49 protein-coding genes are annotated in these 49425 nt (G+C 73.0%); 9 read left to right on the top strand and 40 right to left on the bottom strand.

Annotated features, from left to right (window positions below; translation table 11 throughout):
• From ACIBQZ_RS41495 to pyrR, 13 genes are all read right to left on the bottom strand, one after another.
• Positions 1-96, bottom strand: a 96-nt coding sequence (locus tag ACIBQZ_RS41495) for an S-adenosylmethionine synthetase N-terminal domain-containing protein (RefSeq protein ID WP_396092786.1), incomplete at its 3' end; no start/stop codon positions are given.
• Positions 97-173: 77 nt separating this feature from the next.
• Positions 174-1397: a bifunctional phosphopantothenoylcysteine decarboxylase/phosphopantothenate--cysteine ligase CoaBC gene (coaBC, locus tag ACIBQZ_RS41500; protein WP_396094458.1), complete on the bottom strand. Its 1224-nt coding sequence runs from the start codon at positions 1395-1397 to the stop codon at positions 174-176.
• Positions 1398-1467: 70 nt separating this feature from the next.
• Entirely contained in the window at positions 1468-1731 is a 264-nt protein-coding gene (rpoZ, locus tag ACIBQZ_RS41505) for a DNA-directed RNA polymerase subunit omega (protein ID WP_015623990.1), read from the bottom strand.
• A 21-nt stretch (positions 1732-1752) separates the two neighbouring features.
• The gene (gmk, locus tag ACIBQZ_RS41510) at positions 1753-2355 is read right to left on the bottom strand and encodes a guanylate kinase (protein WP_396094459.1); all 603 of its coding nucleotides are present in this window, start codon (positions 2353-2355) and stop codon (positions 1753-1755) included.
• A gap of 32 nt (positions 2356-2387) precedes the next feature.
• Complete coding sequence (mihF, locus tag ACIBQZ_RS41515) at positions 2388-2705, bottom strand: integration host factor, actinobacterial type (protein WP_125806289.1); 318 nt, start codon at positions 2703-2705, stop codon at positions 2388-2390.
• A 183-nt stretch (positions 2706-2888) separates the two neighbouring features.
• Positions 2889-3719 (bottom strand): orotidine-5'-phosphate decarboxylase, encoded by an 831-nt coding sequence (gene pyrF / locus ACIBQZ_RS41520; protein WP_396094460.1) that lies wholly within the window; start codon positions 3717-3719, stop codon positions 2889-2891.
• Positions 3720-3739: 20 nt separating this feature from the next.
• Positions 3740-5029 (bottom strand): adenosylmethionine--8-amino-7-oxononanoate transaminase, encoded by a 1290-nt coding sequence (locus ACIBQZ_RS41525; protein ID WP_396094461.1) that lies wholly within the window; start codon positions 5027-5029, stop codon positions 3740-3742.
• Between the two features lie 241 nt (positions 5030-5270).
• The gene (locus tag ACIBQZ_RS41530) at positions 5271-6293 is read right to left on the bottom strand and encodes a quinone-dependent dihydroorotate dehydrogenase (RefSeq protein ID WP_396094497.1); all 1023 of its coding nucleotides are present in this window, start codon (positions 6291-6293) and stop codon (positions 5271-5273) included.
• A 2-nt stretch (positions 6294-6295) separates the two neighbouring features.
• Complete coding sequence (gene carB / locus ACIBQZ_RS41535; RefSeq protein WP_396094462.1) at positions 6296-9643, bottom strand: carbamoyl-phosphate synthase large subunit; 3348 nt, start codon at positions 9641-9643, stop codon at positions 6296-6298.
• Positions 9643-10755: a glutamine-hydrolyzing carbamoyl-phosphate synthase small subunit gene (gene carA, locus ACIBQZ_RS41540; protein WP_396094463.1), complete on the bottom strand. Its 1113-nt coding sequence runs from the start codon at positions 10753-10755 to the stop codon at positions 9643-9645. Before carA ends, carB begins: the two co-directional genes overlap by 1 nt.
• Positions 10752-12017 (bottom strand): dihydroorotase, encoded by a 1266-nt coding sequence (locus ACIBQZ_RS41545; RefSeq protein WP_396094464.1) that lies wholly within the window; start codon positions 12015-12017, stop codon positions 10752-10754. Before ACIBQZ_RS41545 ends, carA begins: the two co-directional genes overlap by 4 nt.
• Positions 12014-12937, bottom strand: coding sequence for an aspartate carbamoyltransferase catalytic subunit (locus ACIBQZ_RS41550; RefSeq protein WP_396094465.1), 924 nt, complete (start codon positions 12935-12937; stop codon positions 12014-12016). Before ACIBQZ_RS41550 ends, ACIBQZ_RS41545 begins: the two co-directional genes overlap by 4 nt.
• Positions 12934-13503 carry a bifunctional pyr operon transcriptional regulator/uracil phosphoribosyltransferase PyrR gene (gene pyrR, locus ACIBQZ_RS41555; RefSeq protein ID WP_396094466.1) on the bottom strand — a complete coding sequence of 190 codons (570 nt, stop codon included), beginning with the start codon at positions 13501-13503 and terminating at the stop codon, positions 12934-12936. The genes ACIBQZ_RS41550 and pyrR overlap by 4 nt, the downstream gene beginning before the upstream one ends.
• Before the next feature lie 288 nt (positions 13504-13791).
• On the opposite strand from pyrR, the gene ACIBQZ_RS41560 reads away from it, so the two are divergent.
• Complete coding sequence (locus ACIBQZ_RS41560) at positions 13792-14280, top strand: transcriptional regulator (RefSeq protein ID WP_015624001.1); 489 nt, start codon at positions 13792-13794, stop codon at positions 14278-14280.
• 482 nt (positions 14281-14762) lie between these two features.
• On the opposite strand, the gene ACIBQZ_RS41565 is transcribed toward ACIBQZ_RS41560, so the two are convergent.
• The 5 genes from ACIBQZ_RS41565 to aroB all read right to left on the bottom strand — a co-directional run bounded on the left by ACIBQZ_RS41565 (position 14763) and on the right by aroB (position 17693).
• Entirely contained in the window at positions 14763-15035 is a 273-nt protein-coding gene (locus ACIBQZ_RS41565) for a hypothetical protein (RefSeq protein WP_396094467.1), read from the bottom strand.
• Between the two features lie 74 nt (positions 15036-15109).
• On the bottom strand, positions 15110-15520 hold the full coding sequence (gene nusB, locus ACIBQZ_RS41570; protein WP_396094498.1) for a transcription antitermination factor NusB: 411 nt from the start codon (positions 15518-15520) through the stop codon (positions 15110-15112).
• Between the two features lie 23 nt (positions 15521-15543).
• A complete protein-coding gene (gene efp / locus ACIBQZ_RS41575) occupies positions 15544-16101 on the bottom strand; it encodes an elongation factor P (protein ID WP_212992656.1) in 558 nt (185 codons plus the stop codon).
• Positions 16102-16191: 90 nt separating this feature from the next.
• On the bottom strand, positions 16192-16620 hold the full coding sequence (aroQ, locus tag ACIBQZ_RS41580) for a type II 3-dehydroquinate dehydratase (protein ID WP_396094468.1): 429 nt from the start codon (positions 16618-16620) through the stop codon (positions 16192-16194).
• Positions 16617-17693 carry a 3-dehydroquinate synthase gene (aroB, locus tag ACIBQZ_RS41585; RefSeq protein WP_396094469.1) on the bottom strand — a complete coding sequence of 359 codons (1077 nt, stop codon included), beginning with the start codon at positions 17691-17693 and terminating at the stop codon, positions 16617-16619. The genes aroQ and aroB overlap by 4 nt, the downstream gene beginning before the upstream one ends.
• Before the next feature lie 70 nt (positions 17694-17763).
• Here aroB and ACIBQZ_RS41590 point away from each other — a divergent pair, with 70 nt between their 5' ends.
• On the top strand, positions 17764-18468 hold the full coding sequence (locus tag ACIBQZ_RS41590) for a Clp protease N-terminal domain-containing protein (RefSeq protein ID WP_396094470.1): 705 nt from the start codon (positions 17764-17766) through the stop codon (positions 18466-18468).
• A 72-nt stretch (positions 18469-18540) separates the two neighbouring features.
• On the opposite strand, the gene ACIBQZ_RS41595 is transcribed toward ACIBQZ_RS41590, so the two are convergent.
• Positions 18541-19701 (bottom strand): helix-turn-helix transcriptional regulator, encoded by a 1161-nt coding sequence (locus tag ACIBQZ_RS41595; RefSeq protein WP_396094471.1) that lies wholly within the window; start codon positions 19699-19701, stop codon positions 18541-18543.
• A 63-nt stretch (positions 19702-19764) separates the two neighbouring features.
• On the opposite strand from ACIBQZ_RS41595, the gene ACIBQZ_RS41600 reads away from it, so the two are divergent.
• Positions 19765-20466: an alpha/beta fold hydrolase gene (locus tag ACIBQZ_RS41600; protein ID WP_396094472.1), complete on the top strand. Its 702-nt coding sequence runs from the start codon at positions 19765-19767 to the stop codon at positions 20464-20466.
• Here ACIBQZ_RS41600 and ACIBQZ_RS41605 read toward each other — a convergent pair.
• The 9 genes from ACIBQZ_RS41605 to ACIBQZ_RS41645 all read right to left on the bottom strand — a co-directional run bounded on the left by ACIBQZ_RS41605 (position 20437) and on the right by ACIBQZ_RS41645 (position 29303).
• Positions 20437-20949, bottom strand: coding sequence for a shikimate kinase (locus ACIBQZ_RS41605; RefSeq protein WP_396094473.1), 513 nt, complete (start codon positions 20947-20949; stop codon positions 20437-20439). The genes ACIBQZ_RS41600 and ACIBQZ_RS41605 overlap by 30 nt on opposite strands.
• The gene (gene aroC / locus ACIBQZ_RS41610) at positions 20946-22124 is read right to left on the bottom strand and encodes a chorismate synthase (protein ID WP_396094474.1); all 1179 of its coding nucleotides are present in this window, start codon (positions 22122-22124) and stop codon (positions 20946-20948) included. Before aroC ends, ACIBQZ_RS41605 begins: the two co-directional genes overlap by 4 nt.
• A 230-nt stretch (positions 22125-22354) precedes the next feature.
• Positions 22355-23185, bottom strand: coding sequence for a shikimate dehydrogenase (locus ACIBQZ_RS41615; RefSeq protein WP_396094475.1), 831 nt, complete (start codon positions 23183-23185; stop codon positions 22355-22357).
• A gap of 26 nt (positions 23186-23211) precedes the next feature.
• On the bottom strand, positions 23212-24402 hold the full coding sequence (gene mltG / locus ACIBQZ_RS41620; RefSeq protein WP_396094476.1) for an endolytic transglycosylase MltG: 1191 nt from the start codon (positions 24400-24402) through the stop codon (positions 23212-23214).
• Complete coding sequence (ruvX, locus tag ACIBQZ_RS41625) at positions 24399-24860, bottom strand: Holliday junction resolvase RuvX (RefSeq protein ID WP_396094499.1); 462 nt, start codon at positions 24858-24860, stop codon at positions 24399-24401. The genes mltG and ruvX overlap by 4 nt, the downstream gene beginning before the upstream one ends.
• A 16-nt stretch (positions 24861-24876) precedes the next feature.
• Positions 24877-27558: an alanine--tRNA ligase gene (gene alaS, locus ACIBQZ_RS41630; RefSeq protein ID WP_396094477.1), complete on the bottom strand. Its 2682-nt coding sequence runs from the start codon at positions 27556-27558 to the stop codon at positions 24877-24879.
• Positions 27555-27848, bottom strand: coding sequence for a hypothetical protein (locus ACIBQZ_RS41635; protein ID WP_396094478.1), 294 nt, complete (start codon positions 27846-27848; stop codon positions 27555-27557). Before ACIBQZ_RS41635 ends, alaS begins: the two co-directional genes overlap by 4 nt.
• 36 nt (positions 27849-27884) lie before the next feature.
• A complete protein-coding gene (locus ACIBQZ_RS41640; RefSeq protein WP_396094479.1) occupies positions 27885-28349 on the bottom strand; it encodes a DUF948 domain-containing protein in 465 nt (154 codons plus the stop codon).
• Positions 28350-28424: 75 nt separating this feature from the next.
• Positions 28425-29303 carry a hypothetical protein gene (locus ACIBQZ_RS41645; RefSeq protein ID WP_396094480.1) on the bottom strand — a complete coding sequence of 293 codons (879 nt, stop codon included), beginning with the start codon at positions 29301-29303 and terminating at the stop codon, positions 28425-28427.
• Positions 29304-30569: 1266 nt separating this feature from the next.
• Here ACIBQZ_RS41645 and ACIBQZ_RS41650 point away from each other — a divergent pair.
• Positions 30570-31739: a hypothetical protein gene (locus tag ACIBQZ_RS41650; RefSeq protein WP_396094481.1), complete on the top strand. Its 1170-nt coding sequence runs from the start codon at positions 30570-30572 to the stop codon at positions 31737-31739.
• 1499 nt (positions 31740-33238) lie between these two features.
• On the opposite strand, the gene ACIBQZ_RS41655 is transcribed toward ACIBQZ_RS41650, so the two are convergent.
• From ACIBQZ_RS41655 to ACIBQZ_RS41670, 4 genes are all read right to left on the bottom strand, one after another.
• Positions 33239-34723: a replication-associated recombination protein A gene (locus ACIBQZ_RS41655; RefSeq protein ID WP_396094482.1), complete on the bottom strand. Its 1485-nt coding sequence runs from the start codon at positions 34721-34723 to the stop codon at positions 33239-33241.
• Between the two features lie 75 nt (positions 34724-34798).
• Complete coding sequence (locus tag ACIBQZ_RS41660; protein ID WP_203766852.1) at positions 34799-35020, bottom strand: hypothetical protein; 222 nt, start codon at positions 35018-35020, stop codon at positions 34799-34801.
• Positions 35021-35104: 84 nt separating this feature from the next.
• Entirely contained in the window at positions 35105-36379 is a 1275-nt protein-coding gene (locus tag ACIBQZ_RS41665; protein WP_396094483.1) for an MFS transporter, read from the bottom strand.
• Entirely contained in the window at positions 36376-36948 is a 573-nt protein-coding gene (locus ACIBQZ_RS41670; RefSeq protein WP_396094484.1) for a helix-turn-helix domain-containing protein, read from the bottom strand. Before ACIBQZ_RS41670 ends, ACIBQZ_RS41665 begins: the two co-directional genes overlap by 4 nt.
• Before the next feature lie 56 nt (positions 36949-37004).
• Between ACIBQZ_RS41670 and ACIBQZ_RS41675 the strand changes: the two genes are divergently transcribed.
• Positions 37005-37487 (top strand): GNAT family N-acetyltransferase, encoded by a 483-nt coding sequence (locus tag ACIBQZ_RS41675; RefSeq protein WP_396094485.1) that lies wholly within the window; start codon positions 37005-37007, stop codon positions 37485-37487.
• On the opposite strand, the gene ACIBQZ_RS41680 is transcribed toward ACIBQZ_RS41675, so the two are convergent.
• Positions 37471-38145, bottom strand: coding sequence for a hypothetical protein (locus ACIBQZ_RS41680; protein ID WP_396094486.1), 675 nt, complete (start codon positions 38143-38145; stop codon positions 37471-37473). The two genes, ACIBQZ_RS41675 and ACIBQZ_RS41680, sit on opposite strands and share 17 nt — an antisense overlap.
• A 54-nt stretch (positions 38146-38199) precedes the next feature.
• On the opposite strand from ACIBQZ_RS41680, the gene ACIBQZ_RS41685 reads away from it, so the two are divergent.
• Positions 38200-39225, top strand: coding sequence for a questin oxidase family protein (locus ACIBQZ_RS41685; protein WP_396094487.1), 1026 nt, complete (start codon positions 38200-38202; stop codon positions 39223-39225).
• Between the two features lie 9 nt (positions 39226-39234).
• Here the strand turns inward: ACIBQZ_RS41685 and ACIBQZ_RS41690 are convergent, their stop codons facing one another.
• A complete protein-coding gene (locus ACIBQZ_RS41690) occupies positions 39235-39771 on the bottom strand; it encodes a GyrI-like domain-containing protein (protein ID WP_396094500.1) in 537 nt (178 codons plus the stop codon).
• 140 nt (positions 39772-39911) lie between these two features.
• Here ACIBQZ_RS41690 and ACIBQZ_RS41695 point away from each other — a divergent pair, with 140 nt between their 5' ends.
• On the top strand, positions 39912-40826 hold the full coding sequence (locus tag ACIBQZ_RS41695; protein WP_396094488.1) for a hypothetical protein: 915 nt from the start codon (positions 39912-39914) through the stop codon (positions 40824-40826).
• Here ACIBQZ_RS41695 and ACIBQZ_RS41700 read toward each other — a convergent pair.
• From ACIBQZ_RS41700 to ACIBQZ_RS41710, 3 genes are all read right to left on the bottom strand, one after another.
• Positions 40770-41624, bottom strand: coding sequence for a sugar nucleotide-binding protein (locus ACIBQZ_RS41700; RefSeq protein WP_396094489.1), 855 nt, complete (start codon positions 41622-41624; stop codon positions 40770-40772). The two genes, ACIBQZ_RS41695 and ACIBQZ_RS41700, sit on opposite strands and share 57 nt — an antisense overlap.
• The gene (gene aspS, locus ACIBQZ_RS41705; RefSeq protein ID WP_396094490.1) at positions 41624-43426 is read right to left on the bottom strand and encodes an aspartate--tRNA ligase; all 1803 of its coding nucleotides are present in this window, start codon (positions 43424-43426) and stop codon (positions 41624-41626) included. The genes ACIBQZ_RS41700 and aspS overlap by 1 nt, the downstream gene beginning before the upstream one ends.
• 90 nt (positions 43427-43516) lie before the next feature.
• On the bottom strand, positions 43517-44182 hold the full coding sequence (locus ACIBQZ_RS41710) for a hypothetical protein (RefSeq protein ID WP_396094491.1): 666 nt from the start codon (positions 44180-44182) through the stop codon (positions 43517-43519).
• A 361-nt stretch (positions 44183-44543) separates the two neighbouring features.
• Here ACIBQZ_RS41710 and ACIBQZ_RS41715 point away from each other — a divergent pair, with 361 nt between their 5' ends.
• Together ACIBQZ_RS41715 and ACIBQZ_RS41720 are read left to right on the top strand one after the other, a co-directional pair.
• Positions 44544-45224 (top strand): hypothetical protein, encoded by a 681-nt coding sequence (locus tag ACIBQZ_RS41715; RefSeq protein WP_396094492.1) that lies wholly within the window; start codon positions 44544-44546, stop codon positions 45222-45224.
• Positions 45225-45247: 23 nt separating this feature from the next.
• A complete protein-coding gene (locus ACIBQZ_RS41720; RefSeq protein ID WP_396094493.1) occupies positions 45248-46300 on the top strand; it encodes an Lrp/AsnC family transcriptional regulator in 1053 nt (350 codons plus the stop codon).
• Here the strand turns inward: ACIBQZ_RS41720 and ACIBQZ_RS41725 are convergent.
• The 3 genes from ACIBQZ_RS41725 to ACIBQZ_RS41735 all read right to left on the bottom strand — a co-directional run bounded on the left by ACIBQZ_RS41725 (position 46259) and on the right by ACIBQZ_RS41735 (position 49272).
• Positions 46259-47782, bottom strand: a complete 1524-nt coding sequence (locus tag ACIBQZ_RS41725; protein WP_396094494.1) for a DHA2 family efflux MFS transporter permease subunit — start codon at positions 47780-47782, stop codon at positions 46259-46261. The genes ACIBQZ_RS41720 and ACIBQZ_RS41725 overlap by 42 nt on opposite strands.
• 150 nt (positions 47783-47932) lie before the next feature.
• The gene (locus ACIBQZ_RS41730) at positions 47933-48916 is read right to left on the bottom strand and encodes a hypothetical protein (protein WP_396094495.1); all 984 of its coding nucleotides are present in this window, start codon (positions 48914-48916) and stop codon (positions 47933-47935) included.
• Positions 48913-49272, bottom strand: coding sequence for a hypothetical protein (locus tag ACIBQZ_RS41735; protein WP_396094496.1), 360 nt, complete (start codon positions 49270-49272; stop codon positions 48913-48915). Before ACIBQZ_RS41735 ends, ACIBQZ_RS41730 begins: the two co-directional genes overlap by 4 nt.
• Positions 49273-49425 lie beyond the last annotated feature (153 nt).

The following is a 49425-nucleotide window of genomic DNA, read 5'->3' on the forward strand; positions in this document are numbered from 1 at the left end:
CAGCAGGGCGTCGAGAATACCGTCGCTGATCTGATCAGCGATCTTGTCCGGGTGGCCTTCCGTGACCGACTCGGACGTGAACAGGCGGCGTGCCACGGTGCTCCTCAGATTGGTGTCGAAGTTTCGTTCCGCGGCAGTGTAGTCACCGCCGCTGCGGGGACGCTGGACCGGTCTCAGCCCGTCCCAGCATCGCCGACCTGCGGATCGAGGCGGGTGACCACCTGATCCCATATCGCATCGGCCACATCGTCTTTGGGGAGTTCCCGCAACGCTGTGGTGCTGCCGTCGGCGCCCAGGATGGTGACAGTGTTGCTGTCGGCCCCGAAGACCAGGTCGACGCCCACCTCGTTAACGACGATCAGGTCGGCGCGTTTCCGCACCAGTTTGCCGCGGGCGTTCTCGAGCGCGTCGTGCGTCTCCGCGGCGAAGGCGACGAGCAGCTGACCTGGGCGCTTGGTGGCGCCCAGCTCGGCGGCGATGTCCGGGTTGGTGACGAGAGCGATGCTGGGCGCCGTACCGTCATCGGTTTTTTTGATTTTCTGGCCCGCGACCGTGGCCGGCCGGAAGTCTGCCGGGGCCGCGGCCATCACGATAACGTCCGCGCCCCCGGCTGCTTCTACCGTCATCTTGCGCAGCTCCTCGGTCGTGCCCACGCGGACCACGTCGGCGCCCGCCGGATCGGGCAGAGTGACGTTCGCCGCAATGAGCGTGACGCGGGCCCCACGGGCGACCGCCGCCCGCGCCAGCGCGTAACCCTGCTTGCCCGACGAACGGTTGCCGAGGAACCGGACCGGGTCCAGCGGCTCGCGCGTGCCACCTGCGGTGACGACCACGCGGCGGCCCGCCAAGTCGGTCTCCGCGGCGGCGCCGCGGCGCAGCACCCGCAGCGCGGCGGCGAAGATCTGGTCCGGGTCCGGCAGCCGGCCCTTGCCGGTGTCGGCGCCCGTGAGCCTGCCCACAGCCGGCTCCAGCACGACCGCGCCGCGCTCGCGGAGCGTGGCCACGTTCGCCCGGGTTGCCGGGTTTTCCCACATCTCGGTGTGCATCGCCGGCGCGTAGACGATCGGGCACGTCGCGGTGAGCAGCGTGTTGGTCAGCAGATCGTCGGCGATGCCGTGGGCGGCCCGGGCGAGCAGGTCGGCGGTCGCGGGCGCGACCACCACCAGCTCCGCCTGCCGGCCGATGCGCACGTGCGGCACCTCGTGGACGTCGTCCCAGACCTCGGTGGTCACCGGCCGGCCGGAGAGCGCGGCCCAGGTGGGCGCGCCGACAAACCTCAGCGCGGACGCGGTGGGCACGACGCGCACGCCGTGGCCCGACTCGGTGAACAGCCGCAGCAGCTCACAGGCCTTGTACGCGGCGATCCCGCCGCACACGCCGAGCACGACCTCAGGCATGGCACACCCCCGTCAACGAAAAATCCCGCGCCCGCAGTGAGCGGACGCGGGTGCACAACGGAACGGTCGATCAGGGGTTGTCGGTCGCCTCGGCGGTCAGCAGACCGGCGTTGATCTCGCGCATCGCGATCGAGAGCGGCTTCTCCTGCGGAGTGGTCTCGACCAGCGGGCCGACATACTCCAGCAGACCCTCGCCGAGCTGGCTGTAGTAGGCGTTGACCTGGCGGGCGCGCTTGGCCGCGAAGATCACCAGCGAGTACTTCGACGAGGTCTTGTCGAGCAGCTCGTCGATCGGCGGGTTGGTGATGCCTTCGGGGTTGGCGATGGTTCCCACAGTGATGTACTTCCTTAATTCTCAGCTTGACACCGGCGGCTGAGCGGGAGTCAGAAACGACGAACCGAGCAATCCTACCAGCTCGTCGGCGGCCCGCTCGACGAAGTCGTTGACCACGGTGCGGTCGAACTCCTTCTCGGCGGCCAGTTCCTCGTCGGCGTGCGCCAGGCGCCGCCGGATGGTGTCCTCGTCGTCGGTGCCGCGGCCGACCAGCCGGCGCTTGAGCTCCTCGACGCTGGGCGGGGCCAGGAAGACGAGCTGGGCGTCGGGCATCGTGGCCCGCACCTGCCGGGCGCCCTGCAGGTCGATCTTCAGCAGCACCGGGCGGCCCTGCGCGAGCCAGCCCTCGACCTGCGCCCGCGGGGTGCCGTAGAGGTTGCCCGCGAACTCCGCCCACTCGAGCAGCTGATCGCCGTCGACCAGGCGCTGGAACTCCGATCGGGTGACGAAGTGGTAGTGCTCACCGTCGGTCTCGTAGTCGCGCTTCTTGCGGGTGGTCACCGACACCGACAGCTTGATCCATGGCGAGCGCGCCCGGATCAGCTCGATCACGCTGTCCTTGCCCACCCCCGAGGGGCCGGACAGGACGGTGAGTCGGGCTGCCGGGCGCGCGTCGTCATCCATGCTCACAGGCTCATTCAACACGAGCCGGTGAGTCAGTTCGCAGCGAACTCCCCCAGGAGGGCCTTACGCTGCTGCTCGCCGAGGCCACGAAGGCGGCGGCTGTCGGCGATCTTGAGCTTCTCCATGATCTGGGTGGCCCGGATCTTGCCAATGCCCGGCAGTGCCTGGAGCACGGCCGAGACCTTCAGCTTGCCGACGACGTCGTCGCCTTCCGCCCGGTCGAGCACGGCGGCGAGGGTGGTCTTGCCAGACTTGAGCTGATCCTTCAGCTCGGCCCGGGCCTTGCGAATCTCCGCGGCCTTCTCCAACGCGGCTTTACGCTGCTCGGGGCTTAGTTGCGGGAGCGGCACCAGTTCTCCTCAGGTCCCTATCGCACCGGTAGTCCAATACCGGCACTCTGTGAAACGTGGTGTGCCAGGGAACCAAAGGGGCATGTGGTTCCTGGCGCCGGGAAAACTAGCGGTCAATGGCGGTTTCGGCAACGTGGGGGTACCCCCCACCCGGACCCGGGCAGGCCTGGTAAGCAGGCCGTTTCACTCGATCACGGCCCGGCAGGCGGCCGCCGCACGGTCCGCCGCGGCCTGCAGCGACGCCGCGTCGGGCCCCGCGCCGAGGACCTCGCGTGAGTACGACGGCAGCACGTTCCGCAGGCTCTCGCCGAAGATCGCGCGCAGATCCGCGGGGCTGCCGCCCTGCGCGCCGAGGCCCGGAGCGAGCAGCGGGCCGTTCACCTTGGACAGGTCGTGGCCGGTCTCGCCGATGGTCGCCCCGACCACCAGCCCGAGGCTGCCGAGCGGCTCCGCACCCACGTTGACCTGCGCAATCTCGTCGATCACGGTCTGCGCGACGGTCCGGCCGCCGGCGCCGACGGCGTGCTGGACGCTCGCGCCCTCGGGGTTCGAGGTGAGCGCCAGGACAAAAACGCCGCCGCCGTACTCGGCCGCCGCGTCGAACGCGGGCCGCAAAGAGCCGACTCCCAGATAGGGACTCACAGTGATCGCGTCCGCACAGAGAGCACTGTCCGGATTGAGGTAAGCGCTCGCGTACGCGGCCATCGTGGAGCCGATGTCGCCGCGCTTCACGTCGAGAATCACCAGCGCACCGGCCTCGCGTGACTGTCGGATAGTTGACTCAAGGACGGCGATGCCGCGTGACCCAAATCTCTCGAAGAAGGCCGACTGCGGCTTGAGCACGGCGACCCGATCGGCCAGTGCCTCGACCACCGTACGGGCGAAGCGTTCCAGGCCGGCGACGTCGTCCTCCAGGCCCCAGCGGTCGAGCAGGGCGGCATGCGGATCGATGCCGACACACAGCGGCCCCCGCTCCCGGGTGGCCCGGTGCAGCCGGCTTCCGAAGGACTCCATTGGGCGTTCTCACTTCCGTGTCAGGTGGCGGACACCGCCGCGGCCATTCCTTGGGTAATGCGGGCGATGTCGGCGACGTCGGCGACGTACGGCGGCATCGTGTAGATCAGATTCCGGAACGGCCGCAGCCAGACGCCCGCCGCGACGGCCGCGGCGGTCGCGGCGGGCAGGTCGACGTCGTGATCGAGCTGCACGACGCCGATCGCGCCGAGCACCCGGACGTCAGCGACCCCGGGAGCACCCCGCAGCGGCTCCAGACCGGCTTGGAGGGCCGCTTCCATACGTCGGACCTGGCCACGCCAGTCCTGGGCCCGCAGCAGGCCGATGGAGGCGTTGGCCACGGCGCACGCGAGCGGGTTGCCCATGAAGGTCGGCCCGTGCGCCAGCCCGCCGGCGCCGCCGGCCGACACGGCGTGCGCGACCGCGGCCGTGCAGAGGGTGGCGGCCAAGGTCAGATATCCCCCGGTCAGGGCCTTGCCGAGACACATGATGTCGGGGGTCACCCCGGCGTGGCCGGCGGCGAAGAGCTCACCGGTACGCCCGAAGCCGGTCGCGATCTCATCGAAGATCAGCAGTACGCCGTGAGCCGCGGTCGCCTCCCGCAGCACCCGCAGGTACGCCGGATGGTGGAACCGCATGCCGCCGGCGCCCTGCACGACCGGTTCCACGATGACCGCGGCGAGCTCGTCGGCGTGCCGCGCGACCAGATCGGTCAGCTCCGCGGCGTAGGCCTCGTCGAAGTCGGCGGGTGGCGGGCCGGCGAAGACCTGCGCGGGCAGCACCCCGGTCCAGAGCTGGTGCATCCCGCCGACGGGGTCGCAGACGCTCATCGGATGGAACGTGTCGCCGTGGTAGCCGCCCCGCCAGGTGGCGAGCCGGCGCCGGCCGGGACGGCCCCGGGCGAGCTGGGCCTGCAGGGCCATCTTGATGGCGACCTCGACCCCGACCGAGCCGGAGTCGCAGAGGAAGACGTGCTCGAGCCCGTCGGGGGTCAGCTCGACCAGGGTGGTGGCGAGCTCGACGGCGGGCGCGTGGGTGAGCCCGCCGAACATGACGTGGCTCATCCGGCCGGCCTGCTCGGCCAGCGCGGCGTCCAGCACGGGATGCCGGTAGCCGTGGATGGCGGCCCACCAGGACGACATCCCGTCGAGCAGCTCCCGGCCGTCGGCGAGCCGGAGGCGGACGCCTTCGGCGCTCTCGACGAGGTAGGGGTCGGCGCGGCCGGGCATCGGGCCGTAGGGATGCCAGACGTGGGCGCGGTCTTTGGCCAGCAGGTCGGCCTGCGCGTCGCTGCCGAGCCGGCCGGTCAAGACCGGCCCCGGGGATCGGGCGCGGCCCGGCGGCGCGCCGAAGTGCGGATCGCGCCCGGGCCGCGGCCCACGACCAGACCGCGCACCCCAGCCGGGCCACAAGCCAAGCCCGGGCCCGAGCCGCGAGCCGAGCCCGAGCCCGAGCCCGAGCCGCGAGCCAAACCCGAGCAGCGAGCCGAGCTCGGGCCCGGGCCCGAGCCGCGAGCCGGGCCCGAGCCGCGAGCCGAGCCCGAGCCGCGGGTCACGGCCGGGCCTTCTCCCCAAGCTGCGTGTAGGCCTGTGCCGCCGCCCGGACCAGGCCCGGGCCGCGGTAGATGAAGCCCGTGTAGAGCTGGACCAGCGCTGCCCCCGCGTCGAACATCCGGGCCGCGTCGTCGGCCTCCAGGATGCCGCCCACCCCGATGATCGGCAGCCGGCCGCCGGTTTCCCGGTGCACGAAGCTGACGACCTCGCGGGCCCGTTCGGTCAGCGGGCGCCCGGACAGCCCGCCCGCCTCCGCCGCCCGTGGCTGGTCGGCCGCCGCCAGGCCGTCGCGGGCCAGCGTGGTGTTGGTGGCGATGACGCCGGCCGCGCCGTACGCGGTGCAGACCTCGAGCAGCTCCGCGATGGCCGGCTCGGTCAGGTCCGGGGCAATCTTGACCAGGACCGGCTTCTCGCCCACCAGCGCGCCGAGCAGTGCGCCCAGCGCCGACTTGTCCTGCAGCGCGCGCAGCCCGGGGGTGTTCGGCGACGACACGTTGACCGCGATGTAGTCCGCGTACGGGTGCAGCAGGCGGTAGGACGTCAGGTAGTCCTCCACCGCCTCCTCCAGCGGGGTCACCTTGGACTTGCCCAGGGAGATCCCCAGCGGCACGTCCAGCGGCCCCAGCGCGGCCAGGCGCGCGGCCAGCGCCTCGGCGCCCGCGTTGTTGAAGCCCATCCGGTTGATCACGGCCTCGCTGTCCCGGAGCCGGAACAGCCGGGGCCGGTCGTTGCCCGGCTGCGGCCTCGCGGTGACCGTGCCGACCTCGACGAAGCCGAAGCCCAGCGCGGGCCAGGCCGGCAGGGCCACGCCGTTCTTGTCCATGCCGGCCGCCAGCCCCACCGGGTTGGGGAACCGCACGCCGAACGCCTCGACCGGGGCCGGCACCGAGTATCGGCTGCGCAGCAGGGAGCGCGGGCCGGCGCCGAGCGACGCCAGCCGGGCCAGCGTGAACTCGTGCGCCTTCTCCGCGTCGCCGCCGCCCAGCCGGAACAGGACCGGCCGGACGGCGCTGGTGAACACACTCACTCGCTCTCCCGCAGCATCGCGTGCAGCTCCTGCAGCGGGCGAACCGTCATGTCGCCGCGCATCAGGGCCTCGATGCCCATCACCGCCGCGGCCGCGCCCGGCACCGTGGTGATGCTCGGGATGTCGTGGGTGACCGCGGCGCTGCGGATCTCGTAGCCGTCCGAGCGGGCGCTGGCGCCCGAGCCCTGCGGGGTGTTGATGATCAGAGCGATCTCGCCGGCCTGGATCAACGCCACCGCGTTCTGGCCCGGGCTCTCGAAGTGCTTGGGCACGATCTCGCACTCGATGCCGTGCCGGCGCAGCACCTCGCCGGTGCCGGCGGTGGTCACGATCGTGAAGCCGAGGTCGGCGAGCCGCTTGACCGGGAAGATCATCGAGCGCTTGTCCCGGTTGGCCACCGAGACGAAGATCTTGCCGCTGGTCGGCAGCGAGCCGTACGCGGCCGCCTGCGACTTGGCGAACGCCGGGCCGAAGCCGGGGTCGATGCCCATGACCTCGCCGGTCGACTTCATCTCGGGGCCGAGCAGGCTGTCCACGCCGTGACCGGCCGGGGTGCGGAACCGCTTGAACGGCAGCACCGCCTCCTTGACCGCGATCGGCGCGTTCGCCGGCACGTCGCCGCCGTCCCGGCTGCGGAACAGGATGCCCTCCTCGCGCAGCTCCTTGATGGTGGCGCCGAGCATGATCCGGGCGGCCGCCTTGGCCAGCGGCACCGCCGTCGCCTTGGAGACGAACGGGACCGTCCGGGACGCGCGCGGGTTGGCCTCCAGCACGTAGAGGGTGTCGTCCTTGAGCGCGTACTGGACGTTGAGCAGGCCCCGGACGCCGACACCGCGGGCGATCGCCTCGGTGTAGCGGCGCACCTCGGCCAGGTGCGAGCCGGCCAGCGTGACCGGCGGCAGCGAGCAGGACGAGTCGCCGGAGTGGATGCCGGCCTCCTCGATGTGCTCCATCACGCCGCCGAGGTAGACCTCGCCGGTGGCGTCGCAGAGCGCGTCGACGTCGATCTCGATCGCGTCGTCCAGGAACCGGTCGACCAGCACCGGGTGGTCCGGCGAGATCTCGGTGGCCCGGGCGATGTAGTCGGCCAGCGTCGGCTCGTCGTACACGATCTCCATGCCGCGGCCGCCGAGCACGTACGACGGCCGGACCAGGACCGGGTAGCCGATCTCGTCGGCGATGGCCTTGGCCTCGTCGAAGCTGGTCGCGGTGCCGTGCTCGGGCGAGCGCAGCCCGGCCTTGTGCAGCACGTGGCCGAACGCGCCGCGGTCCTCGGCCAGGTGGATCGACTCGGGCGAGGTGCCGACGATCGGTACGCCCGCCGCCTTGAGCCGCTTGGCCAGCCCGAGCGGGGTCTGCCCGCCGAGCTGGACGATCACCCCGACCACGCCGGGGCCGCCGGCGGCCTTGCCGGAGGAGTCCTCGGAGTGGAACACCTCGAGGACGTCCTCGAAGGTCAGCGGCTCGAAGTAGAGCCGGTCGGCGGTGTCGTAGTCGGTGGAGACGGTCTCCGGGTTGCAGTTGACCATGACGGTCTCGAAGTCGACCTCGCGCAGCGCCATGACCGCGTGCACGCACGAGTAGTCGAACTCGATGCCCTGGCCGATCCGGTTCGGCCCGGAGCCCAGGATCAGCACCTTGGGCTTGTCCGAGGGCGCGACCTCGTTCTCCTCGTCGTACGTGGAGTAGTGGTACGGCGTGTTCGCCTCGAACTCGGCCGCGCACGTGTCCACGGTCTTGTAGACCGGGCGGACGCCCAGCCGGTGCCGCAGGGTGCGGACGCCGTCCTCGCCCGCCAGCTCGGGACGCAGCGCCGCGATCTGCCGGTCGGAGAAGCCCGACCGCTTCGCCCGGCGCAGCAGGGCCTCGTCGAGCACGGGGGCCGCCTCGACAAAGTCACGCAGCTCGATCAGCGCCGCGATCTCGTCGAGGAACCACGGGTCGATGCCGCCGCTGGCCTCGTGCACCTGCTCGACGCTCGCGCCCAGCCGCAGCGCGGCCTCCACCGTGTAGAGGCGGCCGTCGTGCGGGATGCGCATCGCCGACAGGGCCTCCTCAGCCGTCGAGAAGGAGGGAGCAGTCCAGAAACCCGCTTCCTTGGTCTCCATCGAGCGCATCGCCTTGTTGAGCGCCTCGGCGAAGTTACGGCCCAGGCTCATCGCCTCGCCGACCGACTTCATCGTGGTGGTCAGCTCGGGGTCGGCGCCGGGGAACTTCTCGAAGGCGAACCGCGGGATCTTCACGACCACGTAGTCCAGCGCCGGCTCGAACGCGGCCGGGGTCTTGAGGGTGATGTCGTTCGGGATCTCGTCCAGGGTGTAGCCGATGGCCAGCTTCGCGGCGATCTTGGCGATCGGGAAGCCGGTGGCCTTCGACGCCAGCGCGCTGGACCGCGACACCCGCGGGTTCATCTCGATCACCACGAGCCGGCCGTCGGCCGGGTTGACCGCGAACTGGATGTTGCAGCCGCCGGTGTCCACGCCGACCTCGCGCAGCACGGCGATGCCCAGGTCACGCAGCTTCTGGTACTCACGGTCGGTCAGCGTCATGGCGGGCGCCACGGTGACGCTGTCGCCGGTGTGCACGCCCATCGGGTCGACGTTCTCGATCGAGCAGACCACCACGACGTTGTCGTGCTTGTCGCGCATCAGCTCGAGCTCGTACTCCTTCCAGCCGAGCACGCTCTCCTCGATCAGCACCTCGTGCACCGGGGAGGCCGCGAGGCCGCCGCCGGCCAGGCGGTCCAGGTCCTCGGTGTTGTGCGCCATGCCGGAGCCGAGGCCGCCCATGGTGAACGACGGCCGGATGACCACCGGCAGACCCAGGTCGGCGACCGCCTCGTGCACTTCCTCCATCGAGTGGCAGACCCGCGAGCGAGGGACCAGATCGCCGCCGCCGACTGTGCTGCCCATGCCGATGCGAGCCCCGGCCTTGGCCACGATGTCCTTGAACAGCTGGCGGTCCTCGCCCTTGCGGATCGCGTCGATGTTCGCGCCGATCAGCTCGACGCCGTACTTGGCCAGCACGCCGTTCTCGTGCAGGGCGACCGCGGTGTTCAGCGCGGTCTGCCCGCCCAGCGTGGGCAGGATCGCGTCCGGGCGTTCCCGGGCGATGACCAGCTCGACGAACTCGGGGGTGATCGGCTCGACGTAGGTGGCGTCGGCGAACTCCGGGTCGGTCATGATCGTGGCCGGGTTGGAGTTGACCAGCGAGACGCGCAGCCCCTCGGCGCGCAGCACCCGGCACGCCTGAGTGCCCGAGTAGTCGAACTCGCAGGCCTGGCCGATGACGATCGGGCCGGAGCCGATCACCATCACGTGCTGCAGATCGGTGCGCTTCGGCATCAGCGGGCCTCAACCTTCTCGACGAGCTCCACGAAGCGGTCGAACAGGTAGTCCGCGTCGTGCGGGCCTGCGGCGGCTTCGGGGTGGTACTGGACCGTGAACGCGGGCACTTCCAGGGCCCGCAGCCCTTCGACCACGTTGTCGTTGAGGCAGACGTGGGAGACCTCGACGCCGCCGAAGTCGGTGTTGATGACCGTGTTCAGCGGCGCGTCGACCGCGAAACCGTGGTTGTGCGAGGTGACCTCGACCTTGCCGGTGGTCCTGTCGAGCACCGGCTGGTTGATGCCGCGGTGGCCGTAGCCGAGCTTGTAGGTGCCGAAGCCGAGCGCGCGGCCCAGGATCTGGCTGCCGAAGCAGATGCCGAACAGCGGGACGCGGCGGCTCAGCACCGCCCGGGCCAGCGCCACCGGCACGTCGGCGGTGGCCGGGTCGCCGGGGCCGGGTGACAGGAACACCGCGTCCGGGCTGACCGCCAGCAGTTCCTCGATGGTGGCGGACGCCGGGAAGATGTGCGTGGTGACGCCCCGAGCGGCCAGCCGCCGGGAGACGTTGCGCTTGATGCCGAGATCCAGCGCGGCGACCGTGTAGCGGTGCTCGCCGACCGCCTCGACCGTGTACCGCGCGGCCGTGGTGACCTCGGCGGACAGGTCGGCGCCGGCCATCTGCGGCTGGCTGCGGACGCGTTCGAGCAGCGCGGCCGGGTCGAGGTCGGCCGATGAGATGCCGACCCGCATGGCGCCGAGCGAGCGCAGGTGGCGGGTCAGCGCGCGGGTGTCGATGCCGCTGATGCCCACGACGCCCTCGGCGGCGAGCCGTTCGCCGAGGTCGCCGGTGGAGCGCCAGCTGGACGGGCGGCGGGCCGGGTCGCGGACCACGTAGCCGGCGACCCAGATCCGGCCGGACTCGTCGTCCTCGTCGTTGACGCCGGTGTTGCCGATCTGCGGCGCGGTCTGCACCACGACCTGCCGGTGGTACGACGGGTCGGTCAGCGTCTCCTGATAGCCCGTCATGCCGGTGGTGAACACGGCCTCGCCGAAGGTCTCCCCCCCGGCGCCGTAGGACTCACCGCGGAACGTGCGCCCGTCCTCGAGCACGAGAATTGCTGGTTTCACTTGACGGCCTTCCCATCCAGGACAGTCGGCTCTCCCCGAAGGAAGGTCGCGACGATGCGACCCGGCAGGGTGGTGCCCGCGTACGGTGTGTTGCGGCTGCGGCTCGCCAGCTCGGCCGGGTCGACGACCCGCCGGGCGGACGGGTCCACCAGCGTCAGGTTGGCCGGCGTGCCGGCCGCGAGATCGGTGCCGTGCCCGGTCAGCCCGGCGATCCGGGCCGGGGCCCGGGACATGCGCTCGGCGATGAGCTCCCACTGCTCCCCGAGCACCGAGAGCACGACCGGCAGCGCGGTCTCCAGCCCCACCATGCCCGGGCGGGCGTAGGCCCACTCGCATTCCTTGTCCTCGACCGCGTGCGGGGCATGGTCGGTGGCGACGATGTCGATCACGCCGTCGACCAGCGCCTGGCGCAGCGCCTCGACGTCCCGGGCCGTCCGCAACGGCGGATTGACCTTGAACACCGGGTCGTAGCTGGCGGCGAGCTCGTCGGTGAGCAGCAGGTGGTGCGGCGTGACCTCGGCGGTCACCCGTACCCCCCGGGCCTTGGCCTGGCGCAGCACCTCGACCGACCCGGCGGTCGAGACGTGGCAGACGTGCAGCCGGCTGCCGACGTGCTCCGCCAGGAGCACGTCGCGGGCGATGATCGCCTCCTCGGCCACCGCGGGCCAGCCGGTCAGGCCGAGCCGGGTGGAGACCTCACCCTCGTGCATCTGGGCGCCCTCGGTCAGCCGCGGCTCCTCGGCGTGCTGGGCGATGATGCCGTCGAAGGCCTTGACGTATTCCAGCGCGCGGCGCATCAGCCGCGGATCGGCGACGCAGTGGCCGTCGTCGGAGAAGATCCGCACGCCGGCCGCCGAGGTCGCCATCGCGCCCAGCTCGGCCAGCTGCTTGCCGGCCAGCCCGACGGTGACCGCGCCGATCGGCTGCACGTCGACCAGCCCGGCCTCGCGGCCCAGCCGCCAGACCTGCTCGACCACGCCCGCGGTGTCCGCGACCGGCGAGGTGTTGGCCATCGCGAAGACCGCGGTGTAGCCGCCGAGCGCCGCGGCCCGCGAGCCGGTCTCGACCGTCTCGGCGTCCTCACGGCCGGGTTCGCGCAGGTGGGTGTGCAGGTCGACCAGCCCGGGCAGGGCGACCAGGCCCGCGGCGTCGATCACCTCGGCGCCCTCGGCGGCGCCGGTGGCGATCACCCCGTCCTTGATCAGCAGATCGGCCGGCTCCCGGCCGAGGAGCGAAACACCTTTGATCAGGTACGAGGTCATGCCTTGCCTCCGAGCAGCAGGTAGAGAACGGCCATCCGGGCGCTGACCCCGTTGGCGACCTGTTCGACGATCGTGGAGCGGGACGAGTCCGCCACCTCGGGCGCGATCTCCATGCCCCGGTTCATCGGCCCGGGATGCATGACGATCGCGTGCTCCGGCAGCTTCCTCATGCGCGGCACGTCGAGTCCGTAGCGGCGGGAGTATTCGCGGGCCGAGGGGAAGAAGGAATCCTGCATCCGCTCGGTCTGCACCCGCAGCATCATCACGACGTCCGAGTCGGGCAGGACGCTATCCAGGTCGTACGACACTTTTGTGGCCGGTGCGAGGGCCGCGGCGACGCCGATCGGGATGAGCGTGGGCGGACCGACCAGGGTGACCTCGGCACCGAGCGTGCTGAGCAGCAGAACGTTGGAGCGGGCGACCCGGCTGTGAAGCACATCACCCACGATCGCGACCCGCAGGCCCTCGATCCGGCCCAGCCGGGAGCGCATCGTGTACGCGTCCAGCAGCGCCTGGGTCGGGTGCTCGTGGGTGCCGTCCCCGGCGTTGATCACCGAGCCGTCCACCCAGGACGCCAGCCGGTGCGGCGCGCCGCTGGCCGGGTGCCGGATCACCACGGCGTCGGCGCCCATCGCCTGCAATGTGAGAGCGGTGTCCTTCAGGCTCTCACCCTTTGAGACGCTGGAGCCCTTGGCGGAGAAATTGATGACGTCCGCGGAGAGCCGCTTGGCCGCGGCCTCAAAGGAGATCCGGGTGCGGGTCGAGTCCTCGTAGAAAAGGTTGACGACGGTGCGGCCGCGCAGGGTCGGCAGCTTCTTGACCTCACGCCCGGCCAGCGCGGCCATCTCACCGGCGGTGTCCAGGATCAGCGTGGCGGTTTCCGCGTCCAGGTCCGCGGCCGAGCGCAGGTGCTTGATCATCGGGGATCCTCCGGGCCGGAGAGCCGTACCTCGTCCGCGCCGTCGGTCTCGGCGAGCGACACGCGCACGCTCTCGGACTGCGCGGTGGGGATGTTCTTGCCGACGTAGTCGGCGCGGATGGGCAGCTCACGGTGGCCGCGGTCGACCAGTACGGCGAGCTGCACGGAGCTGGGCCGGCCCACGTCGTTGAGCGCGTCCAGCGCGGCCCGCACGGTGCGGCCGGAGAACAGCACGTCGTCGACCAGAATCACTCGGCGCCCGTCGATGCCCGCGCCCGGGATCTCGGTCTTGCCCAGCGCCCGGGTGGCGTGCAACCGCAGGTCGTCGCGGTAGAGCGTGATGTCGAGCGCGCCGACCGGCACGTCGATGCCTTCGAAGGCGTGGATGCGGGCAGCCAGCCGGCGGGCGAGCGGAACGCCGCGGGTCGGGATGCCGAGCAGGACCGTGCCGGTGGCGCCGGAGGTCTTCTCGAGAATCTGATGAGCTATCCGGTCGACGACCCGGTGCAGGTCGGAGCCGGAAATGATGATCTTCGGAGCGGATGTGTCTGCACGTGGGTGTGCCACGGCGGACCTCCTTCCCCGCCTCACGGGACGGGTCGTTAAAGGACGTCGGTCAGGAACCCCGATGAGGACCTCCTGATGGCTGACGCTACGTTACCAGTGCGCGCGGCGTTGACCATGGTGACGTGGCTGACCCGCGGACCAGACGGACGAATGCGGGCAACTCTCCCCCGGGCTCGGCGACTCATCGGTAACCGACACTTGACCAGAGGTTGCAAACTCCGTACCGTCACGCAGCGTAGCGATCCGAGGAAGAACCCTCCGGGCCAGCACAGTACTGGGAGTGTCCGAATGCCGTCTGAGTACGCCAAGTCGTTGGGCGCCCGCCTGCGCTCCATCCGCCAGCAGCAGGGCCTGTCCCTGCAGGGCGTGGAAGAGAAGTCGAACGGCCGCTGGAAGGCCGTCGTTGTGGGCTCGTACGAGCGTGGCGACCGCGCTGTCACCGTTTCGCGCCTCGCCGAACTCGCCGACTTCTACCGCGTCCCCGTCTCGGAGCTGCTGCCCGACGGCAGCGGGGTCCGCCTCGAGGCCACCAACAAGATCGTGCTGGACCTGGAGAAGCTGTACGACGCCGCCGGTGAGGACCTGGCTTACGTCGCGCGCTACGCCCGGGCTATACAGCAGCAGCGCGGCGACTACAACGGACGCGTGCTGTCGATCCGCGCGGACGACCTGCGCGCGCTCGCCATCGTGTACGACATCTCGCCGTCCGGCCTCATCGAGCGCCTGACCGAGCAGGGCGTCCTGGTGGCGGACCCGCGGGCGTTCTTCGCGTCCTGATCAGAAACGCACGGCAAAAGGGGGCCTTCGGGTCCCCTTTTTCGTATCTACGGGACGGCGATCACGGCGGTCACCGCATTCATGACCACAAACGCCCGATTGACCGAATTCACATCCCGGCGAGGTGTCGCAGTGGGTCACCGGGTCCGCGGTCCGGCAGGTGGCCTGGGCGGGTGCGGTGGCCATGATCTGGCTGACGGCCAGTGACGATCGACGCGCGATGATCACCGAACGAATTCAAGATCGGTTTCGCAGGGTCACCGGAACGGCCCCACAAGATCGGTGAATGGCGCCACCACCACCCACATCCCGCGATGCAATTCGGTCACTCTCCGCACCAAAACCCACAACATCCGCAGCCCGCGGACGCCGGGGGCGGAGCGGGCCAGATCAAGATCATTGCTGTCGTGCGCGGGTGCACGGTGACCGGTAGACCTTGGTAAGAATTGGCCCCTCCGGGAGCCATCCTTTACCAAGGTCTGCTACGGGCGGCGGCGGGCGCTGGTCGGGTTGAGCGGTGAGACGATCATCAGGACCACGAAGGCGATCGTCAGCGTGAGGTCGAGGAACCGGATCGGGTCCTCCCATGCCGCCGGCGGGAGGTCGTGGTAGTTGGCGCTGCGCAGCAGGCTGGAGACGCCCAGGCAGATCAGCGCCGAAGCCCAGACCGCGGGCCGCCGCACCGGCCGGCGAAAGATCGTGATGGCGGCGGCCCACCAGCACACCGCCCCGGAGCCGGGAGCGACGGTCAGCACCGTGCAACCAGGCACGACCGCAAGAAAACGAGAAACGGCCCGGACCAAAAGCGCCCGGGCCGTGCCGAATCTCCCTACCTGCTGGCGAACTCCGCGATCCGCCCCAGCAGCCCGTTCAAGAACCGGGGACTGTCATCGGTCGACATCTGCTTGGCCAGCTCGACCGCCTCGGAGATCGCCACCGGGTCGTCGATCTCGCTCATGTAGAGCAGTTCGAAGACCGCGATCCGCGCCAGGTTGCGGTCCACCACCGGCATGCGGTCGATGGTCCAGCCCTCGGCGTAGCTGGCGATCAGTTCGTCGATGCGGTCGAGGTGCTTTGCCACGCCCTCGATCAGGGTGACCGTGTAGTCCAGGTGGTCGGGGCGGGGCTTGGCGATGCGGTCCAGGTAGGTGACCAGGACCTGGGCCGGCGGGAGGTCGCGCAGGTCGGCCTCGTAGAGGACGTCCAGCGCTCGCTTGCGCGCCTTGCGGCGCGCCGGCATCTGGGTCTTGGGGCCTTCGGCCATCAGCTACGGCCGAGGTAACGGCCGTCGCGGGTGTCGACCTTGATTTTCTCGCCGGTGGTGATGAACAGCGGGACGTTGACCGTCGCGCCGGTCTCGACCGTGGCCGGCTTGGTGCCGCCGGTGGAGCGGTCGCCCTGCAGGCCCGGCTCGGTGTAGGTGACCTCGAGGAAGACGCTGGTCGGCAGCTCGATGTAGAGCGGCACGCCCTCGTGCGTCGCCACCGTGGCCTCGGCCTCGGGAAGCAGGTAGTTCGCGTTGTCGCCGACCGTGGGGCCGGGCACCGTGATCTGCTCGAAGGTGTCCAGGTCCATGAAGACGAAGTCCTCACCGTCCTGGTAGAGGTACTGCATGGTGCGCTTGTCGACGGTCGCGGTCTCGACCCTGGTGCCGGCGTTGAACGTCTTGTCCACGACCTTGCCGGAGAGGACGTTCTTGAGCGTGGTGCGCACGAACGCCCCGCCCTTGCCCGGCTTGACGTGCTGGAACTCGACGACGGCCCAGAGGGCGCCTTCGAGGTTGAGCACCAGGCCGTTCTTCAGGTCGTTGGTGGAAGCCATGTCCTGCCTTGGTGTTGAAAGCTGATGGTCCGGAAGCGTGAAGGTGACCGAGCGAGTTTACCGGCGTGGGTCATGAACAGGCGAATCGGGTCAACCACGCCCGGCGATGTGTCGCAGCGCCAGCCGGTAGCCGTCGACGCCGAGGCCCGCGATGACGCCGGTGGCCACCGCCGAGACGACCGAGTGGTGGCGGAACTGCTCGCGGGCGTGGATGTTGCTGATGTGCACCTCGACCAGTGGCGCGCGCAGCATCGCGCAGGCGTCGCGGATCGCGTACGAGTAGTGCGACCAGGCGGCCGGGTTGAGCACGACCGGGGCCTGCTCGTCGGCGGCGGTGTGCAGCCAGGCCAGCATCTCGTGCTCGGCGTCGGTCTGCCGCACCTCGACGTCGAGGCCGAGCGCCTTGCCCTCGGTCACGCACAGATCGACCAGATCGGTATACGTCGTGACCCCGTAGACGTCGACCTGGCGGGTGCCGAGCCGGCCCAGGTTGGGGCCGTTCAGGACGTAGGTCTTCACTCGGACACCGCCCGGTAGGCCCCGGCCAGCGTCTCCTCGGACGGGCCGGTGAGGATGCCCGGCTGCGCCAGGCCGTCCAGGACGACGAAGCGCAGGGTGTCGGCCCGCGCCTTCTTGTCGACGCGCATCGCGGCCAGCAGGTCGGGCCAGGCCGCCGCGGGGTACGCGACCGGCAGGCCGAGCAGGGTCAGCACGGCGCGGTGGCGGGCGGCGGTGGCGTCGTCGAGGCGGCCGGCCAGCCGGGACAGCTCACCCGCGTAGACCAGGCCGACGGCGACCGCGTGACCGTGCTTCCAGCCGTACCGTTCGTTCTTCTCGATCGCGTGGGCGAGCGTGTGGCCGTAGTTGAGGATCTCCCGCAGCCCGGACTCGCGCAGGTCGGCGCCGACGACGTGGGCCTTGACCCGGATCGCCCGCTCGACCAGCTCCCGCAGCACGGCGCCGCGCGGGTCGGTGGCCGCGGCCGGGTCGGCCTCGATGAGGTCGAGGATCACCGGGTCGGCGATGAAGCCGCACTTGGCCACCTCGGCGAGGCCGGCGACCAGGTCGTCGGCCGGCAGGGTGGCGAGCACGTCGAGGTCGCAGAGCACGCCGGCCGGCGGGTGGAACGCGCCGACCAGGTTCTTGCCGGCGGCCGTGTTCACCCCGGTCTTGCCGCCGACGGCCGCGTCGACCATGCCGAGCAGCGAGGTGGAGACCGGCACCCAGCGCACGCCGCGCAGCCAGCTCGCCGCGACGAAGCCGGACAGGTCGGTGACCGCGCCGCCGCCGATCCCGACGACCACGTCGGTGCGGGTGAAGCCGGCCGCGCCGAGCTCGTCCCAGCAGCGCGCGGCCACCTCGATCGACTTGCCGGCCTCGGCGTCGGGCACCTCGATCGGCAGCGGCCGGATGCCGGCCGCGGACAGCGCGTCGGCCACGGCCGACGCCTTCTCCTTCAGCGGCGGGGCATAGAGCACGGCGGCGCGCACGGCGCCGTCGACCAGCCCGGGCAGCGCGTCGAGCAGACCACGGCCGACGAGTACGTCGTAGGGCCGGTCACCGGGCACAGGGATTCGCGTCACGTCGTCCATCAGCGCCGATCCTAGTGCGCGGACGTTGGGGTTATAGACACCTAACCCCAGTACGGGTTACACCTGTTCCATGCCGAAAATCAACGTGTACCTCCCCGACGACCTCGCCGAAGCCGTCCGCGACTCCGGCGTGCCCGTGTCGGCCATCTGTCAACGCGCCCTGGAGGAGGCGGTCCGCCGGATCACCGTGATCCGCCAGACCGTGCTCGGCGAGCTCGACAGCGAGCAGCTCGCCGCCCGCCTGCCCGCTTTCACCGCCCGGGCCGTCACCGTGCTGTCGCTGGCGATCAACGCCGCCACCACCGCCGGCGCCCCCAACGTCGGCACCGGCCACCTGCTGCGCGCCATGATCACCGAGGGCGAGAACCTGGCGCTGCGGGTGCTCCAGGCGATGGAGCTCGAACCGGCGGCGCTGACCTGGGCGCAGACCGACGAGCCCGGCGGCGGGGAGGGCCTGCGCTACAGCACACCCGCCGTGAACGTCATCGAGATGACGGTCGCCGAGGCGACGGCGATGGGTCACAACTACGTGGGCTGCGAGCACCTGCTGATCGGTCTGGCGGCCGAGCCGGACGGCGTCGCCGGCCGGGTGCTGCGCGCGGCCGGCGCCGACGCCCGGTCGGTGCGGCGGGCGGTCTCCGCCGCCGTCGGCGGCTACGCCCACCTGCGGGCGAAGCAGTCACCCTCCGGCGCGGAGCAGCTGACCTCGGTGGTACGGCAGGAGCTGCGTCCCCTGGTGCAGCGGATCGAGGCGCTGGAGGCGCGGCTGACGTGACGGCGTTCGCGGGCCACCCTCTCGGGACACGGGGCTCGAGAGAGTGGCCCGCGGACGCGCGGCGACGTCGGCCTACCGGGCGGCGTAGCGCACGAGGTTCGCGGCGTGCTCGGCCAGGGCGGTGCGCAGCTCGTCCGGGCGCACCACGGTGAACGGCCAGCCCAGCCCGGCGAGCATCTGCGCCATGCCGGGCAGGCTCTGCGCCCGGCAGCTGAGCCGGACCCCGTCGGCGACCTCGGTGACGTCCGCGACAGCGGCCGGAACGCGGCGGCGCACCTGGGCGACGTCGGCCTCGATCAGCACCTCGACCTCCCACTTCCAGGGCAGCCCGGCCCACTGCCGGGTGACGTGCGCGACGGCGTCGAAGTTCGGCGGCGCCTCGAAACCGGCACCGGTGGGCGCGGCGGCGGTGATCCGGTCCAGCCGGAACGACCGGATCTCGTCGGTGCGGTGGTCGTGGGCGACCAGATACCAGCGCCCGCTGTGGAACACGAGCCCATAGGGGTCCACCTCCCGCCGGCTGACCCGCGCCGCCGGCTCCCCACCGGCCCGTGGCGGCTCCGGCAGCTCATCCCCGATCCGCGACGGGATCGGCGGCTCCGCTCCGGACCGCGACGAGGCAAGCTGCTCCCCGCCGGACCGCGACGAGGCCGCCGGCTCCCCGCCGGCCTGTGGCGGAGAGGCAGGCGGTTCGGAAGGGGGCGCGGGGCGGCGCGCGGGTGCGCGGTACGTGATGGCCAGGCGCTGGTGGGAGCGGGTCGCTGTGCCGAGGGTGAGCAGCAGGTCGGCCGGCGACGGCACGGCACCCGCCCGGGGCGGGTCGTCCGGTTCGCGGCGGCGCAGGGTCAGGCCGAGGCTCGCCCGCAGCGCCGCCAGGCGGTCGGCCAGCACCGTGGGCAGCACCCGGCTGATCTTCGCCTCGGCGGCCGCGCTCGCCGGGGCGTCCACGGCCAGGCCCAGGCGGTCGGCGGCGACCAGGCCCAGGACCACGGCCACCGCCTCGTCGTCGGTGAGCATCAGCGGGGGCAGCCGGAAGCCCGGGAGCAGGCGGTAGCCGCCGTACCGGCCGCGTTCCGCCGTCACCGGGATGCCCAGTTCCGCGAGCGTGCCCGCGTACCGGCGGACCGTGCGCTCGTCGACCGCGAGCCGGGCAGCCAGCTCGCCGCCGCGGATGCTGCGGTGGGCCTGGAGCAGTTCGAGCATGGCGAGGACGCGCGACGCGGGATGCGGCATGCCGATTATTCTCCACCCCATACCGGGCGGGAATCGTCCGGTATCGCCCTTAGCGTGGTGGGCATGACGACATACGTACTGGTTTCCGGTCTCTGGCTCGGCGGATGGGCCTGGCACGACGTGACGGCGGCGCTGCGCGGCGCCGGGCACGAGGTCTTCCCGTTGACGCTGACCGGGGTGGCGGACCGCTCCCATCTGCTCGGTCCCGGCGTCGACCTGGACACCCACATCGAGGACATCGTCCGGCTGGTCGAGATCGAGGACCTGCGCGACGTGGTGCTGGTCGGGCACAGCTACGGCGGGATGCCGGTCAGCGCGGCGGCGCTGCGGCTGCGCGACCGGATCGCCCGGGTGATCTACGTGGAGAGCGGGCCGCCCCCGGTCGGCGCCAGCCAGCAGTCGATGTCCGGGGAACCGGCCGGGGACGGCGACGCCGTGCCGCCGCGGGAGTGGGACGCCGCCGCGGACCCGGTGCTGCTGGCCGGGCTGGACGAGGCGGCGCTGAACCTGCTGCGCACCCGCAGCACGCCGCACCCGCGCGCCTCGGTGATCCAGCCGCTCGGCGCGCGGGCCACCTCCGAGGACCTGCCGACCACGCTGGTCGCCTGCACGTTCCCGGCGGACCAGATCAAGGAGATGATGGCCGCGGGTCACCCGTTCTTCTCGGGTCTCACCGAGGCCGAGGTGGTGGTGCTGCCCACCGGGCACTGGCCGATGCTCAGCGAGCCGGCCGCGCTAGCCGGGATTCTTGAGCAGCGCGGCTAGCTCGGCGGCGATCTCCTCGGGCGTCCGGGCGTCGGTGGCGATGGTGTGCGTGGCCACCGCGGCGTAGAGCGGGCGGCGCTGCTCCATCAGGTACTTCAGGGTCGCCCGCGGGTTCACCGAGAGCAGCGGGCGGCCCGCGCCGAGCCCTACCCGCTTGACCGCGTCGGTGAGCTCGACGGACAGGAACACCACGGTGTGCTCGCGCAGCAGCTCCCGGGTGCCCTCGTGCAGGATCGCGCCGCCGCCGAGGGCCAGCACCCCGGTGAACGAGCCGAGCGTCGTGGCGATGGTCTCGCGTTCCAGCGCCCGGAAGGCGTCCTCGCCGTCGTCGAAGAAGATCTCCGGGATCGGCTTGCCGGCCCGCTGCTCGATCAGCTGGTCGGTGTCGGCGAACTCGACGCCGAGCAGCGCGGCCACCGCCGCGCCGATGGTGGACTTGCCGGCGCCGGGCGGGCCGACGATCACCGCCGCCGGCGCCGTCACCGGATCAGCAGACTGTCGAGGTAGCCGGCCAGGTTGCGGCGGATCTCGGTGACCGAGTCGCCGCCGAACTTCTCGGTGGCCGCCTCGGCCAGCACCAGCGCGACCATCGCCTCGGCGACCACCGCGCCGGCCGGCACCGCGCACACGTCGGAGCGCTGGTTGATCGCCGTGGTCGCCTCGCCGGTCACCACGTCGACGGTCTGCAGGGCCCGGTTCAGCGAGGAGATCGGCTTCAGCGCGGCGCGGACCCGCAGGTTCTCGCCGTTGGTGATGCCGCCCTCCAGGCCGCCGGCCCGGTCGGTGATCCGCTTGACACCGTCGGCGGTCGGGATGATCTCGTCGTGCGCGACCGAGCCACGCGAGCGGGCCTGGGTGAAGCCGTCGCCGATCTCCACGCCCTTGACGGACTGGATGGACATCAGCGCGGTGGCCAGCCGGGCGTCCAGCTTGCGGTCCCACTGCACATGAGACCCCAGACCCGGGGGTACGGCGTAAGCGAGCACCTCGACGATGCCGCCGAGGGTGTCCGCGTCCTTCTTCGCCGCGTCGACCTCGGCCACCATCCGAGCGCTCGCGTCGGGGTCGAGGCAGCGCAGCGGGTCGGCGTCGATCCGGTCGGCGTCGTCGGGCGTGGGGATCAGCCCGGGCTTGGCCGCGACCGAGCCCAGCTCGATCACGTGCGAGACGATGGTGATGCCCAGGGCCTGCTTGACCAGCGCCTTGGCGACCACGCCGACGGCCACCCGGGCCGCGGTCTCCCGGGCGCTGGCGCGCTCGAGGATCGGCCGGGCGTCGGTGTGCCCGTACTTCTGCATGCCGGCCAGGTCGGCGTGGCCGGGCCGGGGCCGGGTCAGCGGCGCGTTGCGGGCCTGGGCCGCCAGCTCGTCGGGGTCGACCGGGTCGGCGGCCATCACGGTGCGCCACTTGGGCCACTCCGAGTTGCCGATCCGGATCGCGACCGGGCTGCCGAGCGTCAGCCCGTGCCGCACCCCGCCGATGATCTCGATCTCGTCCTGCTCGAACGCCATCCGCGCGCCCCGGCCGTAGCCGAGACGGCGGCGCGCGAGGTCGCGGCCGATGTCGTCGCTCGTCACCCGCACACCGGCGGGCACCCCTTCGAGAAGGGCGACGAGCGCGGGGCCATGGGATTCACCTGCGGTAAGCCAGCGCAACACGGGTCACAGTCTGGCACGCGACCGTCGCGGCCGGCAGCCAGCCCACCGCCGTCCCGCCTTCCGGACCACCGGCCGGGCCAACCGCGCGGCCCGGCCGGCTCAACGGCCTGCAATCAGGGCGCCATCGCCCGGCCTTCCGGCCCACCGGCCGAGCCCGGCCCGCGCCCCGACCGGCAGCCAGCGTCCGGTTCCCGGCTCACCGAGCGGGCCCGGCGCGGGCCCCGGCGGGCTCAGCGGATGCCGGCGGCCGCGGCCAAAGCGGCACGCATGGCCGCCTCCGGGGCCGGGGTCACCCCGGTGAACTGCTCGAACTGGCCCAGCGCCTGGGCCAGCAGCAGATCCAGCCCGGACACCACGGCGATCCCGTGGCCGGCCGCGGCGGCGGCCAGCGGCGTGGGCCACGGGTCGTAGATCGCGTCGAACAGCACGGTGCCGGGCCGCCAGCGCACGGCGGTCGCCAGCGCGTCGGCCGCGCCCTTGGGGACGGTCGAGATCACCGCGTCTGCCTCGAACGCCGCCGGGGCGTCGGCCCACTCAGCGCCGATGAGCTTGACGCCCAGCGCGTCGGCCGCCGGGGCCAGCGCCGCGCGAGCCTCCGGGCGCCTGGTCACCACGGTCACGGCCTCGGCGCCGAGCTGGGCCGCGGCGGCCAGGGCGGCGCGCGCCGTGCCCCCGCCGCCGAGCACCGAGACGGTCGGGTCGGCGGTCAGGCCCGCCGCGCTCAGCACCCGGACCATGCCCGGGATGTCGGTGTTGTCGGCGAACCAGGTGCCGTCGGGACGGCGTACCAGAGTGTTGGCCGCGCCGATCGCGGCCGCGACCGGCGACGCGGCCGCGGCCAGCGCGAGGCCGGCCTCCTTGAGCGGCATGGTCAGCGACAGGCCGGCCCATTCCGGGCCGAGCCCGGCCACCAGGCCGGGCAGCTCGGCCTCGGCGCACTCGATCGCCGTGTACGTCCAGGTCAGCAAGCCGGCGGCGACATAGCCGGCGTTGTGCAGCACCGGGGACAGGGAATGCCCGATGGGCTTTCCGCACACGGCGGCCCGGCGGTTCACGGTCATGCTGGGCACTGTAGAGGGTCCGCCGGTCAGCAGAGCGGGATGCCGTTGCGGCAGGCCTTCTGGACGTTGGCGTTGTGCTCGTCGTTGGTGACCGCGAACGCCGAATTGCCGTCCTTGTCCACCGCCACGAAGTACAGCCACGGCCCGGCGGTCGGCGCCTCGGCGGCCTTGAGCGCGGCCTCGCTGGGGCTGTTGATCGGGCCGAGCGGCAGGCCGACCCGCAGCTCCGTGGTGTACGGGTTCTTCGGGTCCTGCAGCAGCTTGTCGGTCATCTTCCCGGAGTGCTTGCCGTCCTTCTCCTGCAGATCCAGCCAGTAGTTGGTGGTCACGTCGAACTGCAGCGGCATCTTCGCCTTGTACGCCCGGTTGTACGCCACCCGGGCGATCTTGGGCAGGTCGCCGGCGGTGCCGGACTCGGCCTGGCTCAGCGACGCCACGATCAACGCCTCGTACGGCGAGACGGACAGGTTGTTCTGCACCTTTTCGACGAAGCCCAGCTCACCGGTGACGGAGAGGAACTTCTGCACCATGATCCCGAGGATCTCCTCGGCGGTCGACTTCGGCGGGAACTCGTAGGTGTCGGGGAACAGGAAGCCCTCGATGCTGGTGGTCGCGGCCTTCCTGCCGTCCCGGCGGTTGTACCAGAACGCGGGCACGCCCAGCGCCTTCGGATCCTTCGCCGCGGCCTGGAAGTCGGCCAGCGGGATGCCGGTGCCCTTGGCCAGCAGCTCGAAGGTCTGCCGGGCGGTCTTGCCCGGCGGGATGAGGATGCCGGACACCACTCTGGACTTCGGGTCCAGCATGAGCGCGACCGCCTGCTCGGCGGCCATCTGCTTGCGCATGTTGTACGTGCCGGACTGGATGTTCTTGCCCTTGGGGTTGGCATCCGCCGCCTGGGTGAACGCGGCTGTGCTCTTCACCACATCGGCGTCCACGAGCACGTTGCCGATCTCGGTCAGCGAGGAGTCCTTGGCGATCTCCACCTGCACCGCGTCGGTGCCGGGGCCGTCGTAGTCGGCGGCGGTGAAGAAACCCTTGATCTTCGAGTAGCCCAGGTATCCGCCGACGCCGAGCACGCCCAGCAGGATGAACACCATGAGGAAGGCGACGGCGGACTTGCCCTTGCCGCCGCCCTTCGAGCCGCGGGCGCCCCGCCGATGACGGGGTCTGCCCTTCTCGGCCTGTTCGTCGAACGCCAGGTCCAGCTCGTCGATCATCTCGTCTGCCTCCGCTGCGCGTCCAGCCAGCTCTGCAGGATCTCCACCGCGGCCGCCTGATCGACGACCGCCCGTTGCCGCTTGCCCCGGACACCACGTTCGGCCAGCCTACGGGTCGCGACCACGGTCGACATCCTCTCGTCCGCCAGGACGACCGGAACCTGCCCGACCGCACGTTCCAGTCGACCAGCGTACGCACGAATGTCGATGGCGGCAGCCCCCTCCTCGCCGTTGAGGCGCACGGGGAGGCCCACCACGATCTGCACCACCTCGTGCTCCCCCACGAGGCGGACGAGCTGAGCTATGTCGCCGGGTACGGCGTCGGGCGCCGCACCCATGTCACGGGCGACGGTGACCAGGGGGGTGGCCAGGATTCCGTCAGGGTCACTGAGTGCGACCCCGACGCGGACCTTACCCACATCCACGCCCAGCCGCCTACCCCGCGACAACCCCAACATTTTCCCGGCCTCCCGCTCAGGCGGCCTCGCCAACCGCCCGCTCCACCGCTGCGAGTAGAACATTCACCTGGTCAGCGGGCACTCCGCCACCCTGAGCGAGATCGGCGTTGCCGCCGCCCCGGCCGGAAAGCGCGCCCTTGACCAGGTCCGCCGCGGACAGCCCACGACTCTTCGCCGTGGCGTTGATCGCTACGATGAGTGACGCCTTGCCGTTCGACCGGGCCGCCACCGCGACCACCGCCGGACGCGCCGCGTCGATCTTGCCGCGGATCTCCTGGGCCAGCGTACGCACGTCGTTGGTCGCCGCACCCTCCGGCGCCTCGGTGCCGACGTACGCCACGCCGCCCAGCTCGCGGGCCTGCGCCGCCAGCGCGCCGGCGCCGCCGAGCACCATCTGCGCGCGCATCTTCTCGAGTTCCTTCTCGGCGTCGCGCAGCGCCGTCACGGTCTGCTCGACCCGGTCCGCGACCTGGTCGCCGGGCACCCGGAACAGCTCCGCGAGCCGCGCCACGAGCAGGTGCTCCTTGGCCAGGAAGCCGAACGCGTCGATGCCGACGAGCGCCTCGACCCGGCGGACGCCGGCGCCGATCGACGACTCGTTGAGGATCTTCACCAGGCCCAGCTGACCCGAGCGCGCCACGTGCGTGCCGCCGCAAAGTTCACGCGCGTAGTCGCCGACTTCAACTACTCGGACCTCGTCGCCGTACTTCTCCCCGAACAGGGCCATCGCGCCGAGCCGGCGCGCCTCGGACTGCGAGGTGACGAACGCATGAACTTCCAGGTCACGCAGCAGCACCTCGTTGACCTGCTGCTCGACGTCGTGCAGCACCGTGGGCGAGACGGCCCCCGGGGTGTTGAAGTCGAAGCGCAGCCGGCCCGGCGCGTTCAGCGAACCCGCCTGGGTCGCCGACTCGCCGAGGAACGCCCGCATGGTCTGGTGGATCAGGTGGGTCGCGGTGTGCGAGCGCGAGATCGCCTTGCGGCGGGTCACGTCGATCTCCGCGAAGCCCGCCTCGCCGGCGCGCACCTCGCCGCGGACCACCCGGGCCTTGTGCACGATCAGGCCGGGCAGCGGCTGCTGCACGTCGACGACCTCGACCTGGCCGCCGCCGACGTTGATCAGCCCGGTGTCCGCCTGCTGGCCGCCGCCCTCGGCATAGAACGGGGTGGTGTCGAGCACCAGCTCCACGTAGTCGCCCTCGCCCGCCACCTGCACCGCGCCGGAGTCGCCGAGCAGCGCGCGCACCCGCGACTCGCGGGTGACCTCGGCATAACCGGTGAACTCCACCGGGCCGCCGTTGTCGAGCACCGCGCGGTACGCCGACAGGTCCGCGTGGCCGGTCTTACGCGCGGCCGCGTCCGCCTTCGCGCGGGACCGCTGGTCGGCCATCAGCCGGCGGAAGCCGTCCTGGTCGACGTCGAGGCCCTGCTCGGAGGCGATCTCCAGGGTCAGGTCGATCGGGAAGCCGTACGTGTCGTGCAGCTGGAACGCCTGCGCGCCGCTGAGCTTCGCGCCGCCGGACCTCTTGGTCTCGGTGATCGCCGAATCGAGGATCGTGGTGCCCGCGCGCAGCGTGGACAGGAACGCCTCCTCCTCCGCGTACGCGTACGTGGAGATCCGGCCGAACTCCTTCGCCAGCTCCGGGTACGACGGCGCCATGCAGTCGCGGGCCACCGGCAGCAGCTCGGGGAACGTCGCGCCCTGCCAGCCGAGCAGGCGCATCGCCCGGATCGCCCGGCGCATGATCCGCCGCAGCACGTAGCCGCGGCCCTCGTTGGACGGTGTGACCCCGTCCCCGATCAGCATCAGCGCGGTGCGGACGTGGTCGGCGATCACCCGCAGCCGCACGTCGTCGGGGTGCGACAGGCCGGCCTCGTGACCGGAGTGCGCGCCGTAGACCTTGCCGGCCAGCTCCGCCGCGCGCGCCAGGATCGGCTTGACCTCGTCGATCTCGTACAGGTTGTCGACGCCCTGCAGGATCGACGCGACCCGCTCCAGGCCCATGCCGGTGTCGATGTTCTTCTTGGGGAGGTCACTGACGATCGTGAAGGTGTCCTTGCTCTTCACGTCGGTGATCTCGTACTGCATGAAGACCAGGTTCCAGTACTCCATGTACCGGTCCTCGTCGACCTCCGGGCCGCCCGCCTTGCCGTAGTCGGCTCCGCGGTCGTAGAAGAGCTCGGAGCAGGTGCCACCCGGGCCGGGGATGCCCATGTGCCACCAGTTGTCCTTCTTGCCCCGGCGCACGATCCGCTCGGTGGGCACGCCGGTCGCGCGCCACATCTCGGCCGCCTCGTCGTCGTCGAGGTAGACCGTCGCCCAGATGCGCTCCGGGTCCAGCCCGAAACCGCCCTGCTCGACCGGGTTGGTCGACAGCTCCCAGGCCAGCCGGATCGCCTCGGCCTTGAAGTAGTCACCGAACGAGAAGTTGCCGTTCATCTGGAAGAACGTGCCGTGCCGGCTGGTCTTGCCGACCTCGTCGATGTCCGGCGTCCGGATGCACTTCTGCACGCTGACCGCGCGCGCGTACGGCGGGGTGCGCTGGCCCAGGAAGAACGGCACGAACTGCACCATGCCGGCGTTGATGAACAGCAGGTTCGGGTCGTCGATGGCGGGCAGCGGGGCACTGGGCACGACCGTGTGCCCGTTCGCCTCGAAATGCGCCAGGAAGCGCCGCTTGATCTCCGCCGTCTTCATCGCTGGTCCTCACTCGCATGCCGGCCGGGCGCGTCGTCGCGCAGCTCGGCGAACTTGTCCTCGTAGAGCTCGCCCGCGGCGAAGGCCTCGTGGATCTCCTGCTCCCGCTCGGCCATCCCCTCGCGGACGTCATCCACGAAGCTACGCAGCGACTCCACCAGGCCGCCAGCGGATTGCGACAGCGAGGTGGCGATGCCGGTGGGGGTGAACTCGTTGGCCTTACGGGTGACCTTGCGCACGACGATGGCGCCGACGGCCAGGCCGACACCCAGCCAGAGCAGCCGCTTCATGGCGGTGTTCCTTCCGAGCTAGAAACTGGAGATGGGTCAGCGGGCCGCGCGGGCGGCCTTGCGGCGCTGCTTGAGGGAGGCGCGGACCTCGCGCTCGTCCTCGGCGTGCCGGCGGGCGGCGGCGGCCTTGCGCAGGCCGTAGCCGAACGACGCCACCTTGATCAGCGGGTTGGCGGCGGCGGCCGACACCACGGTGGTCAGGTTGGCCACGCTCGCCGTGATGTTCTGCGCGTGCTCGGTCATCGTGTCGACCTTGGCGAGCTGCACGTTCACACCGTCCAAAGAGATCTGGACCTGGCCCAGCGCGGTGTTCACGTTGCCCACCGTCTCGGTGACGTTGCCGAGCAGCGGCCCGGTGCGGTCGTTCAGGTCGTTGATCGCCTGGGTGGTGGCATCAACGGTGTGGCGCAGCTTGAGGATCGGCACGGCGAGCACCAGCACGAGCATCAAAAACGCGCCCGCCGCGATCAGGCCTGCGATTTCTCCGGCGGTAACGTCCATCTACGCGTCTCCTCTACTGACGTGCCTCACAGCGTGACAACGTGCAGACCCTACCGTCCGTGACCGGAACGCGCGTCACGACGGCGTCGGTGTCGGGTCCAGCAACGTGTCGTTCGTCAGCACGGGGTCAGGCGTCTCGCCGATCAGGGAGGGATCCACGGCAGGCTGAGGCTTGAGCCGCGGGTCGGTGACGGCGTTCTGCACCTTGATGCTCACGGTCGAGCCGGTGCAGGTCGCCGGGTCCGTGGTGGGCACCAGCCCGTCCGGCCCGGTGGACGGCAACGTGGCCGGATCCTGCGCGGCGACGGCGTCAACCGCGCAGCCCGGCGGCCGCACCCACAGGTCCAAACTGAACTCGTCCCGGGTCCAGCACGTGTACCGGCCGGTGGTGTTCGGCTGGTCGGAGCACTCCCCGCCGCGGGCCCGCCAGCCGGCCGCGGTGAGCGCGGCGGAGTAGGCCTTGTCGGTCTCCTCCAGCGGCCGGTCGGACTGCGCGGTCCGCTCCCGGAACCGGCAGTCGAAGAAGCACCAGATGCTGCCGCTGGTGCGATCGTCGATGTTGTTGTCGGCCCATCCGGGCACCCCGAGCGCGTCCAGCGAGTTGAACACCGGGTCCCGCGTCGCCGACCGGATCCCGAACAGCAACGGCAGCAGCCCGAGCACGATCACGCTGAGCGTGACCAGCGTGATCACCCGCAGCCGCCGCTCGGTCCGCAACCGGGCCCGCAACTCGGCCCCGGCCCCGCGCAGCCCGCCAGGCGATTCACCGCCGGCATCCTCTTCCGGTACGGCCACAGCGCCGACAACCGCAGCAGCAACAACCCGCCCCGGCGGGGTGACCTCGGCCCTGACCCGGCCGGTCAGCTCACCGGCACCGCGCCCGGCAGGCTCGGCCTTACCCCGCCCGGCCGGCTCGACCGCACCCGGCACTTCGGCCTTGCCCCGCCCGGACAAATCGGCAGCACCACGACCCGGCACCTCCGCGGCCCCACGACCGGTCCCGTCAGCAGTCCCACGACCGGTCCCGTCAGCGGTCCCACGACCCGGCACGTCGGCAGTCCCGCGACCCGGCACCTCCGCAGCCCCACGACCGGGCCCGTCAGCAGTCCCGCGGCCGGAAATACCCGGCACCTCGGCAGCGCCTCGGCCCGGCACACTCGCCGCGCCCCGGCCGGGCGCCTCGGTGGCTCCGCGACCAGGCACTCCAGCGGCGCCATGGGCGGAAATCTCGGCCGCTCCCCGGCCCGGCAGCTCGGGCGTGCCCCGGCCGGGGACGCCGGCGGCGCCGCGACCGGGCAGATCGGACGTGCCGCGCGTGGGCACCTCGCCGGTCCCCCGCCCGGGGGGCGCGGCTGCGGCGCCACGGCCCGGCAGGAGATCGGCGGCGCCGCGACTCTGCGGCAGCTCGGGCGTGCCCCGGCCCGGGGTCACGGGCCCGGTGCCACGAACCGGCGGGACCTCGGCGGCGCCCCGGCCGGGCAGCGCCGGACCGGTGCCGCGGACAGGCCGGCCGGGATCGTCCAGGCTGGCCGGACGCGGCGCGGCGCCGATGTGATCGTCGCCATGCGGGCCGGCAAGGCCGCTCGGCTGGCCGGGAGCCGCAAGCCCACCGGCCTGACCCGGAGCACCCGGGCCACCGGGCTGACCGGGCCGCGGCAGCCCGCTGGGCTGACCGGGCCGCGAGCCGGGACCGGTCGAACCACCCGGCCGGCCGACGCCCGGCTGGCCGGGCCCGCCGCGCGGAACGGGACCCGTCGCCCCACCGGGTTGCCCGGGGCCGCCGCGCTGCGCCGGTCCGGCGGGGTGGGCGGGGCTACCCGGCCGCGCGGAACCGCCGCCCGGCCGGGCGCCACGGGGCACCGCTCCGGGCTGGCCAGGACCACCGGGCTGATTCGGGATGCCCGCCTGGTTCGGAATGCCGGCCTGGTTCGGAATGCCGGCCTGGTTCGGGATGCCGGGCTGAACCCCGGCCTGATGCGAACCGCCGGCCTGGGCACCGGCTTGGCGAGAGCCGCCCGGCCGCCCGGCCTGGTGAGAGCCGCCCGGCTGAACGCCGGCCTGATGAGAACCACCCGGCTGAACCCCAGCCTGGTGAGAACCACCGGGGAGGCCGCTGGGCAGGCCGGGGCCGGAGAGTCCGCGAGCCGGGCCACCGGGAGCCGGGCTGCCCGGGCGGATCGGCAGGCCACTCGGGTCGGCGGGGCTGACCGGGTTGCTCGGGTGACGGCCGCCGGGGCCGTTCGGCTGCTGGCCGGGCGCACCGCGGCCCGGCGCGGCGCGGCCGGGGGCACGGACTGCGCCGGCGCTGTGCTGGCCGCTCTCGATCGGGCCGGAGACCTGTCCGGGACCCGGGTAGCCGGGAGGGCCGGCGAGACCGCTCGGCTGCTGATCGGGCGCGGTGCGACCGCCCGGCGGCCGGCCGGGTGCCGCGCGCCCACCGGTCTGATGGCCGGGGGGCTGCTGGCCCGGAGCCGGCGGCTGACCGGGTGCGGCCCGGCCCGGCGCCGGCTGGCGCATGCCCTGCTGACCCGGGGCGGGACGACCGCCCGGCGCGGGACGACCGCCCGGCACCCGGCCGGTCCCTCCCGGATCCGTTCCCGGCTGGACCCCACCGGGCTGACCCACACCGGGCTGACCGGGCTGGCCGGCGCCGGGCTGACCGGCGCCGGGCTGGCGCGGGCCCTGGGGAGCGGCACCTGGCTGGCCGGGCACGGGACGACCCTGCGGCTGACCGGGCACGGGACGACCCTGCGGCTGACCGGGCACGGGACGACCCTGCGGCTGACCGGGCCGGGCTACCCGCCCGGTGCCCCGACCCGCCGCGCGGGCCGCGGCCTCGCCGGCACGCGCGATCTGACCGGTGGTGCCGATGACGCCGGAGTTGGTGGTTGCCATCGCACCGGCGCGGCCGGGGACGGCGGGTGTGCGGACGCCTTCACGCCCGGGCACCACGGGCGGAACCACGGCCGACGCGCGAACCGGCGGCACGGCCGGGCCGGTGGCCGGACCACCACGCCCCGGGGTGCCAGGTCCACCACGACCGGCAGGGTCAGGAACGCCGCGGCCGGCGGCGGCAGGTCCACCACGGCCTGCAGGGTCGGGACCACCACGCCCAGCGGAGCCAGGTCCGCCACGGCCTGCAGGGTCGGGACCACCACGCCCAGCGGAGCCAGGTCCGCCACGGCCTGCAGGGTCGGGAACGCCACGCCCAGCGGGGTCGGGAACACCACGGCCGGCAGGGTCGGGAACGCCGCGGCCACGGGGACCGGCGGCGTCGCGGCGGCCGATCGTTCCGGTGCCGGGCTCGTCGTCGGGGTCGGGGGCGCCGTGCTGGCCGCCGGAGCGACCGGTGGGCTCAGGGGCGTCGTGGCGGCCGTGCCGGCCGCCTGACTCGGGCGGGAAGCTGTCGGGGCGTGCGTGCGCGGCCGCACCGGCGTTGCGGGCGCCGAAGGGCTGACCTTCGGGACCCGGGACGGCGGACACCGGCCGGCTGGCGCCGCCCGGCCGGACGGCGTGGCCACCGGTCGCGAAGCCGCTGATCTCGTCGGACGCGGCGTGGCCACCGGATGGCTCGGGCGCGGCATGGCCACCGCGCACGACACCCGGGTGCTCCGGCGCGGCGTGACCACCACGGACCACCCCCGGCTGCTCCGGCGCGGCGTGACCACCGCGCACGACACCCGGCTGCTCCGGCGCGGCGTGACCGCCGCCGCGGCCGAAGCCGGGCTGGGCCGGCGGGCGGGCCGGGGAGGTCGGGCGGACCGGCGGCACCGCGGGCGCGTTGCCCGAGGCGGGCACGGCCGACGTGGGGCTGACCGCCGGGAAGGCGCCGGAGGGGCTCGGGTCGATCCGGCCGCCCCGGTTGCCGGCGTCGATCTGCCGGCGGCCGTGGCCGGGAGCCGACAGGTCGCCGGGCTCCGGCGGCACCGGAGCCGCGCGGCGACCGGCCGGACGGATGCCGGGCTCGCTGCGATCGATCGGCGCGTGCCGGCCGGTGGGCTCGCCGGTGCCCGCGCCGTGCCGGGATGCCGGTGGGCCGGCCGGAGGCTGACCAGGGCCGGCCTGGCCGGGAGCGGACTGCCAGGCGCCGGTCGCATGCTCGGCGGAGCCGGCCTGCCAGCTCGGCGGCTGCCCGGCACCACCCGGAGACCGCGGACCACCAGGCGCACCCGGCCCGGAACCGCCCGGCCCACCCGAAACAGGACCGGTACCCGGGAAAGAACCAGCACGCGGACCAGAGCCGGCACGCGGACCACCCGACACACTCGGACCAGAACCAGCGCGCGGACCACCCGGCGCGCCCGGACCAGACCCAGCACGCGGACCACTCGGCGCGCCCGGACCAGAACCAACACGCGGACCACCCGGGGCACCCGGACCAGAACCAACACGCGGACCACCCTGCCCACCCGCAACAGCCCCGCCACGCGGACCAGGGCCGCCCCGCGGCCCAGCCGGAGACCCGGGAGCAGCCGCAGACCGCGGCCCAGCAGGAGACCCCGGAGCAGCCGCGGCCCGCGGCCCAGCAGGAGACCCCGGAGCAGCCGCGGCCCGCGGCCCAGCAGGAGACCCCGGAGCAGCCGCGGCCCGCGGCGCCGCCGGAGATCGCGGAGCCGCCGGGAACGGTGACTCATCATCCAGCGGATCGTCCGGGCCCGGTGCACGACGGCCGCTTTTGCTCGTACGGGCCTCGCCCTCCCGAGCCCCCGGGCCGATCGCCGACCGGTCCTCCTTGGCGCTGCGCAGGTCGTCGAGCCAGCCGGTCTCCTCGCGGGGCACCTCGACGGGCTCGACCGGCTCCGGCCGGCCGCGACCGAACAGGCGGCGGCTGCGGCCGGCCTGTTCGCGCTGGTCGGCCTCGTCGTCGGGCCTCTCGGCACCGCGCCTGCTCACGGCTGGTCCTCTCCGGCGGCTGGGCCGCTGTCGGTCGTTTTCGGCCCGTCGGCGGACGGGCGGTTCGTGCCGCCCGGGCCGGGTGGCGGGGGTCCGGGGTCCGCGGACGGGCCCCGCACGATTCTGCGCAGACGGGGCAACCGCTCGCCGACCGCACGTTCCGCGCCGTGGTCGGTCGGGCGGTAATAGTCCGCGCCGATCAGATCATCCGGCACATACTGCTGCCTAACAACACCCTTCGGGTCGTCGTGTGGATACCGGTAGCCCTTGCCGTGACCGAGACCACGTGAGCCGGGGTAGTGCGCGTCCCGCAGGCCGGGTGGGACCGCGCCGCCGCGACCGGCCCGGACGTCGGCCAGGGCCGCGCCCAGCGCGGTAGTCACCGCGTTCGACTTCGGGGCGGTCGCCAGGTGCACCACCGCCTGTGCCAGGTTGAGCTGGGCCTCGGGCAGGCCGACCGACTGGACGGCCTGTGCCGCCGCGGTGGCGATCAGCAGCGCCTGCGGGTCGGCCATGCCGATGTCCTCGCTGGCGAAGATCACGATGCGCCGGGCGATGAACCGGGGGTCCTCGCCCGCGACCAGCATCCGGGCCAGCCAGTGCAGCGCCGCGTCCGGGTCGGAGCCGCGCATGCTCTTGATGAACGCGCTGATCACGTCGTAGTGGGCGTCGCCGTCGCGGTCGTAGCGGACCGCGGCCACGTCGACGGCCTGCTCGGCGGTGGCCAGGTCGATCTCGGTCACACCCATCGCGGTGGCGGACCCGGCCGCGGCCTCGAGGGCGGTCAGCGCCTTGCGGACGTCGCCGCCGGCCAGGCGTACCAGATGCTCCTCGGCCTCGTCGGTGAGCGTGACCGCGCCGCCCAGGCCGCGCGGGTCGGTGACCGCGCGGCGCACGAGCTGCCGGACGTCGTTCTCGTCGAGGGCCTGCAGGGTGAGCAGCACGCAGCGGGACAGCAGCGGCGAGATGACCGAGAAGTAGGGGTTCTCAGTGGTCGCCGCCAGCAGCGTCACCGTCCGGTCCTCGACCGCGGCGAGCAGCGAATCCTGCTGGGTCTTGCTGAAGCGGTGCACCTCGTCGATGAACAGCACGGTCGGCGGGCCGCCGGCGCGGCGTTGCCGGCGGGCGGTGTCGATGACCGCGCGGACGTCCTTGACCCCGGCGGTCAGCGCGGACATGGCCACGAACTTGCGGTCGGTGGCGCCGGCGACGAGGTGGGCGATCGTGGTCTTGCCGGTGCCGGGCGGGCCCCACAGGATGACCGACATCGGCGTGGTGCCGGTGACGAGCTGGCGCAGCGGGGCGCCGGGGGCGAGCAGGTGCTGCTGGCCGACCAGCTCGTCGATGCTCGCCGGGCGCATCCGCACCGGCAGCGGCGAGTCCTCGGACCAGGTGGTGAAGCCCGCGGACTCCGCACCGGCCGGCGACGCGGTGCGGACACCGCCCGGCTCGGTCAGGGGGAACAGTCCGTCGAGTTCCATCGGCAACGACAGTACCGGCCCGCCCTCGTGTGCCGGAAATGCACCAAAGGCGGGCCGTATGCCGAAATCAACGGATCAGCCGCGGCCGGGACGACGGCCGTAGAAGCGACGGCCACTGCCGCTGCCGCCGCCGGCCCGCGGGCCGCTGCCCACGCCGGCCAGGTAGAGCGAGAGGAGCAGCAGGCCGAGCGAGGCCATGGTCGAGAAGTTGAACAGGTCGGGGGCGCCGAGGTTGGTGTCGAACAGGTCGAGCAGCAGCCAGATGCCGAAAACGATCGCGGCGGCGATAGCAAGCATGGATTCCTCCGGGGGGATGAGAGCACTTGTCGTGCTACTACCCCCCAGGTGGTCGCCGATAAACTCCACCGTGGACGTGCCCGCTCAGGGCGCCGGTGCGGGCTCCGGGGCCGGGGTGACGGGGGTCACCGCGGCCGGGCCGCGGGCGACCAGGTAGAGCGGCGCCGCCACGGCGATCACCCCGGCGCCGACCAGCAGCGCCACCGGCAGGCTCACCGCCGACGCGACGGCCGTGAGGGTGACCAGCCCGATGGCGCCCGCCGGCTGGCCCACCATCGAGTTGAGCGAGATCAGGCTCGCCCGGTACGGCCCGTCGACCTGCCGGTGCAGCAGCCCCATGTGCACCGGGCTGGACGCGCCGTGCACCGTGTAACAGACCAGGAACGCGGCGATCACGCCCACCGGCCCGGCGAACAGCGCCATGCCGGCCACCGTCGCCCCCTGCAGCAGGCGCAGCACGAAGCCGGTCCACGGCGCCCCGATCCGCCGGGCCAGCAGCGGGATCAACGCCGCGCCCAGGGCCGACGCCAGCCAGGCCACCGACCCGACCGGGCCCATCAGCGCCGACGCCCGGCCCGGGTCGCCGAGCACCTCCGCCAGCCGGACCGGCATCAGGCTCTCGAAGGCCACCATGCCGAAACCCCAGAAGAGCTCCACGGCGATCAGCGCCACGATGACCCGGGAGCGGCGCAGCAGGCTCAGCGCGCCGCCGACTGCCGCCGGCACACCGCGGACCGAACCGGCCAGTGCGGCGAGCCCGCGGTGCGGGCGCCGCTCGGTCATCAGCAGCGCCACCGCGGCCAGCGACACGACCTGCAGGCCCAGGGCCACGTAGACCGGCAGGCTCAGTGCCGTGACCCCGGCGAACGGGTCGAGGGCCACCAGCCCGCCGGAGCCGAGCGCACCCAGCCCGATGGCGACGCCGAGCACCGCACCGCTGCGGCTCAGCCCGGTCTCGATGTCGGCGTGCTCGTCGGCGGCCAGGGCCTGGTCGACGTACCAGGCTTCCAGCGGCCCGCTGTCGAGCGCGCGGTAGACACCCTGCAGCCCGTAGACGACCACGAAGAGCAGCACCGAGTCGGCCACGGTCAGCAGCGCCAGCGAGATGATCGCGAGCACCCCGGCCAGCAGCAGCACCGGGCGGCGGCCGATCGCGTCGGACAGCCCGCCGGTCGGCAGCTCCAGCAGCAACACGACCAGGCCCTGCAGGGCGGCGGCCGAGCCGTACTGGGCCAGGGTGAGGCCGCGCTCGAGCGGGAGCAGCACGATCACCGGGATCATCAGGCCGACCGGCAGCCAGCGCAGCGCGACCAGGCACAGGAACCGCCGGCGCGCCTGCACGGCCGTCAGCGCGCTCACGACGGGTCCGCCCTCGGGACCGCGTACAGGTAGAGGAGCACCTGCCGAGCGTCCGGGCCGGGCTCGGTCTCGCCCAGGACGCGGTAGCGCTCGATCACCGTGCCGAGTTCGGCGGTGAGCGCGCCGAGCTGCTCGGTGCCCAGGTTGACGAAGTAGTCGGAGAAGCCGGCGGCGGCCCGCCAGGCCGGCGACGCGTCGGGCCGGGCCCGCCGCCAGCGTTCCGTCTCCTCCACGAAGCGCCGCAGCGCATAACTGTCGAGCCAGTCGGCCGCGGCGGTCGCGTCCGGGTCACCGGCGAAGGCGTCGCGCTGCCAGCTGCTGTAGTCGTGCGCGGCCCGCCACCAGCGCTCCCGGCCGCGGCCGGCGCCCTCCTGCTCGGCGACCAGCCCGACGTCGGCCAGCTGGCGCAGGTGGTAGCTGGTGGCGCCGGTGTTGGTGCCGAGGGCCGCGGCGAGCCGGGTCGCGGTGGCCGGGCCGTCCATCCGCAGCCGGCCGAGCAGCCGGGCCCGCAGCGGGTGGGCGAGCACCCGGATCTGCTTGGCGTCGAGGTGCACCTGCGTCGGTTCCACAGTTGCACAATACTTGTGCACGCAAATTGTGCAACCCTGCCGTGGCAGGATGCGGCATGAGCGAAACCCGTCGCGCCGGGGCCGGCGATGCCGCCGAGCTGATGCGCCTGCGGCACGTGATGCTGGCGTCCATGCACCCGGGCGCGGTCACCGCCGGCAGCTGGCTGAGCGCCGGCGTCCCGGTGCTGGAGCGGCTGCTCGGCGACCCGGCGGAGCCGCTCGCCGCCTTCGTGGTGGACCGGCCCGACGAGCCGGGGCTCGCGGCCTGCGTGGTGGGCGCGGTGGATCAGCGGCTGCCGGGCCCGCGGGATTCGAGCGGACTGCGCGGGTACGTGTACAACGTCGCCACCGACCCGCGGTACCGCCGCCGCGGCTACTCGCGGGCCTGCCTGACCGCCCTGCTCGACTGGTACGCCGGCCGCGGCATCACCGCCGTCGACCTGCGCGCCTCGGCGGAGGGTGAGCCGCTCTACGCCGCGCTCGGCTTCGTCCGCACCGAGGACCATCCCGGGATGCGGCTGATCATCCCAGCGCGTTGACCGCCTTGGCGATCACCAGGGCGGCGGTGACCAGCGAGATCGCCGACTGCAGCAGCATGGTCAGCTTGGCCCAGCGGGTCAGCGGCAACGTGTCGGTGGGGCTGAACGCGGTCGCGTTGGTGAACGCCAGGTACAGGTAGTCGGCGAACTGCGGCCGCCAGTGCCCCGGCGCCAGCTCCGGCGCGGTCATCTGCGGGAACAGGAAGTCCGGGTACGGGTCGGTGCCGGCGGCCCGCTCCGGCGCCCCGCCGCGGTCCAGCTCCCAGTACCAGACCGCGAAGGTCAGCACGTTGATCAGCCAGATCGCGGCGCCGCTGCCGAGCAGTTCGGCCGCGCTGCCGGTGTCCTTGCCGCCGGCGATGGCAGTCACCAGCTTGCCGACCGACCACGCCGTGCCGAGGCTGGCGACCGCGATCAGGGTCAGGCTCAGCCGGCGCAGCATCGGGGTGCGGCGCTCCAGCCGGCCCGGGTTCGCGGCCACCAGCACGCCGATGACCACCACCTCGATCGCCGGCAGCACCCACCGCGCGCCCAGGCTGTACCGCTCGGGCAGCATCAGCTGCAGGGCGATCATCACGACGAACGCGAGAGCGAACGGCCAGCGCTGCTCGCCCCGGCTGAGCCCGCGCCAGAACGGCCGGGAACCGAGATCCTCCACCGGCTCATGATGGCCCCTTGACCTCAACCTTGCTTCAACCCGCACGCTGCGCCGATGACCGGAATTCTCGACGAGGCTCTGGGCCGGCTGCACGGCACCGGGCCGGAACACGACGGCTGGCTGTCCAACCACGGGCCGATGGCGGCTGAGGCAATGGTGCGGCACGGGCACGCGACGCGGGTGCACCGCTGGCTCGACGGCTACACGCGGCGACTGGAGCAGGCGCCGCGCGGCATCGCGCCGATCGCACCGGAGGAGTGGCGTGAGCCCCTGGGCGACCCGGTGCGCACCGGCGACTGGCTGGCCTTCTTCGACCGGGCGGTACGGACCGAGCCGTGGCCGGACGTGCTGGCGCGCTGGTGGCCGCGGCTGCTGCCGGGCATCGCCGCGGGCGCCACGCACGGGGTGATCAGGGTCGGTCACGCGGTACGGGCGCTGCGGGAACGGGAGAGCCCGGTGCGGGTGGCCGAGCTGGGACAGGGGCTGGCGTACTGGGCGGCCCGGTGGCAGCCGCTGGCCCCGGCCGGGAGGGGGCCGTACCGGGGCTCGGATCCCCGGGCGGCGCTGGACGCCGTGCCGCGCGTACCGGATCAGCGCTCCGGCATCCGGTCCCGGCTGGCGCAGCTGGCCGACCTGCCGGGCTGGCCGGCCGCGGCCGGCGCGGTGCCGGGCGACCCGGACCGGACCGTGCCGGACCGGCTGGCCGGGATCGTCACGGCCGCGGTCCGCCGGCACGCGACCCACGGGTACGGCAACCCGGTGCTGCTCGTGCACGCGGCAACCGCCCCGCTCGCCGTGCTCCGCACCCTGCCGGTGCTGCCCGCCGCACTGCACGGGCTGAGCCTCGCGGCCGCGTGGGCGGCGACCGCGGCGGTGACCGCGGCCTACGCTCCCCCGGCCGCCCGGGCGTGCACAGTGGACGCGGAGGACGCCGCGGCCGTCCTGCAGCGCGCCACCGACTCCGGCGACGCGCACGCGATCAAGTTCGCCGACGCCGCGATCGAGATGGCGGCGCGCCACCCGGACCCGCGGCTGCTGGCCGCCGCCCGGCAGGCCACCGCGCTGATCGGCGCCGGCTGACCGGCCGGGTCAGGGCTGGTCGGCGAGGCGGAACAGCAGGGTGGTCTCCCACTTGTGCTGGTCCGGCTCCTCGACCGGGTTGGTCAGCAGCACCTCCAGCCGGGCGCCCCACACCTCGCCCTCGGGCGTCGGGGTCACGTCCCACGCGATGCCCTGCCGCTGCCCCCAGTCGAGCAGGGCCGCGGTCACGCCCATCAGCTCGTCCGGGTGTCCGATATGGGTGACCGACGCGTACCGGCCGGCGGGCAGCACGTCGACGAAGGCCGGCGGGTCGACCTCGATCGGCGCGGCCAGCGGGATGCCGGCCTCGACCACCAGCTCGGCGGACATGTCGATGACCCGGTAGCGGAGGAACGGCGCGCCCACCGGGGTGACCCCGCGCTCGCCCAGCCAGCCGAACATGGTCGGGAGATGGTCGGCGACCCGGGCGAAATCGGTCATGGTGATCGACTCCCGCCGGGCCACGTAGACCTGCTCGGTACGGAACCGGATGGTGGGTTCGGCCAGCACGGGCGCCTCCAGGTGCGACGGGTTCGGCTCCATCATGGTCACCGCTCAGCTGAACCGCACCCGCATCGCCGGCCCGGACGATGGCCGGGCCCAGGCCGTGGCCGCCGGCTGAGCCGGAACCGCCGGGTGGCCGGGCCCGTCGGAGGTGGTGGAACCCGCCTGCCCGAGGAGCCCTCATGAGCTGGAACCGCGCCGTCCTCGCCCTCGCTCTGCTGATCACGCCGGCGCTCGCTGCCTGCGCCGGGCCGGCGGAGGTAGCCGGCAGCGCGCCCCGGTGGGAGTCCTGCCGGCAGGCGCAGGAGCCGGCCGAGGTCGACGCGGGTGACCTGCCCCGGCTGGACGAGGACTTCGCGGCGGTCGGCGCCGTCGTCTGCGGCGCCGACAACGAGCAGCGGCCGGACGGCAGCCGGTGGCTGATCGGCACCGAGGACCGCAGCGACCAGGTGACGGCGCTGGTGGCGGCGCTGCGGCTGCCCGGCGAGCCGCGTACCGACCAGCCCTGCACCGACGACAATCCCCGGGTGCCGTGGTTCGTCCTGCTCGACGCGCAGGGCCGCTGGGTGCGGCCGGGTGTGCCGCGCGACGCCTGCGGCAAGCACCGGCTGGAGGTTCGCCGGGCCGCCGGGTCCCTGGTCCTGGGCCGGGTCGGCACCTGGCAGATCGAGCAGATCCAGTCGGCCGAGGCGGCGGCGGCCGGCTGCAGCCAGCGGTGGGACGTCGACGTGGTGGCCCGGCACGCGCGCGGGCAGGACTGGGCGCCGGCCGTCGGCCGGCTGTTCTCCGCCCGCTCGCCGGTCCGCCTCTGCGCCTACCGGGGTCCGTCCGGTGATTTCTGGTACGGCGGTCAGCTGTCCGCGGCGCAGGGCCGGGCCATCAACAACGCAGTCCGCGTGGCGCCCCGGGGCGACCGGGCCTGCGCCGAGCCGGCCGGCCGGTTCGTGGTGCTGCGGCCGGACGACGGCGGGGAGGCCGTCCACATCGAACTCGACGGGTGCCGGCGGGTCGCCGTCACTCCGGTCAACGCGCTGCCCTCGCTACAGCGGGCCACTCCTGCGGTGCTGGCGCTGCTGACCGCCGCCCAGGTCCGCTAGCGCCTCCTCCACCGGCCGCAGCGGGGTCTTGAGCAGGCCCGCCGCCCGGGAGCTGTCCAGCAGGAGGGCACCGGGGCGGGGGCCCAGGCCGGCCTCGGCGGTTGTGCACACCGGCACGGTGGCCCGGTCCAGGCCGTGCCGGGCCGCCACCAGCCGGCCGAGCTCCGCCCGGCTCAGCGTCTGCGGGCCCGCCACGTTGATCAGCCCGGCGTAGCCCCGCGCCGCCAGCTCCAGGATCGCCGCGGCCAGGTCGGTCGCGTCGATCGGGCGGCGGTACTCGTCGGTGAACAGCGCGCCCCGGGACCGGCCGGTGGCCAGGTCGAGGGCGAGCCGCACCTGCTTGCTGCGGTCGTCGCCGACGATCAGGGAGGTGCGGACCACCGCCGCCCCCGGGTCGATCGCGGCCACCGCGGTCTCGGCCGCCGCCTTGGCCGCGCCGTAGCGGTAGACCGGCGTCGGCGACTCGTCATCGAGGTACGGCTCCGGGCGGCCGCCGTGCACCGCGTCGGTGGAGACGTGCACCAGCCGGGCGCCGGCAGCAACCGCGGCCAGGGCCACGTGGGCGGCGCCGTCGGCACAGATCGTCCAGCTGTCCGCCCGGTACGCGGTGTTGACCACCAGCTCCGGCCGTACCCGGGAGACGAGCGCGTGGACCGCGGCCCGGTCGGTGATGTCCAACCTGGACCAGCCGTCGGCGCCGGAGGTGGAGGTCCCGTGGACCTCCGCGCCGGTCGCCGACGCCAGCCGCGCCACCTCGCTGCCGAGGTGACCGCTGGCGCCGACGATCAGCGTCCGCATCAGTTCGAGTGCTGCACCGGGAGCGCGACGCCGTCGGTGCCCGGCGCCGGCGCGGTGGCCTTCGGCTTGGCGTCGATGCCGGCCTCCAGCCGCTGCTGGCCGGTGATCGGCGTGGGCGCGCCGGTCAGCGGGTCGAAGCCGCCGCGGGTCTTCGGGAACGCGATGACCTCACGGATCGACTCGTTGCCGGAGAGCAACATGCAGGTGCGGTCCCAGCCCAGCGCGATGCCGGCGTGCGGCGGCGGGCCGTACTTGAACGCCTCCAGCAGGAAGCCGAACTTGTCCTGCGCCTCCTCCGGGGTGATGCCGAGCAGGTCGAAGACCCGGCTCTGCACATCACCGCGGTGGATACGGACGCTGCCGCCGCCGATCTCGTTGCCGTTGACCACGATGTCGTACGCGTATGCCAGCGCCTTGTCCGGCGCGGACTCGAAGTTGTCCAGCCACTCGTCGTTCGGCGAGGTGAACGGGTGGTGCACGGCCGTCCAGCCACCGTTGTCGGTCTTTTCGAACATCGGCGCGTCGACCACCCAGCAGAACGCCCAGGTGGACTCGTCGATCAGGCCGGACCGCTTGGCGATCTCGATGCGGGCCGCGCCGAGCAGCTCCTGGGCCTCGCGGCGCTCGGTGGCGGCGGCGAAGAACACCGCGTCACCCGGCTTTGCGCCGACCACGTCGCCGAGACCGGCCAGGTGCGCCTCGGACAGGTTCTTGGCGACCGGGCCCCGGGCCGCGCCGGTCTCGGCGTCCAGCACCACGTACGCCAGGCCGCGGGCACCGCGCGCTTTGGCCCAGTCCTGCCAGCCGTCCAGCTCCTTGCGGGTCTGCGAGGCGCCGCCGGGCATGACCACCGCGCCGACGTAGCCACCGGCGTCGATCGCGCCGGCGAACACCCGGAACCCGGTGCCGCGCAGGTAGTCGGTCAGCTCGGTGAGCTCGACGCCGTACCGCAGGTCGGGCTTGTCGGAGCCGTACCGGTTCATCGCGTCGGTCCAGGTGATCCGCGGGATCGGCGTCTGGACGGGGTAGCCGGCCAGCTCGCCCCACAGCTTGACGACGAGCTCCTCGCCCAGGGCGATGATGTCGTCCTGGGTCACGAAGGACATCTCGATGTCGAGCTGGGTGAACTCCGGCTGCCGGTCGGCGCGGAAGTCCTCGTCGCGGTAGCAGCGGGCGATCTGGTAGTAGCGCTCCATGCCGGCGACCATCAGCAGCTGCTTGAACAGCTGCGGCGACTGCGGCAGGGCGTACCAGGAGCCGGGCTGGAGCCGGACCGGGACCAGGAAGTCACGGGCGCCCTCGGGCGTCGACCGGGTCAGCGTAGGGGTCTCGATCTCGTGGAAGTCGTGCGCGTGCAGGATCTCCCGGGCGATCTGGTTGGCCCGGCTGCGCAGCTTCAGCGCGTTGGCCGGGCCGCTGCGCCGCAGGTCCAGGTAGCGGTACTTGAGGCGGAGGTCGTCGGAGGCCGTGATGGTGTCGTCGACCGGCAGCGGCAGCGGCGCAGCCTCGGAGAGCACGACCAGCTCGGCCGCGGTGACCTCCACGGCGCCGGTGGGCAGCTCGGGGTTCTCGTTGCCGGCCGGGCGCTGGGTGACCTCGCCGGTGACCTTGACGCAGAACTCGTTGCGCAGCGCGTGCGCGTCCTCCTCACGGAAGACCACCTGGACGACGCCCGAGGCGTCCCGCAGGTCGACGAAGATCACGCCTCCGTGGTCGCGCCGGCGGGCGACCCACCCGGCGAGCGTCACCGTCTGACCGGCGTGGCTCGCGCGCAAGCTGCCGGCGTCATGGGTACGGATCACGGAAACTTCTCCTCACAGGGTTACGGGGCGCATCCGACATTGTGTCAGCTGCGCCCCGCACGGCTGCGCACCGGCCCGGAGACGCCCCGGTCACTCAGGCACGATGTACGCAGTCGCCTGCAGGGTGACCAGGTTGTCGCCGTTGACCCCGGTGACGGTGACAACGACCATGCTCTGGCTGTCACCCCGGCTGTTGGCGGCGGCGAGCGACGTCTGGATGCAATACGCGTCACCCTTGCGCATGGGGTACTCCTTGGTCGACGGGATCGCGCTGAACTGGATCTGCTCGGCGCACTCGTTCGGCGTCATGGCGCTCTCCCCCACCGCCGCGACCACGCCGTCGGTGAACTCCATCTTGGCGATCCCGCCCGTACACGCGTCCAGGGAGATGTCCGCCGCGCCCTCCGCGTCGAGCCGTGGCTCGTCCAGGTCGACGTTCCGCTTGTCGCAGCCCGTCACCTGCACGTTCAGCGTGCGCTTCTCGTAGGAAAGCTTGAAGACCGACTGAGGGTTGAGGGGCGCGTTGCTGGTCTCCGCCGGACCCGGCTCGGCCAGACCCGGGTCGCCGGTGGATTCCGGTTCCGCCGTCGGGTCCGCGGTCGGCGCCGTGCCGGGCGGATCGCCCTGCGGAGGCTGGAGCGCCGCGACGGCGTCGACGGCGTCGTTCGCCTTGTTCAGCGCCCAGGCCGCCACCCCGAACGAGCCGAGCGCGAGCAGCACCGCGACGGCGGCGACCAGCATGGCCAGCCGCGCCACCACACGACCCGACCGGGCGGGCGGTGGGGCGGACGGGGGTGACCCGTAGGGCGGCCCGGAGACCGGAGGCTGCCCCTGCGGACCGGGCCCGCCGACGGTGGCCTGGCCGAAGACGGGCGGACGGGCAGCGGGCGGCCCGGAAACGGGCGGCCCGGAAGGACCGCCGGAGGGCGGCTGCGGTGAGGTCAACGCGACTCCAAGATCGACGACCGGCGCGACTCGGTCGAACGGACACGAGGAGCGCCGGAACGGCTGAAAACACTTTTTCAGGCGCCGGACGGTACGCAACACTCGATCGGCGCGCATCCGGGACGATATTCCGCACCTCGTCGGCCGTGCATCGATGATTAAGGCGAGAGTGGTGACCGAAAGCACGAGTACGCACACACACAGTCGGTTCCGCGACCGGTGGCGCGCCCTGAACATGGGCGACAAGGCCGGCGTCATCTCCGCCGTCCTCGCCGCGTTGACCGCGGTCGCGGCGGGCGGCAGCTGGGCCTGGAAGCAGACCACCGGCCCGGAGGACAAGCCGGCCACGCCCGCAGCCCCGACGGCCGCACCGGCCGCGAACGCGCCGCTGACCACCGCGCCGACCGGCACCGCGCCGCCGGTGGTGAGCGCCGGCACCCCGCTGGACACCGTCTCCCGGGTCGGCGGCGAGGTCACCGCGCTGCCCGACGAGCTGACCGCGGCCGACTATTCGCGGCCGGTCGTCGTGGAGTGCCCCAGCAACGAGACGGGTGACCAGGCCCGGACCCTCACCTACGACCTCGACCGCCGGTTCCGCACGTTCACCGCGACCGTCAGCGGCTGGGCGGAGACCCGGAACGCGGACCCGGTCGAGGTGCGGGTCTACACGAAGATCCGGCAGCCGGACGACACCTTCCGCACCCTCGAGGTGGGCGTGCAGCAAAGTGTTGTCAACGAGGCCGGCCGGGCGTTGAGCGCCAAGGTCACCGGGACGGACCAGCTGCTGGTGGAGGTCGCCTGCCACCGGCCCGGCGGCGTGGTGATCCTGGACGGAGCTGCACTCGGCAACTGACGTCGGTACGTAGCATTCCGTCCATGGCAGCTCGCAGTTCCGCGGATTCCCCCGTCGTCGACCGGCTCGACCGGCAGATCCTCCAGGGGCTGCGGCTCGCCCCGCGGGTGCCGTTCGCCCGGCTGGCCGCCGTGCTCGCGGTCTCCGAGCAGACCGTCGCCCGGCGCTACCAGCGGATGCGCACCGCCGGGCTGATCCGGGTCTTCGGGCAGGCCAACCCGGAACGGCTGCCCGGCACCACCTACTGGACGCTGCGGATCTACTGCCGTCCGGGCACCGCGGCCACCACGGCGCAGGCGCTGGCCCGGCGCACCGACACCAGCTGGGTGACGATCGGGGCCGGCGGCGTCGAGCTGAGCTGCACGGTGCAGGTCACCGAGGGCCGCGACGGGCCGGAGGGCCTGCTGCACCATCTGCCCCGGGCGGCCAACGTGCTCTCGCTCAGCGCCCACCAGGTGCTGCACCGCTTCGTGGGCCGCGGCGAGACGGACTGGATCGCCGGCGACGACCAGCTCGGCGCGGACCAGCTGGAGCGGTTGCTGGACGGCACCGAGCCCGGGATGCCGGTGGGTGAGGATCTGCGGGTGGCGGCGCGCGGCGACGCCCGGGTGGAGCCCGGCGACCGGCCGCTGTTGCGGGCGCTGGCCACCGACGGCCGGACCGGCTACGCCGCGCTGGCCGCGGTCACCGGCTGGACCCAGCGCCGGGTGGCCCTGCGGCTGGGCGCGCTGATCGAGGCCGAGGCGGTGTACTTCGACACCGAGGTGGCGGCGACGCTGATGGGCTTCCGGGCCGCGGCGAGCCTGTGGATCACCGTGGCGCCGGCCGATCTGGCCGCGGTCGGCGCCCGGCTCGCCGACCACCGCCAGCTCGCCTGGGCGGCGGCGGTCACCGGCACCGCCACCATCACCGCGGCCGCGTTGTGCCGCGACGCCCAGGAGCTGTACCGCTATCTGACCACCGAGGTCGCCGCCATCCCCGAGATCCGCACCTGCGAGACGGTGCCGGTGCAGAGCCGGGTCAAGCACGCCGTCTCAATCGTGGACGGCGGCGTACTCGGCGGGCCGGTGCTCTGACCGCGCCGGTCCGGCCGGCCGGACCAGGACCAGCACGGCGACCCCGCCGAGCAGGCCGACCCCGGCCGAGACCAGGAAACCCGCGTCCAGCCCGGCCACCGCCGCGCGGTGCAGCGCCCGGTCGACGGTGTCGCGCAGCCCGTCCGGCAACGCGGCCAGGATGCGGCCGGCCTGCCCGCCGGCGAGGGCGTGCGCGGTGCCGGCCGGCTCCGGGGCGCCCTGCCCGGCCAGGTCGTCCTCGGCCCGGCCGGCGAAGACGGTGCCGAGCACGGCGATGCCGATCGCGAAGCCGAGCTGCCGGGCCGTGGTGACCGCGCCGCCGGCCATGCCGCCGCGGTGCGCCGGCACCGCGCCCATCGCGGACTCCGCCAGCGCCGGCATCACCAGGCCGACGCCGGCGCCGATCACCGCGTACCCGGCCAGCAGGGCGGGCCAGCTGGACTGCGCGCCGAGCAGCAGCGCGCACAGGGCGCTGCCCGCGCCGATCAGCAGCATCCCGCCACCGATGATCAGCCGTGGCGACCGGCCGTGCAGCTTCGCGCCCGCCAGCCCGGAGACGAGCACCGAGACGATCGACATCGGCAGCCCGGTCAGGCCGGCCTGCAGGGGCGAGAGGCCGATGACCGTCTGCAGCCAGATCGAGGTGTAGGTGAACGCCGCGAAGGCCGCGAAGTTCACCAGCAGCGCCGCCACCAGGATGCCGGCGAACGAGCGGTTGCGCAGCAGGGCCAGGTCCAGCATCGCGTGCGGGCTACGCCGCTCCACCAGCACGAACGCCGCCAGGGCCAGACCGCTGAGCACCAGCAGGCCCCAGGTCTGCGCGGCGCCCCAGCCCACCGCGGTGGCCCGGATGACGGCCAGCGTCAGAGCCAGCGCCGCGACCGTGAAGGTCAGCGTGCCGGCCAGGTCGAAGCGGCCGCGGCGGGCAGCCCGGTCGGCGGCCGGCGCGGTGCCGCACAGCACCAGCGCGGCGACGCTCACCGGCAGGTTGACCAGGAAGATCCAGCGCCAGCTCAGCGCCTCGGTGAGCAGGCCGCCGAGGATCGGGCCGATCGCGGCGGCCGCGCCGGAGACGCCGCCCCAGACGCCGTACGCCACGCCTCGGGAGCGGCCCTGGTAGGCGGCGTTGAGCAGGGCGAAGGTGGTGGTGAACATGGCCGCCGCGCCGACGCCCTGCACCACCCGGGCGGCGATCAGGACGGCGTCGTTGCCGGCGAGCCCGCAGGCCAGCGAGGACAGCGCGAACACGATCAGGCCGCCGACGTAGAGCCGGCGGTGCCCGAACAGGTCGCCGAGCGCGCCGGCGCCGAGCAGGAGCACGGCCAGTGACAGCGCGTAGCCGTCCACGACCCACTGCAGGGCGCTGAAGGATGTGCCGAGGTCGGCCGCCATCTGCGGCAGCGCCACATTCACGATGGTGACGTCGACGAGCAGCATGAAAGTACCGGGGCACACCGCGACCAGCGGCCACCATTTCCGCACGGGAATCTCCTGACTTAGCGTGACCGCACCACCCTCTCCCGCCGCGGGCACGATCCACCAGCCGACGGAGCCCTGCTGAGACGATCCGACTTTTCACAGCACATCAACGCCATGAAGCCTCGTGACGAGTGGCTCAGATGAGAGAATCCACTACGTACCCTCAGCGTCGAGCCGGCGCAGCGCGGCCTGCACCGCGTCGTGCCGGGTGAGGCGGTGGCCGCTCTCCGGCGGCGGGCCGAGCGCCACCACCGCGTCGGTGACCTCGTAGGTGATCCGGTACAGCACGAGCTGGATCGCCGCCTCCCGCCACTCGGCCGCCCGGGCGGGGAGCGGCCGGTGCCCCAGCACGGTGGTGAACCAGGCCGGGAACAGCTCGTGCTCCGCGACCGCGGTGTCGATCCGGTCCCGGACGTACCCGGCGAGCCGGTCGGTGACCGTGGCGCCCGGATGGGCCCGGAACTCCTGCTGCCGGGTCGCGTCCCGGCGCAGTTCCTGCTCGGCGGCGTCACGCTGGGCCTGCGCCGCGACCAGCGCCTCCTCCTGCTCGCGCAGGCCGGTGCGCGCCTTCCGGTACGCGCCGGCGGCCCGGTGGAAGGCCCAGCCGCCGGGCTTGGCGGCGGCGAGCGCCCGGCTGGCGTCCAGGGCCCGCTGCCGGGTCCGGGCCAACTCCCGTTCGCGGTCCTCGAAGAGCTCAAGCCGGCGGCGCCGGGCCGCGCGGGCGTCGTCGTCCAGCAGCGACGACCGGAGCCGCTCGGCCTCCCGGACGTCCGCGACCAGCGACCGGAACGCGGCCGGCACGGCGTCCAGGTCGACCGGGACGATGCCGTGCTGCCGGCGCAGCAGCCCCTCGAGCAGCTGGCACTCGCCCTCGATCCGGGCCGCCCGGAGCGCGAGCTCCCGCAGTCCACGCTGGACCTGCCGGCGGAACTCGGCGTGCTCGGCGACGAGCGCGTCCAGCCGCTCGTCGGTGGCGTCGATGCGCTTGCCGGTCTCGGTGGCCTGCTTCTCGACCGACCGGGAGAGCCGCCGCATGTCCGCCGCCAACTGGGTCCGCAGCTGGCCGGTGCTGTCGCCGATCTCGCTACGCAGCCTGGCCGCGACCCGGGCCAGGTCGTCGGAGCCGGCGGCGGTCACGAGCCGGTCCGGGCCAGGACGCGGCCGGTGCGCCAGAGCCCGGCCGCGACGGCGAGCAGCAGCAGCGACCCGAGCAGCGCGGCCGCCGGCAACAGGTCGGCGATCACCAGGCCGGCCGGCACCACGGCAAGAACGAGCACCACGTACGCCACCAGCAGCAGGCGGCGCCCGTACCCGGCCACGATGTCGTCGACCACTTCCATCAGCCGGTCGGCGTCGTGCAGCACCGGGTCGAGCCGCTCGGCCCGCCGCAGCGCCTCCGCGTCACGTCCCTCGAGGTCGGCCAGTTCGTCGTGGCGGGCGCGCAGCACCCGTTGCCGGGCGAGCAGCAGGTCCCGCCGTTCCGAAGCACCCACGCGCACTCCCCGTCACGTAGAGCTGCATCAAAAACACTGAGCGCTAACGGCACTCTACGGGCTAGTCCCTGTCGCCTCTGGCGAGGTGGCCCGTTCCGGGCTGAAAATCGTGTTGGTCGCCCGCTGACGTCGTGTCTCCTTGATTCGTACGAG

This window comes from Actinoplanes sp. NPDC049599 (genome assembly GCF_044465625.1).
Classification (GTDB): domain Bacteria; phylum Actinomycetota; class Actinomycetes; order Mycobacteriales; family Micromonosporaceae; genus Actinoplanes.

Bases quoted from the DNA above. Each gene is read 5' to 3' on its own strand.
- coaBC (WP_396094458.1), bottom strand. From the start codon at position 1,397: ATGCCTGAGGTCGTGCTCGGCGTGTGCGGCGGGATCGCCGCGTACAAG.
- gmk (WP_396094459.1), bottom strand. From the start codon at position 2,355: ATGGATGACGACGCGCGCCCGGCAGCCCGACTCACCGTCCTGTCCGGC.
- pyrF (WP_396094460.1), bottom strand. From the start codon at position 3,719: ATGGAGTCCTTCGGAAGCCGGCTGCACCGGGCCACCCGGGAGCGGGGG.
- carB (WP_396094462.1), bottom strand. From the start codon at position 9,643: ATGCCGAAGCGCACCGATCTGCAGCACGTGATGGTGATCGGCTCCGGC.
- ACIBQZ_RS41545 (WP_396094464.1), bottom strand. From the start codon at position 12,017: ATGACCTCGTACCTGATCAAAGGTGTTTCGCTCCTCGGCCGGGAGCCG.
- ACIBQZ_RS41550 (WP_396094465.1), bottom strand. From the start codon at position 12,937: ATGATCAAGCACCTGCGCTCGGCCGCGGACCTGGACGCGGAAACCGCC.
- ACIBQZ_RS41560 (WP_015624001.1), top strand. From the start codon at position 13,792: ATGCCGTCTGAGTACGCCAAGTCGTTGGGCGCCCGCCTGCGCTCCATC.
- nusB (WP_396094498.1), bottom strand. From the start codon at position 15,520: ATGCCGGCGCGCCGCAAGGCGCGCAAGCGAGCGCTGGACGTCCTCTAC.
- efp (WP_212992656.1), bottom strand. From the start codon at position 16,101: ATGGCTTCCACCAACGACCTGAAGAACGGCCTGGTGCTCAACCTCGAA.
- aroB (WP_396094469.1), bottom strand. From the start codon at position 17,693: ATGGACGACGTGACGCGAATCCCTGTGCCCGGTGACCGGCCCTACGAC.
- ACIBQZ_RS41590 (WP_396094470.1), top strand. From the start codon at position 17,764: ATGCCGAAAATCAACGTGTACCTCCCCGACGACCTCGCCGAAGCCGTC.
- ACIBQZ_RS41595 (WP_396094471.1), bottom strand. From the start codon at position 19,701: ATGCCGCATCCCGCGTCGCGCGTCCTCGCCATGCTCGAACTGCTCCAG.
- ACIBQZ_RS41600 (WP_396094472.1), top strand. From the start codon at position 19,765: ATGACGACATACGTACTGGTTTCCGGTCTCTGGCTCGGCGGATGGGCC.
- ACIBQZ_RS41615 (WP_396094475.1), bottom strand. From the start codon at position 23,185: ATGACCGTGAACCGCCGGGCCGCCGTGTGCGGAAAGCCCATCGGGCAT.
- mltG (WP_396094476.1), bottom strand. From the start codon at position 24,402: ATGATCGACGAGCTGGACCTGGCGTTCGACGAACAGGCCGAGAAGGGC.
- ruvX (WP_396094499.1), bottom strand. From the start codon at position 24,860: ATGTTGGGGTTGTCGCGGGGTAGGCGGCTGGGCGTGGATGTGGGTAAG.
- alaS (WP_396094477.1), bottom strand. From the start codon at position 27,558: ATGAAGACGGCGGAGATCAAGCGGCGCTTCCTGGCGCATTTCGAGGCG.
- ACIBQZ_RS41635 (WP_396094478.1), bottom strand. From the start codon at position 27,848: ATGAAGCGGCTGCTCTGGCTGGGTGTCGGCCTGGCCGTCGGCGCCATC.
- ACIBQZ_RS41640 (WP_396094479.1), bottom strand. From the start codon at position 28,349: ATGGACGTTACCGCCGGAGAAATCGCAGGCCTGATCGCGGCGGGCGCG.
- ACIBQZ_RS41655 (WP_396094482.1), bottom strand. From the start codon at position 34,723: ATGGAACTCGACGGACTGTTCCCCCTGACCGAGCCGGGCGGTGTCCGC.
- ACIBQZ_RS41660 (WP_203766852.1), bottom strand. From the start codon at position 35,020: ATGCTTGCTATCGCCGCCGCGATCGTTTTCGGCATCTGGCTGCTGCTC.
- ACIBQZ_RS41675 (WP_396094485.1), top strand. From the start codon at position 37,005: ATGAGCGAAACCCGTCGCGCCGGGGCCGGCGATGCCGCCGAGCTGATG.
- ACIBQZ_RS41685 (WP_396094487.1), top strand. From the start codon at position 38,200: ATGACCGGAATTCTCGACGAGGCTCTGGGCCGGCTGCACGGCACCGGG.
- ACIBQZ_RS41690 (WP_396094500.1), bottom strand. From the start codon at position 39,771: ATGATGGAGCCGAACCCGTCGCACCTGGAGGCGCCCGTGCTGGCCGAA.
- ACIBQZ_RS41695 (WP_396094488.1), top strand. From the start codon at position 39,912: ATGAGCTGGAACCGCGCCGTCCTCGCCCTCGCTCTGCTGATCACGCCG.
- ACIBQZ_RS41700 (WP_396094489.1), bottom strand. From the start codon at position 41,624: ATGCGGACGCTGATCGTCGGCGCCAGCGGTCACCTCGGCAGCGAGGTG.
- ACIBQZ_RS41720 (WP_396094493.1), top strand. From the start codon at position 45,248: ATGGCAGCTCGCAGTTCCGCGGATTCCCCCGTCGTCGACCGGCTCGAC.